The 57,671-nt window shown below is 59.4% G+C and carries 52 protein-coding genes and 1 tRNA gene (1 of these 53 running past the window's edge); 37 read left to right on the forward strand and 16 right to left on the reverse strand.

From position 1 onward, the window contains the following. Positions 1-141: 141 nt before the first annotated feature. Positions 142-1,158: an AraC family transcriptional regulator gene (locus KGB29_RS09625; RefSeq protein WP_150815013.1), complete on the reverse strand. Its 1,017-nt coding sequence runs from the start codon at positions 1,156-1,158 to the stop codon at positions 142-144. A gap of 356 nt (positions 1,159-1,514) precedes the next feature. Between KGB29_RS09625 and KGB29_RS09630 the strand changes: the two genes are divergently transcribed. The 8 genes from KGB29_RS09630 to KGB29_RS09665 all read left to right on the forward strand — a co-directional run bounded on the left by KGB29_RS09630 (position 1,515) and on the right by KGB29_RS09665 (position 13,428). Further along, positions 1,515-2,081, forward strand: coding sequence for an RBBP9/YdeN family alpha/beta hydrolase (locus KGB29_RS09630; protein ID WP_154947350.1), 567 nt, complete (start codon positions 1,515-1,517; stop codon positions 2,079-2,081). 124 nt (positions 2,082-2,205) lie between these two features. Continuing rightward, positions 2,206-4,209 carry a DUF1302 domain-containing protein gene (locus KGB29_RS09635; RefSeq protein ID WP_154947351.1) on the forward strand — a complete coding sequence of 668 codons (2,004 nt, stop codon included), beginning with the start codon at positions 2,206-2,208 and terminating at the stop codon, positions 4,207-4,209. 41 nt (positions 4,210-4,250) lie between these two features. Then, a complete protein-coding gene (locus tag KGB29_RS09640) occupies positions 4,251-5,609 on the forward strand; it encodes a DUF1329 domain-containing protein (RefSeq protein WP_057716322.1) in 1,359 nt (452 codons plus the stop codon). A gap of 103 nt (positions 5,610-5,712) precedes the next feature. Further along, positions 5,713-6,804: a WD40/YVTN/BNR-like repeat-containing protein gene (locus KGB29_RS09645; protein ID WP_154947352.1), complete on the forward strand. Its 1,092-nt coding sequence runs from the start codon at positions 5,713-5,715 to the stop codon at positions 6,802-6,804. A gap of 16 nt (positions 6,805-6,820) precedes the next feature. Then, entirely contained in the window at positions 6,821-9,340 is a 2,520-nt protein-coding gene (locus tag KGB29_RS09650) for an efflux RND transporter permease subunit (RefSeq protein ID WP_223473698.1), read from the forward strand. A gap of 6 nt (positions 9,341-9,346) precedes the next feature. Then, complete coding sequence (locus tag KGB29_RS09655) at positions 9,347-11,125, forward strand: acyl-CoA dehydrogenase C-terminal domain-containing protein (protein ID WP_154947354.1); 1,779 nt, start codon at positions 9,347-9,349, stop codon at positions 11,123-11,125. 24 nt (positions 11,126-11,149) lie between these two features. After that, on the forward strand, positions 11,150-12,793 hold the full coding sequence (locus KGB29_RS09660; protein ID WP_223616399.1) for a fatty acid--CoA ligase: 1,644 nt from the start codon (positions 11,150-11,152) through the stop codon (positions 12,791-12,793). A gap of 293 nt (positions 12,794-13,086) precedes the next feature. Next, positions 13,087-13,428, forward strand: coding sequence for a potassium channel family protein (locus tag KGB29_RS09665; protein ID WP_154947356.1), 342 nt, complete (start codon positions 13,087-13,089; stop codon positions 13,426-13,428). A gap of 154 nt (positions 13,429-13,582) precedes the next feature. Here KGB29_RS09665 and KGB29_RS09670 read toward each other — a convergent pair whose 3' ends face one another. The 5 genes from KGB29_RS09670 to KGB29_RS09690 all read right to left on the reverse strand — a co-directional run bounded on the left by KGB29_RS09670 (position 13,583) and on the right by KGB29_RS09690 (position 19,771). Continuing rightward, entirely contained in the window at positions 13,583-13,804 is a 222-nt protein-coding gene (locus KGB29_RS09670) for a formate dehydrogenase subunit delta (protein WP_057716316.1), read from the reverse strand. Continuing rightward, positions 13,801-16,677 (reverse strand): formate dehydrogenase subunit alpha, encoded by a 2,877-nt coding sequence (gene fdhF, locus KGB29_RS09675; protein WP_154947357.1) that lies wholly within the window; start codon positions 16,675-16,677, stop codon positions 13,801-13,803. Before fdhF ends, KGB29_RS09670 begins: the two co-directional genes overlap by 4 nt. Continuing rightward, positions 16,674-18,233, reverse strand: coding sequence for a formate dehydrogenase beta subunit (locus tag KGB29_RS09680; RefSeq protein ID WP_154947358.1), 1,560 nt, complete (start codon positions 18,231-18,233; stop codon positions 16,674-16,676). Before KGB29_RS09680 ends, fdhF begins: the two co-directional genes overlap by 4 nt. Beyond that, positions 18,233-18,709 carry a formate dehydrogenase subunit gamma gene (locus KGB29_RS09685; protein WP_154947359.1) on the reverse strand — a complete coding sequence of 159 codons (477 nt, stop codon included), beginning with the start codon at positions 18,707-18,709 and terminating at the stop codon, positions 18,233-18,235. The genes KGB29_RS09680 and KGB29_RS09685 overlap by 1 nt, the downstream gene beginning before the upstream one ends. Positions 18,710-19,459: 750 nt before the next feature. After that, positions 19,460-19,771, reverse strand: a complete 312-nt coding sequence (locus KGB29_RS09690) for a DUF3077 domain-containing protein (RefSeq protein WP_154947360.1) — start codon at positions 19,769-19,771, stop codon at positions 19,460-19,462. Between the two features lie 655 nt (positions 19,772-20,426). Between KGB29_RS09690 and KGB29_RS09695 the strand changes: the two genes are divergently transcribed. Then, a complete protein-coding gene (locus KGB29_RS09695; protein WP_223473699.1) occupies positions 20,427-20,921 on the forward strand; it encodes a hypothetical protein in 495 nt (164 codons plus the stop codon). Positions 20,922-21,317: 396 nt separating this feature from the next. On the opposite strand, the gene KGB29_RS09700 is transcribed toward KGB29_RS09695, so the two are convergent. The 6 genes from KGB29_RS09700 to KGB29_RS09725 all read right to left on the reverse strand — a co-directional run bounded on the left by KGB29_RS09700 (position 21,318) and on the right by KGB29_RS09725 (position 27,463). Then, positions 21,318-22,364, reverse strand: coding sequence for a hypothetical protein (locus tag KGB29_RS09700; RefSeq protein ID WP_154947361.1), 1,047 nt, complete (start codon positions 22,362-22,364; stop codon positions 21,318-21,320). Beyond that, positions 22,364-23,899: a hypothetical protein gene (locus tag KGB29_RS09705; RefSeq protein ID WP_154947362.1), complete on the reverse strand. Its 1,536-nt coding sequence runs from the start codon at positions 23,897-23,899 to the stop codon at positions 22,364-22,366. Before KGB29_RS09705 ends, KGB29_RS09700 begins: the two co-directional genes overlap by 1 nt. Then, positions 23,899-24,711, reverse strand: coding sequence for a hypothetical protein (locus KGB29_RS09710; RefSeq protein WP_154947363.1), 813 nt, complete (start codon positions 24,709-24,711; stop codon positions 23,899-23,901). The genes KGB29_RS09705 and KGB29_RS09710 overlap by 1 nt, the downstream gene beginning before the upstream one ends. 9 nt (positions 24,712-24,720) lie before the next feature. Then, a complete protein-coding gene (locus KGB29_RS09715) occupies positions 24,721-26,160 on the reverse strand; it encodes a DUF1542 domain-containing protein (RefSeq protein WP_154947364.1) in 1,440 nt (479 codons plus the stop codon). A 740-nt stretch (positions 26,161-26,900) separates the two neighbouring features. Further along, the gene (locus KGB29_RS09720) at positions 26,901-27,230 is read right to left on the reverse strand and encodes a hypothetical protein (protein ID WP_154947365.1); all 330 of its coding nucleotides are present in this window, start codon (positions 27,228-27,230) and stop codon (positions 26,901-26,903) included. A gap of 148 nt (positions 27,231-27,378) precedes the next feature. Further along, positions 27,379-27,463: transfer RNA gene (locus tag KGB29_RS09725), tRNA-Leu, on the reverse strand. 107 nt (positions 27,464-27,570) lie between these two features. Here KGB29_RS09725 and queA point away from each other — a divergent pair. The 6 genes from queA (at position 27,571) to KGB29_RS09755 (ending at position 33,671) form a co-directional block, all read left to right on the forward strand. Next, positions 27,571-28,635, forward strand: a complete 1,065-nt coding sequence (queA, locus tag KGB29_RS09730; protein ID WP_110660602.1) for a tRNA preQ1(34) S-adenosylmethionine ribosyltransferase-isomerase QueA — start codon at positions 27,571-27,573, stop codon at positions 28,633-28,635. 14 nt (positions 28,636-28,649) lie between these two features. Further along, entirely contained in the window at positions 28,650-29,765 is a 1,116-nt protein-coding gene (gene tgt / locus KGB29_RS09735) for a tRNA guanosine(34) transglycosylase Tgt (RefSeq protein ID WP_162130301.1), read from the forward strand. Positions 29,766-29,808: 43 nt separating this feature from the next. Then, the gene (yajC, locus tag KGB29_RS09740; protein WP_007956696.1) at positions 29,809-30,144 is read left to right on the forward strand and encodes a preprotein translocase subunit YajC; all 336 of its coding nucleotides are present in this window, start codon (positions 29,809-29,811) and stop codon (positions 30,142-30,144) included. Between the two features lie 64 nt (positions 30,145-30,208). After that, a complete protein-coding gene (secD, locus tag KGB29_RS09745) occupies positions 30,209-32,077 on the forward strand; it encodes a protein translocase subunit SecD (RefSeq protein ID WP_057716306.1) in 1,869 nt (622 codons plus the stop codon). Between the two features lie 9 nt (positions 32,078-32,086). Beyond that, positions 32,087-33,001, forward strand: a complete 915-nt coding sequence (gene secF, locus KGB29_RS09750; protein WP_056855158.1) for a protein translocase subunit SecF — start codon at positions 32,087-32,089, stop codon at positions 32,999-33,001. Positions 33,002-33,122: 121 nt separating this feature from the next. Then, positions 33,123-33,671, forward strand: a complete 549-nt coding sequence (locus KGB29_RS09755) for a glycine zipper 2TM domain-containing protein (protein ID WP_057716304.1) — start codon at positions 33,123-33,125, stop codon at positions 33,669-33,671. Between the two features lie 252 nt (positions 33,672-33,923). Here KGB29_RS09755 and suhB read toward each other — a convergent pair whose 3' ends face one another. Continuing rightward, positions 33,924-34,742, reverse strand: coding sequence for an inositol-phosphate phosphatase (gene suhB, locus KGB29_RS09760; protein ID WP_008053258.1), 819 nt, complete (start codon positions 34,740-34,742; stop codon positions 33,924-33,926). A gap of 146 nt (positions 34,743-34,888) precedes the next feature. On the opposite strand from suhB, the gene trmJ reads away from it, so the two are divergent. The 22 genes from trmJ to KGB29_RS09870 all read left to right on the forward strand — a co-directional run bounded on the left by trmJ (position 34,889) and on the right by KGB29_RS09870 (position 53,818). Then, positions 34,889-35,659: a tRNA (cytosine(32)/uridine(32)-2'-O)-methyltransferase TrmJ gene (gene trmJ, locus KGB29_RS09765; protein ID WP_008053257.1), complete on the forward strand. Its 771-nt coding sequence runs from the start codon at positions 34,889-34,891 to the stop codon at positions 35,657-35,659. A gap of 2 nt (positions 35,660-35,661) precedes the next feature. Further along, positions 35,662-36,438, forward strand: coding sequence for a serine O-acetyltransferase (gene cysE / locus KGB29_RS09770; RefSeq protein ID WP_102670196.1), 777 nt, complete (start codon positions 35,662-35,664; stop codon positions 36,436-36,438). A 254-nt stretch (positions 36,439-36,692) separates the two neighbouring features. After that, positions 36,693-37,184, forward strand: coding sequence for a Fe-S cluster assembly transcriptional regulator IscR (gene iscR / locus KGB29_RS09775; protein WP_007903581.1), 492 nt, complete (start codon positions 36,693-36,695; stop codon positions 37,182-37,184). 50 nt (positions 37,185-37,234) lie between these two features. Further along, positions 37,235-38,449 carry an IscS subfamily cysteine desulfurase gene (locus KGB29_RS09780; RefSeq protein WP_057716303.1) on the forward strand — a complete coding sequence of 405 codons (1,215 nt, stop codon included), beginning with the start codon at positions 37,235-37,237 and terminating at the stop codon, positions 38,447-38,449. Positions 38,450-38,550: 101 nt separating this feature from the next. Next, complete coding sequence (gene iscU / locus KGB29_RS09785; protein WP_028620148.1) at positions 38,551-38,937, forward strand: Fe-S cluster assembly scaffold IscU; 387 nt, start codon at positions 38,551-38,553, stop codon at positions 38,935-38,937. A 34-nt stretch (positions 38,938-38,971) separates the two neighbouring features. Then, positions 38,972-39,295 (forward strand): iron-sulfur cluster assembly protein IscA, encoded by a 324-nt coding sequence (gene iscA, locus KGB29_RS09790; protein ID WP_003227904.1) that lies wholly within the window; start codon positions 38,972-38,974, stop codon positions 39,293-39,295. Positions 39,296-39,303: 8 nt separating this feature from the next. Next, positions 39,304-39,825 carry a co-chaperone HscB gene (gene hscB / locus KGB29_RS09795; RefSeq protein WP_057716302.1) on the forward strand — a complete coding sequence of 174 codons (522 nt, stop codon included), beginning with the start codon at positions 39,304-39,306 and terminating at the stop codon, positions 39,823-39,825. A gap of 51 nt (positions 39,826-39,876) precedes the next feature. Beyond that, positions 39,877-41,739, forward strand: coding sequence for a Fe-S protein assembly chaperone HscA (gene hscA / locus KGB29_RS09800; protein WP_154947366.1), 1,863 nt, complete (start codon positions 39,877-39,879; stop codon positions 41,737-41,739). A 2-nt stretch (positions 41,740-41,741) separates the two neighbouring features. Then, entirely contained in the window at positions 41,742-42,083 is a 342-nt protein-coding gene (gene fdx, locus KGB29_RS09805) for an ISC system 2Fe-2S type ferredoxin (RefSeq protein ID WP_007998670.1), read from the forward strand. 14 nt (positions 42,084-42,097) lie between these two features. After that, positions 42,098-42,298, forward strand: coding sequence for a Fe-S cluster assembly protein IscX (iscX, locus tag KGB29_RS09810; RefSeq protein ID WP_008070969.1), 201 nt, complete (start codon positions 42,098-42,100; stop codon positions 42,296-42,298). An 89-nt stretch (positions 42,299-42,387) separates the two neighbouring features. Continuing rightward, positions 42,388-42,813 carry a nucleoside-diphosphate kinase gene (ndk, locus tag KGB29_RS09815; RefSeq protein ID WP_007903599.1) on the forward strand — a complete coding sequence of 142 codons (426 nt, stop codon included), beginning with the start codon at positions 42,388-42,390 and terminating at the stop codon, positions 42,811-42,813. A gap of 28 nt (positions 42,814-42,841) precedes the next feature. Next, complete coding sequence (gene rlmN / locus KGB29_RS09820; protein ID WP_150813624.1) at positions 42,842-43,984, forward strand: 23S rRNA (adenine(2503)-C(2))-methyltransferase RlmN; 1,143 nt, start codon at positions 42,842-42,844, stop codon at positions 43,982-43,984. 16 nt (positions 43,985-44,000) lie between these two features. Then, positions 44,001-44,759, forward strand: a complete 759-nt coding sequence (pilW, locus tag KGB29_RS09825) for a type IV pilus biogenesis/stability protein PilW (protein ID WP_154947367.1) — start codon at positions 44,001-44,003, stop codon at positions 44,757-44,759. After that, entirely contained in the window at positions 44,759-45,790 is a 1,032-nt protein-coding gene (locus KGB29_RS09830; RefSeq protein ID WP_223473586.1) for a helix-turn-helix domain-containing protein, read from the forward strand. The genes pilW and KGB29_RS09830 overlap by 1 nt, the downstream gene beginning before the upstream one ends. A 3-nt stretch (positions 45,791-45,793) precedes the next feature. Further along, positions 45,794-46,903 carry a flavodoxin-dependent (E)-4-hydroxy-3-methylbut-2-enyl-diphosphate synthase gene (ispG, locus tag KGB29_RS09835; RefSeq protein ID WP_003185136.1) on the forward strand — a complete coding sequence of 370 codons (1,110 nt, stop codon included), beginning with the start codon at positions 45,794-45,796 and terminating at the stop codon, positions 46,901-46,903. A gap of 38 nt (positions 46,904-46,941) precedes the next feature. Continuing rightward, positions 46,942-48,231, forward strand: a complete 1,290-nt coding sequence (hisS, locus tag KGB29_RS09840; RefSeq protein WP_008053247.1) for a histidine--tRNA ligase — start codon at positions 46,942-46,944, stop codon at positions 48,229-48,231. Positions 48,232-48,272: 41 nt separating this feature from the next. After that, positions 48,273-48,914, forward strand: coding sequence for a tetratricopeptide repeat protein (locus KGB29_RS09845; protein ID WP_057716297.1), 642 nt, complete (start codon positions 48,273-48,275; stop codon positions 48,912-48,914). Then, positions 48,907-50,058: an outer membrane protein assembly factor BamB gene (gene bamB, locus KGB29_RS09850; RefSeq protein WP_057716296.1), complete on the forward strand. Its 1,152-nt coding sequence runs from the start codon at positions 48,907-48,909 to the stop codon at positions 50,056-50,058. Before KGB29_RS09845 ends, bamB begins: the two co-directional genes overlap by 8 nt. A 76-nt stretch (positions 50,059-50,134) precedes the next feature. Next, positions 50,135-50,311 (forward strand): hypothetical protein, encoded by a 177-nt coding sequence (locus KGB29_RS09855; RefSeq protein WP_157858934.1) that lies wholly within the window; start codon positions 50,135-50,137, stop codon positions 50,309-50,311. Then, positions 50,299-51,768: a ribosome biogenesis GTPase Der gene (gene der, locus KGB29_RS09860; protein ID WP_057716294.1), complete on the forward strand. Its 1,470-nt coding sequence runs from the start codon at positions 50,299-50,301 to the stop codon at positions 51,766-51,768. The genes KGB29_RS09855 and der overlap by 13 nt, the downstream gene beginning before the upstream one ends. A gap of 122 nt (positions 51,769-51,890) precedes the next feature. After that, entirely contained in the window at positions 51,891-53,039 is a 1,149-nt protein-coding gene (locus KGB29_RS09865) for a pyridoxal phosphate-dependent aminotransferase (protein ID WP_150813626.1), read from the forward strand. After that, on the forward strand, positions 53,027-53,818 hold the full coding sequence (locus KGB29_RS09870) for an amidohydrolase (RefSeq protein ID WP_150813627.1): 792 nt from the start codon (positions 53,027-53,029) through the stop codon (positions 53,816-53,818). Before KGB29_RS09865 ends, KGB29_RS09870 begins: the two co-directional genes overlap by 13 nt. A 181-nt stretch (positions 53,819-53,999) precedes the next feature. Here the strand turns inward: KGB29_RS09870 and leuA are convergent, their stop codons facing one another. From leuA to xseA, 3 genes are all read right to left on the reverse strand, one after another. Beyond that, positions 54,000-55,679: a 2-isopropylmalate synthase gene (leuA, locus tag KGB29_RS09875; RefSeq protein WP_057716291.1), complete on the reverse strand. Its 1,680-nt coding sequence runs from the start codon at positions 55,677-55,679 to the stop codon at positions 54,000-54,002. 452 nt (positions 55,680-56,131) lie between these two features. Continuing rightward, positions 56,132-56,953, reverse strand: a complete 822-nt coding sequence (locus tag KGB29_RS09880) for a peptidoglycan DD-metalloendopeptidase family protein (RefSeq protein ID WP_102670186.1) — start codon at positions 56,951-56,953, stop codon at positions 56,132-56,134. A 3-nt stretch (positions 56,954-56,956) separates the two neighbouring features. After that, positions 56,957-57,671 carry the 3' portion of an exodeoxyribonuclease VII large subunit gene (gene xseA, locus KGB29_RS09885; RefSeq protein ID WP_150813628.1) on the reverse strand. It continues 665 nt past the right edge of the window, so 715 of the gene's 1,380 nt are visible here — the last part of the coding sequence; the start codon falls outside the window, past its right edge; the stop codon is at positions 56,957-56,959.

The raw sequence follows: 57,671 nt of genomic DNA on the forward strand, positions 1-57,671 counted from the left end.
TCGCGAAGGCGGTGTATCAGTCGAAATTGATGTTGGCTGACACGACGCCTTCGCGAGCAAGCCCGCTCCCACAGGGATTGCAGTTCCAATCTCGCGCTTTCGGCGACTGTACCAGCAGTCGCCGTTTTTTTTGCCCTGCTGTCAGGACGGTTTCGCCCCAGCCTGTTTCTGCGCACGCCACGTCGCCGGCGGCATGCCGAACTGGCTGATGAACCAGCGGGTAAACGAGCTCGCCATCGAGTAGCCGAGCATGTCGGCAATGCGGCTGAGGGAGTAGTTGGGGTTGTCCAGATAACGCAGCACCAGGTCGCGGCGCACGTCGTTGATCACGTCGTTGAAGGCGCAGCCGTCGTCCTTGAGGCGGCGTTGCAGGGTGCGCACGTTCATGCCCTGGCTCTGGGCCACCTGCTCAATGGTGGCGCGCCCCATGGGCAACAGCAGGTAGATGGCCTTGCGCACCTCGAACAGCATCGAGGCGCCTTCGTGGTTCTGCAGCGAGTCGAGGTAGCCCTGGGCATAGCGGGCCATGGCCGGGTCAGCGTTGGGGTTGGTCATGTCGAGGCTGATGTCAGGGCAGACGATGCCGTTGAACTCGCTGCCGAACTCCAGGTTGCAGCCGAACAGCCGGCGATGCAGGTGCAGGTTGTCCGGTGGCTGGTGCATGAAGTTGACGCTGTAGGGATGCCAGTGTGAGCCCAGCAGGGCCGAGCACAGCCGGAACATTACACCGATGGCCAGCTCCGTGGCCTGGCGGCTGGGCATCGGCGTTTCGGTGACCACCTCTTCGCGAATGATCACCATCTTGCCGGCCTCCTCAATGAAGATGGCCAGCGAGTCATTCATCAGGTGCCGGTAATCCACGACGACCTGCAAGGCATCGCGCAGCGTGCGCTGGTGGCTGAGCAGCAGGCTGACCACGCCGAAGTCCGAGAGCTGGCGCGATTCGGCCATGCTCAGGCCGAAGGTCTGGCAGCCGCTGGCGGCGGCCGAGTCTTCCAGCAAACGGACGGCGGCATCGATATGGATGCGGTGTTCAGGGGCTTGCAGTTGGGCCCTGCTCAAGCCGACACCGGCCAGCACGTCGCGCGGGTTGAAACCCAAGTACTGGGTGACCTCCAGGTAGTTGGTCAAGACAGCGGCGCGAACAAGCTTGGTCATGCGAAAGTCTTCCCTGTGCCGATGGCGGTTGGCGTGAGCGTGGCGACTATATCCAGCGTATCAACAGTTGAACAGTTGTCATGTCGTTGATGGATTTCATGCCATACGGTCACCAATCTTCTACGCTGCATGGAGCCATCAGCGCTCATCCGTTGATTACAGTGACCTTGCGCCAACCTGCGGGGATTTTCGACCAGTGGTCGCACTGTCCTGCTGTCGGACAATTTGTCATCAAAAGAAAAGTGCATGACGTCCAATGTAAAGCGCTTCGGGTGGGCGCTCTTTAATGTCGACACTACAAAAAGCCCCTGGCGAAAACAGCCAGTCGAGTTATCGAGAAAGCGAAGGTGTTGACCGTGGACAAACTGCAAACTGCCGCCACCATTCTGATCGTTCCGGGTCTGCGCGAGCACGTGGCCGAACATTGGCAAACATTGCTTGCCGCCAGGCTGAGCAACGTGCGCAGTGTTGCGCCGCTGGAGACCGACAAACTCGATTGCATGGCCCGTGTGCGGGCGATTCAACACGAACTCGAACAAATCGACGGCCCCGTGATTCTGGTGGCCCACAGCGCCGGTGTGCTGATGGTCGCGCACTGGGCTGCGCACTACAGCCGTCCGATCAAGGGCGCTTTGCTGGCCGCGCCACCGGACCTCGATGCGGTCTGGCCGTCAAACTATCCGTCTTCCGAAACCCTGCGTAGCCAGGGCTGGAATCCTCTGCCGCAAGGCCCGCTGCCATTTCGCAGCATCGTGGCCGGCAGCACCAACGATCACTTGGCCAGCCTTCCTGCGGTCACCCGCATGGCAGAAGGCTGGGGCGCCGAATTGCTCAATCTGGGCGATGTCGGCCACCTCAATCCGGCCGCAGGATTTGGCCACTGGCAGCAAGCTGAAGCACTCATCCTGGAGATGGATCGCTAGTACAAGGAGCTGGACTGGCAGTACGCCAACCGGCATTTGCCCTTATTCCTTAAACGCAAACCCATCAATGTTTGCGCGAGGGCGGCTGCGCTTAAAACAAAGACAAAAAAGCGGAGACAACGCAATGCACAACAATAAGAGTCACGGCTTCACCGCTCCACGCTACACCTTGCTGGCCTCAGCCATTCTCGCGGCAACGGTACCTGCGGCCCATGCGGTCGAGATCGAGACGGGGAATCCGGACTGGAACGTCCGCGTGGATAACACCATCAAGTACAACTATGGCGTGCGCACCGAAAGTGCCGACAAACGCATGTTGGGAACGCCGAACAATAACGACGGCGACTACAACTTCCGCAAGGCCGGGACCAACATCACCAACCGTATCGATCTGTTGACCGAAATGGACGTGGTCTACAAGAACGCCATGGGCTTTCGCGTCAGCGCCGCCAGCTGGTACGACAAGGCCTATGACAACACCGGCTCCAACTCCAACCCGTTCGTCAACGGCAATGGATCGACCTCGGGCCTGATCGCCAATGACCCGCGCCTGGCCGGGGTCACCCGTGACAACGTCGGCAACGGCAGCTCGCACCTGAGCAATTATGCCCAGCGCTACTACAGCGGTCTTTCGGGCGAAATCCTCGATGCCTTCGTGTTCTACAGCACCGAAGTGGGCGAGGAGTCGATGTTCAGCGCCAAGGCCGGTCAGCACAACGTGTTCTGGGGCGAGACCATTCTCAACCCGGTGCACTCGGTCAGCTATGGCCAGTCCGGCCTCGACCTGGCCAAGCTTGCCGCGTCGCCGGGTACCGAGGCCAAGGAACTGTTCGTTCCGCGTAACCAGTTGTCGATGTCGTTCACCGTCAATCCCGAGCTGACCGTGGGTGCCCAGTATTTCCTGAATTGGGATGCCGCGCGTCTGCCGGAAGCGGGCACCTATTACGGTGGTTCCGACCTGGTCGGCTTCGGCGCGCAATCGTTCCTGTTGGGCAACACCAATGCCGTGGTACCGGGCAGCCCGCTAGGTTGTGGCCTGGCGCCGTGCAACGCCTTGACCAATGTGCGTCGTGGCAAGGACCTGACTCCGCATGACAGCGGTGACTGGGGCGTCATGGCCAAATGGTCGCCGGCTTGGCTGGATGGCACCCTCGGCGTTTACTACCGCGAAACCTCGGAAATCCTGCCCCAAGCCTATCTGGACGCCAGGGGCATTACCTCGGCCAACCCGAACGGCACCCGCCCGGCGGGGCAAGTGCCAGCGGTGATCAACACCCTCAATTCGCTGGACACCGCCACCTATCAACTGGCCTATGCCGACAACATCAAGATCCTTGGCCTGAGCTTGTCCAAGGACGTGGGTGGCGTGAGCGTGGGTTCGGACCTGAACGTTCGTCACAACATGCCGCTGGCCAGTATCCCGGCGATCGTCAGTACCCGCAGCCCGCTGGGCCTGGGGCAAGGGCTTGGCCTGCTGCCTGCACGTACGGACGCCACCGGTGTGGTCTATGACACCCCGAGCCGTGGCGACAGCATGAGCGCCACCGGTGACACCCTGCACTGGACGCTCAACGGTCTGATGACCCTGCCGAAAACGCCGGTGTTCGATCAGGCGACTGTGCTTGCCGAGTTGTACTACAGCAACCTGCTCAAGCTCGATAGCAAGAACGAAGCGCTCTACAAGGGTAAGGACAGCTATCGCGGCATCGACGCGCCAACCCGTGACAACTGGGGTCTGGCGGTCAACTTCACACCGACCTGGTACCAGGTATTCCCCGGTGTCGATCTCAACGCGCCGATGTCCGTCAACGTCGGTCTCGACGGTGTGTCGCCGGTCTCCGGTGGCGGTGCCAAGGACACCGGCAACTATGCCGTGGGCGTGGGCGCCATTGTCTACAACAAATACTTTGTCGACCTGAAGTACGTGGACTCTTTTGGCCAAACCGACAAGTGCAACGTCAGCGGTGTGAGCACCGGCTCAAAGGGCGGTGACGGCTCCACCCCGAACGCCTTCAGCGGCAACGAAAACTACGCCTGCTACGCCGGTGGCTACTCGTCCTTCTCCGGAGGTGGTGCCACGACTGAGGACCGTGGCGCCGTGTACCTGACGATGAAAACAACATTCTGATTCACCACTGATTTGCTCAATGCAAGCAGGAGAATAACAAGATGAAATTTGTAAAAACCGTGTTGGCCGCTTCGCTGGCCATGGTCTTCGCCGCTCAGGCACAGGCTGCTGTTTCAACCCAGGAAGCTGCCAAGCTGGGCACCAGCCTGACACAGGTAGGGGCTGAAAAAGCCGGGAACGCTGATGGTTCCATTCCTGCCTACAACGGTGGCCTGACCACCCCGCCGGCCAGCTTCAAGGCCGGCGACAGCATGCGCCCGGACCCGTTTGCCAGTGAAAAGCCGGTACTGGTGATCGACGGCAAAAACGTCGACCAGTACAAGGGCATGCTCACGGCGACCACGGTAGAACTGGCCAAGCGTTTCCCGACGTTCCGTGTCGACGTATTCCCGACGCACCGCACCGTTTCGCTGCCTCAAGCGATTCTGGATAACGGCGTGAAGAACGCCAGCGGCGCTAAGTCCCTGGAAGGTGGCCTGGCCATCGACAACGTGCTGCCGGGCATTCCATTCCCGATTCCGCAGTCGGGCAACGAAGCGATGTGGAACTTCCTGTTGCGCTACCAAGGCGTCAGCATCAGCTCCAAGTACGACTCCTGGAACGTTGACTCCGCGGGCGTTCCAAGCCTGGCGACCACCGGGCAAGCGAACATCTCCTACCCGATCTATGAAAACCTCTCGCAGCCGATCAGCAGCGCCGACGTGTACTACCAGATGAAGCTGGCATACACCGGCCCTGCGCGCCGCGCCGGTGAGGCGATCATGCTCAAGGACGCCGCCAACCCGTTGCAGCAACCGCGTCGCGCCTGGCAGTACTTGCCGGGGCAGCGCCGAGTGAAACTGGCTCCGAGCCTGGCTTACGACACGCCAAACCCGGGTACCGCCGGTGCGGGCACCTACGATGACGTGTTCGTCTTCAACGGTGCGCTGGATCGCTACGACTGGAAGCTGGTGGGCAAGCAGGAAATGATCGTGCCCTACAACACCTACAAGCTGACCTACGTGCAGGATCCGAAGTCGCTGACCACCGCCAATCACCTGTCACCTGACTTCGTACGCTGGGAAAAACACCGTGTATGGGTCGTCGAAGGCAACCTCAAGGCCGGTGCTCGTCACATCTACCAGAAGCGCCGCTTCTACCTCGACGAAGACAGCTGGACCGCTTTGGCCTCGGATCAATATGACGCCCGTGGTCAGCTCTATCGCGGTTCCTTCGCCTTCCTGAGCCAGAGCTATGACAAGCAGGTTCCGGACTCCACGCCGTTCATGATCTACGACCTGGTCGGTGGCTCCTACAACATCAACGGCGTAGTCGGCCCTTACGGCGGCATCAAGTACATCGAGCCGCTCTCCAAGGCCCAGTGGTCTTCGGAATCCCTGGCCGGCGCCGGTATTCGCTAAGCCAACCGCAAGCAGACGCTCCCACATGACCTGCACGGCGCAAGGTTTGAACGTCAGGCACACCGATGTGTGCCCCGGCGCGGTTTTCCGAAGAGGACGCAGCATGTGTTCGTATAAAAATAATATTTTGCAGCTGGCGTTTGGCGTTGTGCTCGGCCTGTCGCAGGGCATCGCCCAGGCGGCCGATTACGTCGATGTACTGGACCTGCCCGCCAGAGTCAGTGCCTTGGCGATCAACAGCCCGTTGTCCGGCATGACCCGCGCCGGCGGGCGTGTGATTGCCGTCGGCCAGCGTGGCCATATTCTGTTTTCCGATGATTCGGGAAACCACTGGCAACAGGCCGCCGTACCGGCCAGTGCCGACCTCACTGCGGTGAATTTTCCGACCACCACCCAAGGCTGGGCGGTGGGTAATGACGGCGTGGTGCTGCACAGCAGCGACGCCGGCGCGACTTGGCAAAAGCAGCTCGACGGCCGTCAGATCGGCGCCTTGCTGGTCAAGCATTACACGGCGCTGGCCAGCGCCGAACCGGGCAATGAGCAATGGCCCCAGTTGGCCATGGAAGGCCAACGACTAGCCGATCAGGGCGCGGACAAACCGCTGCTCGGCGTCTGGTTCGCCAACGACAAAACCGGCTATGTGGTCGGGGTATTCAACCTGATCCTGCGCACCGACGACGGTGGCCTGACCTGGACGCCATTCCAGGACCGCACCGACAACCCCCAGGGTTTCCATCTCAACGCCATCGCCTCTACCCGCGACAGTGTGTACATCGCGGGCGAGCAAGGCCTGCTGCTCAAATGGGACGACAGCGCCCAACGCTTCAATGCGGTACCGACGCCTTATCAAGGCAGCTTTTTCGGCGTGCTCGGCAAGCCTGGCGAAGTGCTGATCTATGGCCTGCGCGGCAACGTGCTGCGCAGCACCGACGGCGGCCAGAGCTGGACCGCACTGGACACCGGCCTGCACGTCAGCATCACCGCAGGCCTGATCGATGCCCGTGGCAATTATCGCTTGTTCACCCAGGGCGGGCAGATGCTGGTCAGCCAAGGAACGGGCGCGCAGTTGCATCTGAAGCAGCAACCGGCACCGACCCCGGTCGCCGGCGCCACCCAGTCCGCCGATGGCGCCTTGGTGCTGGCAGGCAGCCGTGGTGCCCGGACGCTGTCCGCCGATCCAGCCCTCGAACCCTAAGAGCGAGAACCCAGACATGGGCAATATCAAACAAGACGCCATGCCGGTGATCCGCGAACTGCGGGATTTCGACCACCGCTCCGGCAACCTCCTCGAACGGCTGGTGTTCAACTACCGCCCGCTGTTCATGCTGCTGATGGCGCTCGCCACCGTGGTGCTGGGCTTCATGGCCGTGACTCGCCTGGAGTTGCGCCCAAGCTTCGAAAAAATGATTCCCCAGAGCCAGCCCTACATCCAGAACTTCCTGGAAAACCGCCAGTCGCTGCGCGGTCTGGGCAACTCGGTGCGCGTGGTGGTCGAGAACACCCAGGGCGATATTTTCGATCCCGAATACCTGGACGTGCTCAAGCAGGTCAACGATCAACTGTTCCTCACCGAAGGCGTCGACCGCGCGTGGATGAAGTCGCTGTGGAGCCCGGCCGTGCGCTGGACCGAAGTCACCGAGGACGGTTTCCAGGGTGGCCCGGTGATGCCCGACACCTATTCGGGGCAGCCTGAACAGATCGAACAGTTGCGCCAGAACATCTCCCGCGCCGGTGTGGTGGGCAGCCTGGTAGCCAGTGATTTCAAGTCGACCATGCTGATCGTGCCGCTGATGGACAAAGCCGCCGCCGGCGGTCAACGCATCAACTACCACGCCTTCTCGCAGATGCTCGAAGAGCAGTTGCGCGACAAGATCGAATACGCTGGTGACAGCGCTGCGCGTAAATCCGGGGTCGAAGGCACCGGTCATTACAAGGTGCGGGTGATCGGCTTCGCCAAACTCATGGGCGACCTGATCGACGGCCTCATTCAAGTGATGATGTTCTTCGGCCTGGCCGTCGTCACGTCGCTGATCATCATCTACGCCTACACCCGTTGCGTGCGCAGCACCCTGCTGGTGGTCGGCTGCTCGCTGGTCGCGGTGGTCTGGCAACTGGGCATCGTCGCCTGGCTCGGCTACGCCATCGATCCGTACTCGGTGCTGGTGCCGTTCCTGATCTTCGCCATCGGTGTGTCCCACGCGGCGCAGAAGATGAACGGCATCATGCAGGACATCGCCCGCGGCACCCACAAACTGATCGCTGCGCGCTACACCTTCCGCCGTCTGTTCATCGCCGGCGTCACCGCATTGCTGGCCGACGCCGTGGGCTTCGCCGTGTTGATGCTGATCGATATTCCGGTGATCCAGGACCTGGCGATCACCGCCAGCATCGGCGTCGCGGTGCTGATCTTCACCTCGTTGCTGCTGATGCCGGTGGCGCTGTCCTATGTCGGTGTGGGCGCGAAAGCCGCCGAGCGTGCGCTGAAAATCGACAATCGCGCCGAACACCACAAAGGCTTCGGCAAACTGTGGGACCTGCTCGACCGCTTCACCACGCGCAAGTGGGCCACCGGTGCCGTATTGGTCGCAGTGTTGATGGGCATCGGCGGTTTCATGGTCAGCCTGAACCTGAAGATCGGCGACCTGGAAAGCGGGGCGCCGGAGCTGCGCGCCGACTCGCGCTACAACCGCGACAACGCCTACATCACCAGCCACTACGCGCTGTCCAGCGACCTGTTCGCGGTGATGATCAAGACCGCGCCGGAAGGCTGCCTGAACTACAAGACCCTGGTGCTGGCCGACCGCCTGGCCTGGGAGCTGCAACAGTATCCGGGCGTGCAGGCGACCGCGTCCTTGGTCAACGCGGTACGGCAGATCACTGCCGGTACTTATGAAGGCAACCCCAAGCTCAACAGCATCCAGCGCAACCAGGACGTGCTCAACTACGCCGCGCAGCAAGCCTCGGTCAACTCGCCGGAGCTGTTCAACACCGACTGCTCGCTGATGCCGGTGATCACCTTCCTCAAGGATCACAAGGCTGAAACCCTCGATGCCGTGGTGGCGATTGCCGACAAGTTCGCCAAGGAAAACAGCACCGAGGATCGCCAGTTCCTGCTCGCCGCCGGTACCGCGGGGATCGAGGCCGCGACCAACATCGTGGTGCGCGAAGCCAACCGCACCATGCTGCTGTACGTGTATGCGGCGGTGACGCTGTTCTGCCTGATCACCTTCCGCAGTTGGCGCGCCACACTGGTGGCCCTGTTGCCGCTGGTGCTGACCTCGATCCTCTGCGAAGCCTTGATGGTGGCCATGGGTATCGGCGTGAAAGTCGCGACCTTGCCGGTGATCGCCCTCGGGGTGGGCATCGGCGTCGACTACGCCTTGTACCTGCTCAGCGTGCAATTGCACTTCCAGCGCCAAGGCTTGCCGCTGTCCCAGGCCTATCGCAACGCCGTGTCCTTCACCGGCCGGGTGGTCGGGCTGGTGGGCATCACCCTCGCCGCCGGTGTGGTGTGCTGGGTCTGGTCGCCGATCAAGTTCCAGGCCGACATGGGCATCCTGCTGACCTTCATGTTCCTGTGGAACATGCTCGGCGCGCTGATCCTGATTCCCGCTCTGTCGTACTTCCTGCTGCGCGAACGGGCACCCAAGCCCGGTTCTGTCGCGGCAACCGAAAACACCGAATCCACTGAACGTCCCGGCATGCCCCATGCCGTGACCACTTCCGAGTAAGCCAAGATGTCTGATTACAAAGCTCCCCTGCGCGACATGCGCTTCGTACTCAACGAGGTTTTTCAGGTGTCCCGGCTCTGGGCACAATTGCCCGGCCTGGCCGACGTGATCGATGAAGAGACCGCCGCCGCCATCCTCGAAGAGGCCGGCAAGATCAGCGGCGAAGTGATCGCGCCACTGAACCGCGCCAGCGACGAACAGGGCTGCACCTGGAACGGCGGCGCGGTCACCGCCCCGGACGGTTTTGCCCAGGCCTATCAAGCCTTCGCCGAAGGCGGTTGGGTGGGTGTCGGCGGTGATCCGCAGTACGGCGGCATGGGTATGCCCAAGGCGATTTCGGCCCAGGTCGAAGAGATGGTCAACTCGGCCAGCCTGTCGTTCGGCCTGTACCCGATGCTGACCGCCGGCGCCTGCCTGTCGATCAAGGCTCACGCCAGTGAAGAACTGAAAGCGGCTTACTTGCCGAACATGTACGCCGGCACCTGGACCGGTTCGATGTGCCTGACCGAAGCCCATTCCGGCACCGACCTGGGCCTGATCCGCACCAAGGCAGAACCCCAGGCCGATGGCAGCTACAAGGTCAGCGGCAGCAAGATTTTCATCACCGGTGGCGAGCACGACCTGACGGAAAACATCATCCATCTGGTACTGGCGCGGCTGCCCGATGCACCGGCAGGCCCGAAAGGCATCTCGCTGTTCCTGGTGCCGAAAGTGCTGGTCAACGCCGACGGTTCGCTGGGTGAAAACAACGCGCTGTCCTGCGGCTCCATCGAACACAAGATGGGCATCAAGGCGTCCGCCACCTGCGTGATGAACTTCGACGGCGCCACCGGCTGGATCGTCGACGCACCGAACAAAGGCCTGGCGGCGATGTTCACCATGATGAACTACGAGCGTCTGGGCGTGGGCATCCAGGGCTTGGCCCAAGGCGAGCGCTCGTACCAGAACGCCGTCGAATACGCCCGTGACCGTCTGCAAAGCCGTGCGCCAACCGGTGCGCAATTCAAGGACAAGGCCGCCGACCCGATCATCGTGCACCCGGACGTGCGCCGCATGCTGTTGACCATGAAAGCCTTGAACGAAGGCGGCCGTGCGTTCTCCAGCTACGTGGCCCTGCAACTGGACATCGCCAAGTACAGCGAAGACGCACCGACACGCCAGCGCGCGCAGGATCTGGTATCGCTGCTGACGCCGGTGGCCAAGGCCTTCCTCACCGACATGGGCCTGGAAACCACCCTCCATGGCCAGCAGATCTTCGGCGGCCACGGCTACATCCGCGAGTGGGGTCAGGAGCAACTGGTGCGTGATGTGCGCATCACCCAGATCTACGAAGGCACCAACGGCATCCAGTCCCTGGACCTGGCCGGGCGCAAGATCGTCGGCAGCGGCGGGGCGCTCTACCGCTTGTTCGCTTCGGAAATCCGCAACTTCACCGCCAACGTTGGCGCTGACCTTGCCGAGTTCATCCAACCGCTGAACGCCGCCGTCGACACTCTCGACGACCTGACCGCGTGGCTGCTGGACCGGGCACAAAACAACCCGAACGAAATCGGCGCGGCCTCGGTCGAGTACCTGCATGTGTTCGGCTACACCGCTTACGCCTACATGTGGGCGCGCATGGCCAAGGCCGTCATGAGCGGCGATGGCGAGGACGATTTCTACACCAGCAAACTGGCCACCGCGCGTTTCTACTTCGCCCGGTTGCTGCCGCGTATCCACTCGTTGAGCGCATCGGCCAAGGCCGGCAGCGACTGCCTCTACGAGCTGCAAGCCGATCAGTTCTGATCGAAAGGACAAGGAACCTTAAACATGATGGCGACAAAAATAATTCCGCCCGCCGACGGCGCCTATGCCTACCCCTTGCTGATCAAGCAATTGCTGCTGTCCGGCGTGCGCTACGAGCCGGGCCGGGAAATCGTCTACGCCGACAAGCTGCGCTACAGCTACCAGACCCTCAACAAGCGTATTCGCCGCCTGGCCAATGCGCTGACCGCAGCCGGGGTCAAGGCCGGTGACACCGTGGCCCTGCTCGATTGGGACAGCCACCGCTACCTGGAATGCTTCTTCGCCGTGCCGATGATCGGCGCGGTGCTGCACTCGGTGAACATTCGTCTGTCGCCGGAGCAGGTGCTGTTCACCATGAACCACGCCGAGGATGACCTGGTGCTGGTGCATGATGATTTCCTGCCCTTGGTCGAGCAGATCCACGGTCGGCTGGAAACCGTTAAAGGCTACCTGCAGCTCACCGATGACGAGGCGACCACGACCTCGCTGCCGGTGTTGGGCGAGTACGAGCACCTGCTGTCCCTGGCCTCGGACCAGTACGATTTCCCCGATTTCGACGAGAACTCGGTCGCCACGCTGTTCTACACCACCGGCACCACCGGCGACCCGAAAGGCGTGTACTTCAGCCACCGCCAGTTGGTGCTGCACACCCTGAATGCCGTCGGCACCCTGGGCGTCTATCAGGGCCAGCCGCTGCTGCGCTCCGACGACGTGTACATGCCGATCACGCCGATGTTCCATGTGCATGCGTGGGGCGTGCCGTATGTCGCGACCCTGATAGGCATCAAGCAGGTCTACCCGGGCCGCTACGAACCCAACAGCCTGGTCAAGCTGTACCGTGAAGAGAAGGTGACCTTCTCCCACTGCGTGCCGACCATCCTGCAGATGATCCTCAACTGTGAGGAAGGCAAGGCGACCCGTTTCGATGGCTGGAAAATGCTCCTGGGCGGCAGCGCGCTGACCCTCGGCGTGGCCAGCGAAGCCAATGCCAAAGGCATGGTGGTGCACGCAGGCTACGGCATGTCCGAGACCTGCCCGTTGCTGTGCCTGACGTACCTGCGCGATGAAGACCTGCAGCTGTCCGCCGAAGCGCAACTGCCGATCCGCATCAAGACCGGCACCCCGGTGCCATTGGTCGACCTGAAGATCATCGACGCCGACGGCAAAGATGTGCCCCATGACGGCGAGTCCCTGGGCGAGATCGTGGTACGCGCGCCGTGGCTGACCCAGGGCTATCTGAAAGCCCCGGACAAAGGCGCGGAGCTGTGGCACAACGGCTGGCTGCACACCGGCGACATGGCCTCGATCGACAAGCTCGGCGGCGTGGAAATCAAGGACCGCATCAAGGACGTGATCAAGACGGGCGGTGAGTGGATCAGCTCCCTGGAACTCGAAAGCCTGATCAGCGAACACCCAGGCGTGATGTCTGTCGCCGTGGTGGGCATTGCCGACGAACAATGGGGTGAACGCCCGATGGCCATGGTCGTTTGCGAGCCCGGGCAATACCTCGACCGCAAGATTCTGGAGACGCACCTGCAAGCCTTCGTCGATGGCGGCCGCATCAACAAATGGGCGATTCCCAAGCAGTTCAAGTTCGTCGCCGAAATCCCCAAGACCAGCGTCGGCAAGATCAACAAGAAGCTGATTCGGGAAACTGAAGCGAACTGACCCGAACTGACCCGAACACTGTAGGAGCGAGCTTGCTCGCGATGGACTCAAGGGCGTCGCGTTTATCCTGTAAACACGCGTTATCGTTGACGACCATCGCGAGCAAGCTCGCTCCTACAACGAATTCAACAGTGGGCGGTTTCTGGATAGTTTGCGGGGCGTCATCTTTGTCATAGTCCTCGTCAGAGATAACGCCCCGTTAGTCGCAGTTTTCAGCGCCTGTGCCAAGCTGAACGGGGTATTAGCGCCGGGCATTCAAATGTCGGCCAGTCAACCCCCAGGAAGCCCATGCCATGAACCTCGCCCGTGCATCAAACGTCCGCCACGAGTTCTACAAAGCCGTCTGGTTCTATTTAAAAGTGGTCTGGCCGATCTTCTCGATACTGCTTTTGGTGATCATTGCGTTCGGCCTCATCATCGCCCACCTGGAAGGCTGGGGCCCATTAGACGGTATCTACTTCGCCTTCGTGACCGGCCTGACCATCGGCTATGGAGAGCTGGTGCCCAAACTGGGTGTGTCGCGGGTGCTGGCGATCCTGCTGGGTTTCAACGGCGTGCTGATGACCGCGACATTCGCGGCGATCAGTGTCCGGGCCATTGAAGTGACGGTGACGGCGGCGAGGAAGGAGGTATAGGGTGTAGCCTGGTCAACCCAAAGCCAAACCCCAACACAAAACCCTTGTGGGAGCGAGCTTGCTCGCGATAGCGGCGTATCAGCCAGCAAAAATGCTGAATGTTAAGCCCTCATCGCGAGCAAGCTCGCTCCCACAGTTTTTTGCAGCCAGCAGGCTAAGCCTCCCAACCCGCCCCAGTCACCGCCGCCTGCACCAGCGGGTGCAAGTCCGCCCCTTGATGCTCCGTCTGCCACGCCAGCAATTCCTTGCGCATGCTGGGCGCCCAGTACATCTGCATATGATTGCGCACACTGAGCACCGCCTGTTGCTGGTCGGGCTGGCTGGCAAAGTACTGGGCGATCTGGTTGGCCATCTTGATCAGGTTGTTCGTGCTCATCGGCGTACCTCCGCTTTGGCGCCACGGCCCCGGTCCTTGAGCAGACGATGCTGTTCATCGCTGAATTCCTGGAAGCGTTTTTGCCACTCCGAAGGATGATAAACGCGGCTGACTTCCACGGCGGTGACCTTGTACTCCGGACAGTTGGTGGCCCAGTCCGAGTTGTCGGTGGTGATGACGTTGGCGCCCGATTCCGGGAAGTGGAAGGTGGTGTACACCACGCCCGGGGCGACCCGTTCGGTGATCCGCGCACGCAGCACGGTTTGCCCGGCGCGGCTGCCGATACCGACCCAGTCACCTTCGTTGATGCCACGGCTCTCGGCGTCGGTCGGGTGGATTTCCAGGCGGTCTTCGTCATGCCAGGCGACGTTGTCGGTACGCCGGGTTTGAGCACCGACGTTGTACTGGCTGAGGATGCGCCCGGTGGTCAGCAGCAGCGGATAGCGGCTGTTGACCTTTTCCTCGGTGGGCACGTAGCCGGTGAGCATGAAGCGCCCCTTGCCGCGCACGAACTCCTCGATGTGCATGGTCGGCGTACCGTCCGGTGCCTCGGCGTTGCACGGCCATTGCAGGCTGCCGTGGCTATCCAGTGCGGCGTAGCTGACGTTGGTGAAGGTCGGCGTCAGGCTGGCGATCTCATCCATGATTTGCGACGGGTGCGTGTAGTTCATCGGGTAGCCCAAGGCATTGGCCAGGGCCACCGTGCCTTCCCAGTCGGCCTTGCCGCCCAGCGGGTCCATGACTTTGCGTACCCGCGAGATACGCCGCTCGGCGTTGGTGAAGGTGCCGTCTTTTTCCAGGAACGAACTGCCCGGCAGGAACACATGGGCGAACTTGGCGGTTTCGTTGAGGAAAATATCCTGCACCACCACGCACTCCATGGCCGACAAAGCGGCGGTGACGTGCTGGGTATTCGGATCGCTCTGGGCGATGTCTTCGCCCTGGCAATACAGACCCTTGAAACTGCCGGCCAGTGCCGACTCGAACATGTTGGGGATGCGCAGGCCCGGGTCGGGTTGCAGGGTGACGTTCCAGGCCTGTTCGAACTGCGCCCGCACCACCTCGTTGGAGATGTGCCGGTAGCCAGGTAGTTCATGGGGGAAGGAGCCCATGTCGCAGGAGCCCTGAACGTTGTTCTGCCCCCGCAGCGGGTTCACGCCCACGCCTTCGCGGCCGATGTTGCCCGTGGCCATGGCCAGGTTGGCAATGCCCATCACGGATGTACTGCCCTGGCTGTGCTCGGTAACGCCCAGGCCGTAGTAGATCGCCGCATTGCCACCGGTGGCATACAGGCGCGCAGCGGCACGGATGTCGGCAGCGGGTACACCGCAGATCGGGCCGAGGGCTTCCGGCGAGTTTTCCGCGCGGCTGACAAACTCACTCCAGGTCGCGAAATCGCTACCCTCGCAACGGGCGTCGATAAAGGCCTGGTTTTGCAGGCCTTCAGTGATGATCACGTGGGCCAAGGCATTGAGCATGGCGACGTTGGTGCCAGGGCGCAGAGCCAAGTGATATTCGGCGCGGGCATGCACCGTATCCACCAGATCGATGCGCCGTGGATCGATGACGATCAGCCGTGCGCCTTCACGCAGGCGGCGTTTGAGTTGCGAGGCGAACACCGGGTGGGCGTCGCTGGGGTTGGCGCCCATCACCAGGATCACATCGGCCTGCATCACCGAGTCGAAACTCTGGGTACCGGCGGACTCGCCCAGGGTTTGTTTCAGGCCATAGCCGGTCGGCGAGTGGCAGACCCGTGCGCAGGTGTCGACGTTGTTGTTGCCGAAGGCGGCGCGCACCAGTTTCTGCACCAGATAGGTTTCTTCGTTGGTGCAACGGCTGGAGGTGATGCCACCGATGGAGTCGCGGCCATATTTTTGCTGCAGACGTCGGAATTCGCTGGCGGCGTAAGTCACCGCTTCATCCCAGCTGACTTCCTGCCAAGGGTCGCTGATGTGCTTGCGGATCATCGGCTTGGTGATGCGATCCGGGTGGGTGGCGTAGCCCCAGGCAAAGCGCCCTTTGACGCAAGAGTGGCCATGGTTGGCCTGTCCGTTCTTGTCCGGAACCATACGCACCAACTGGTCGCCTTTCATCTCGGCGCGGAACGAGCAACCCACGCCGCAATAGGCACAGGTGGTGATCACGCTACGTTCCGGTTGGCCCAGCTCGACCACGCTTTTTTCCATCAGCGTCGCGGTAGGGCAGGCCTGCACGCAGGCGCCGCAGGACACGCATTCCGAATCGAGGAAGTTCTCGCCACCGGCCGCAGCCACGCGGGACTCAAAACCACGCCCGGTAATGGTCAGGGCGAAGGTGCCCTGGGTTTCTTCGCAGGCGCGCACGCAACGGTTGCAGACGATGCACTTGCTCGGGTCGTAGTCGAAGTAGGGGTTGGAGGTGTCTTTCACGTCCTCCAGATGGTTTTCGCCTTCATAGCCATAACGCACTTCCCGCAGGCCGACCTGTCCGGCGACGGTTTGCAGCTCGCAGTTGCCGTTGGCCGAGCAGGTCAGGCAGTCCAGCGGGTGATCGGAGATGTACAACTCCATGACATTGCGCCGCAGGGTCGCGAGCTTTGGCGTCTGGGTATGCACGGTCATGCCTTCAGTGACCGGCGTGGTGCAGGACGCGGGGTAGCCGCGCATGCCGTCGATCTCCACCAGGCACATGCGGCAGGAGCCAAAGGCTTCCAGGCTGTCAGTGGCACAGAGTTTCGGAATGGTGGTGCCCAGCAGCGCGGCGGCGCGCATCACCGAGGTGCCTTCGGGCACGCTGATGCTGCGGCCATCGATGTTCAGGGTGACCTGCACCTGGCTGTCGCGGGCTGGCGTACCCAGATCGATATCGGTTTTCGGGTCGAAGAGAGTGATCATTGCTCGGCCTCCGAGGGCTGCAAGCCGAAGTCGGCGGGGAAGTGCTTGAGGGCGCTGGCGACCGGGAAGGAAACCATGCCGCCCAATGCGCACAGCGAACCGTATTGCAGGGTGTCGCACAGGTCCTTGAGGATGATTACCTGCTCATCGCGACCACTCGCGTCAGGCGCGGCGAGCAGGCGGTCGATCACCTCAACGCCACGGGTCGAGCCGATGCGGCACGGGGTGCATTTGCCACAGGATTCCTCGGCGCAAAACTGCATCGCGAAGCGCGCCATGTGGGCCATGTCCAGGCTGTCGTCAGCCACCACCACACCACCGTGACCAAGCATGGCGCCGATGGCCGTAAAGGCTTCGTAATCCAGCGGTGTATCGAATTGCGAAGGTGGCACCCAGGCGCCAAGCGGGCCGCCAACCTGTGCGGCCTTCAGCGGCCGGCCACTGGCGGTCCCGCCGCCGTAGTCTTCCACCAGTTCGCGCAGGGTCAGGCCAAAGGCCCGTTCCACCAGACCGCCGTGACGAATATTGCCCGCGAGCTGGAAGGGCATGGTGCCCAGGGAACGGCCCATGCCGTAATCGCGATAGAACTGCGCACCCTTGGCCAGAATCAGCGGCACCGAGGCCAAAGTCAGCACGTTGTGCACCAGCGTCGGCAGGCCGAACAGACCCTTCAAGGCAGGAATTGGCGGCTTGGCACGAACGATCCCGCGCTTGCCTTCGAGGGAGTCCAGCAACGCGGTTTCTTCACCACAGATGTAAGCACCGGCACCGACTCGCACTTCCATATCGAAGGCCTGGCCGCTGCCGCCGACATTGGCGCCGAGGTAACCGGCGTCTCGGGCGATGTTCAACGCCGCACGCAGCGTGGCCACGGCATCCGGGTATTCCGAGCGCACATAAATGTAGCCGTAGGTGGCCCCGACGCAGAGACCGGCAATGGCCATGCCTTCGATCAGCAGGAAGGGGTCGCCTTCCATCAACATGCGGTCGGCGAAAGTGCCGGAGTCGCCTTCGTCGGCGTTGCATACGATGTACTTTTGCGAAGCTTCGGTCGCACGTACCGTGCGCCATTTGATCCCGGCGGGGAAAGCCGCGCCGCCACGGCCACGCAGGCCTGAATCGAACACCGCCGTCGCGGTCTGCTCGCCGCCAAGGGCGATGGCCTGGGTCAAGCCCTCGAAACCGCCATGAGCCCGGTAATCCTCGAGGGACAGCGGCCGGGTAATACCAGCACGGGCGAACAACAGGCGTTGTTGAGTCTTCAGATAAGGCAATTCTTCCACCAGTCCCAAGGCCAGTGGATGAGCGGACGGCTCACCTTGCAGGGCATCGAGCACCGACGGCACATCGGCAGCGGTCAATGGGCCGAAACCGATCCGGCCTTGGGGGCTGTCCACTTCCAGCAGCGGCTCCAGCCAGTACAGGCCGCGCGAACTGGTGCGCTGTAGCTCCAGCGGCAGATTGCGTTCCTTGGCCTGAGTGATCAGGGCCACGGATACCTCATCGGCACCCACGGCACGGGCTAGCGAATCACAGGGCAGATAGAGAGTCGGCATCACGCGTCCTCCCGGCAAGCGTCGAGCAAGGCATCCAGACGCTCAGCGCTCAGCCGCGCATGCACCCGACCATCCAGCTCTAAAGCAGGCGAACAGGCACAGGCACCGAGGCAATACACCGGACGCAAACTGATGCTGCCATCGGCGCTGCTACCGTGATCGTCCAGTTGCAGCCGCTCACGCAACTGCTCGGCCAACTGCTCGGCACCGCGGCTCTTGCACGACTCAGCCCGGCACAGCCGCAGGATATGTTTGGCCGGCGGCGCGGTACGGAAGTCATGGTAAAAACTGATCACCCCACGAACCTCGGCCTGGCTCAGATTGAGGGCATGAGCAATCTCGGGGACGGCGACATCGGGGACGTAACCGATGCGTTCCTGAATATCATGAAGAATGGGCAACAGCGCACCCGCAGAGCCCTTGTGGCGCTCCAGCAGACTGTTGACCACAGGCAGGTGCAACATCTCATCAGGCATTCAGCAATCCTCACGGTCACGGACAAACCAGATGGTCGTCGGTCGTCCGAAAGTGTCGGCTGCGGCACTCACACCACGTCACGGTATCGTGGCATTTTCAGGCCGTTGGCCAGGGCACCCTGAGCGGGCATCTTGTTGTGCCCGACGCGGTCTTCGCCGCATCTCTACTGGGCATAAAGGGCAGCTTGCCACGCTGCTGTTGATCGACCTGCACCAAAGCGACGTGCTCGGTTCTGCCTACGACTATCCATTAAGTCTAGATGAGTGCCGCAAGGGGCGTTCACACACTGGCCTAATGCCCGAAGGGCTTGTCGAAGGCTGATGTATAGCAAGCATTACAGGTGAGAAGAAGCATCAGAACCGTGGGCAATTTTACGGAACAGATCCGCCGATCCATTCCGCTACAAACCGAAAGCCATCCCCCGAACCGAACACAAAAAGCCCCGAAAAACCTCAAGGCCAAGCCGAAATACCACCCGCCACACAACCCCCCTGTGGGAGCGAGCTTGCTCGCGATAGCGCCAGCCCAACCACCCTCAATGCTGAAGATTGCACCACAAACCCACTCACACACTGGGGCCAAACAATGCCCGCCAGCCCACTGCAACCCCCTGTGGAAGCGGGCTTGCTCGCGAAAAACGCAAGGCATCCACGTGTCCCGCTGAATACCCCGGCCACCGCAACCAAGCCCGCTCTCACAGCGTCACGCCTGACTTGTGAAACCAAAAACTATCCTGGCGCTTTCGCTCACTACCCCTCAGCCTTAGCCCCCGTCCGCTTAGACGCCAGCACATTATCCCGATCCCGAGTAAGCACCTTCACCGCATCATCCACCAACGCCTTACTCATCGAAGTCAGATAATGCGCAGCCCAGGCGTGACGGTCAGTGTCTCTGGCATAAGCGGCATCTTCAGTGAGCGCCTTGGCCAGGAACAGAAAATCGGAGGCCATGGACAACGCATCGCCAAGAGGAACCCCGCGAGTGACATGAAACAGCGCTTGATCCGCACAGTAGATGGCCGGTGTCAGGCCGATAGTTTTGAGTTCAGGTTGTTCAGTCATTGGCCACCTCCGAGGATGGAGAGGCAATGGGGGAGGGGGTTACGCGATTGGGAATTGCTTTGAGGGAATAGCCAAATTTCAAACGGATTTGTCTTGGTCATGGTCAACATCCTTGATTTGAGGAGCTGCCACGAGCCTTCTCACGGGCTTGGGTGACAGCCGTGCGCGGGGTGAGAAACCGGCAATCAAGGCAACCGGTAGACCCGAAGGTCTCCCACGCACAGCCGCCATAAAGCCATATCGCAGACGAAAAAAAACGCCACGACAGGTTTTGGGGCGCTTTGCGCCTTGATTGTTTCGGGCTCTCACACCCGGTCGCTGAATTGGCAGCGACGGTGGGAGGGTATCGTGTAAGCCCCGTACCTGCAACCTCGACGACAATGCAGTTTCCATCGACAGAGGCTGGGGTCAAAAACAGATTCAGTCGTGGGCTATCGGACACTAATCAACCTCTCGAGAGTAGGTCATCTCGGTTGCGTCGCTGATAGACTGAGTTTTCTGCAGCTGCTGGGACTGCCCAATAGCCCGGTCGTAAGATGAATATCAAAGAGTTTTGCCAAGCTAATGAATTCGATATGAGCAAATGTGCAGTAAATTTAGGTGGCGGCAGCTTCACAATGACGGAGCTAAAAACTTCACCTGTCGAGTTTTGAGCTTGGCAGAAGACGATTTTGAACGGGGGGGGCTGTCTGCGCTTATTAACGCAACGACTAATTCAAAGCGCGCGATTGTCTGTCAGATTGATCAGTTTTTGATTTCTTTTGGCTATCCATCGCTTAGGTGGAATGTTCCGAAGAAATTAGAGAGATTGCGCGCGCTTGGTCTACTGGCGTCGAGCCTATTGCGCAAAATAGTTGATGTGCGGAATATTCTTGAGCACGAATACAAAACCCCTGACCTTGAGTTTGTAAAAGAATCACTGGATATCGCAAGTGTTTTTGTAATGTCTGCTACTGCTATGTTCATTCCGTTCGACGATGTATTGGAGTTCTCACTGCCTGAATCAAGTGTTAGAGATAACTCGGTACGCGCATTACTATCGGGTTGGACCGAGAGCCTCGGGGTGTTTTTTACACCGTCTATGCGTATGAGTTCGACGAGTTTTACAGTCGATGCATTGGTCAATGCAAGATTCCATCAGGGCATTTAATTTTCGAGGCGATCGTGAAGCTTTCCGCCTCTTTGATGCTCCGATATAAGGTCGACCAAGCTTTTGAAAATTTTGATAAGGCCTACGCGCAGCTTTGAGATGAGGTTCACCCTTAACTATCACAAAACATCTTTCAAGTAATCCTTGAACGCGAAGACTGGTGCGTCCAAGTGCTCCGATTTTACGGATCACTCGCAAGCCACGTTTAATGAAGTGGCAAGGCAACTAAATAGCCATAGCCGCCTTCGGAAAACACTGAGCTGCGAAACGCCCGCTGAACGATTTAGCCAATCTGTTGCATCGATCGCTTGAATCCACATTCACTAGCTGCCGCTCGTGTAAGACTTGCGCAGAGCCAGTCTCAAATCATCGAGACGCCCCGCAGGTCAAACCTTCCTACCACCGTCTGGTTTCGATTTTGTAGAAATTGCTTTCGATCTGTATCCGGCGTCGATCGGATAGTGGCGCACTTTGGATCTGACTGGTCAAACGTACGAAGTACCGGCATTCATTTTTTTCGCCGAGCGCTTTGATTGCCGATGTCACTCTCACAAATTCATCATACCCACGAGTGGTGTTTGTCATCAGTTCGACAAATCCAGGAAGGGCTTGGGCATCAGCAAGCCGTGAGGCAGGCCATGCAGGCTCAAACGTCAACTGATCGTCCTTGGTATAGACGGTAAGAAACATTTCGGGCTTGCCAGCACTGTCAGCCCAGCAGGGTGGGAAATCCCCACCTTTGCCACGGTTGAGCTTGTTGTTCAGGAACTGGACTTGCCCCTTTAAATCACTGTTCGACTTTTGCAGTGCGACAGGGTTAAGTCCTGCCTTGTCTGCTTCTGCGTAAGCCGCAGCGTCCTTAACGATCTTTTGAACCTGATCAGCCGAAGGCGTCGAATCGATGTTCAAGCCGCTTTTAACTGCCGCCTCTGTGGCGCTCAATTCTTCAACGCGCTTCACCACATCAGTTGGCTTGATCTCTTGTGAGGGGTCAGCAACCAATTTTTTGAGCTGTTCATAGGACATTAGCGTTTCAAGCACGAGCCGCTTTGCGTCCTGGCCTTTGTCCTTGCTACCACTTTCTTCCAGAGCCTTGTCGATCGGTGCCAACGTAGCGAGCTGCTCGTCCTTCTGGGTTAACAAAACTTTCAGACGCTCCGATTCATCTCGGGCTTTGGAGGCATCCACGAGCTTGCTGACAATCTCATCTGGGTTTTTGATCCCGATATGCTGAAGCTTCACCTTGAGAGCTGCCGTGGCTTCGCTCACCGCTTTTTCGCGATCACTCAACTCACTAAGACCAGCAACCCTCTGCTCAAGTGAGTTTTTTTCGTTCGTTAGCTTCCATACCTGCCAGCCTGTCAGAAGCAAAAGGAGGAAGGCGAGCACCATCCAGATTTCCGTAATCGACAGGTTGAATACCTGGTCATTTTTTTGAGTCATCAAGCAGGTCTCACTTCAGGAGTCTGCTGTCCCACATGCTGCGCAATGGGTTTTTCAGCATCTGCCTGAATGACAGACTCGTTGACTGCCGGCTGGCGTACTTCAATCTGATTGATGTGCTCTATTTTGCGAACAAGCTTATCGAGATGCTCGTGCGCAGCTTCGATCGCCGCGTTTCCTGCCACAACCTGAGACGTCAGCACGCTGTGAGTCTCGTTATTCGCTACGATCGCCTGAATCAGTGGAGTCAGCGTGGATTTGATCGATTCGGAGAATGCTTCGTTCGCACGTAGATTTACCTCACCCACCGCACGGAAGGCTTCTCCTATTTCCTCGCTGAGAACCGCTCTGGAATCGTCCGCTTCAATGATCTGGTGAAGGGCTTGAAGCCTTTCAACCACCTGTTCGATCGCTTGGCGGTTCACCTTAATTTCTTCCTGGAAGTCTTTCTGATAGTCATCCAGGGTATCCAAAAACTCCTTCTGCACTCGATCTACACCATCAAGCAAAGTGGTGCCTTGGCTGCTCATTGCGTCCATCAAACGCTGCTGGCTTTCGACGATGCCGCTGACCGATTGGAAGGTCTCTTCCAGTGTCTGAGTTTTAGCATTCAAGCCTCTAATGGCGGTTCCAACGGAGCGAGCAGCGGTCTTCACATCGTCGACGAGTGTGGAAATGTTTGCGTTAACGCCTTCGGTCGTTTGCGCAAGCGTATCGATAGACGGCTTTAGTTTGTTAGCGAATAGGTCGTCCGGGAAGAGTGTTTGCTCCAGACGCCTGGTGGCCAAACTGCCAAAGTCGAGCGCATGAGCTTCCATTCGTTCGAGCGTGCTCGCGCTTTTATCGGCTAGACCGTTAATGGTCACCAGAAGGTCATCGCTGGCAGTTTTAGCATCCTTGAGCATAGCGTCGAAAGCTTCGTTACTTCGCTGAGTGGCATTGGCAAAATAAGCATCCATCGCACCTTTACTATGCTTAGTCAGCTCTTCGATCTGCTCCCTGGCTCCGGATGTCGTTTCTTTGGATATCGATACGACCTCATCGCGGAAGCGGGTGAGCTTTTCACGGGTTTCTTCGAACATGAAAGCGAGCTGCTCGGAAGCACTGATAGCGCGCTCCTCTACGCTTCGGACAGCGTCGTTCTGATCCGGCCGGAACCCTACGTGCAACGTGCGGGCAACCATACCGATAGCCGTGCTGACCATAGCAGCACCAAAGCGAGTCGCCATATTGGTGAGGTTGTCACCGATACTTTGGATGTCGAGTAGGCAAATAATGATGCTCACTACCGTGAACAGGAAGCCGAGGTAGTAAATCGAGTCAGCAAATTTGGCCAGAGTCAGTCGGACGTCGTATAGCTCACGCACGCGGTAACCAACCCCCCAATAGGCAATCATCACGGAGATTGGAATGATGAACCCGAACCAAAAAGGGTCGCTGAGTTTCAGGCTGATGCTGGCACAAGCAACTTTGATAAATAATGCGATCAAAAACCAGGTTTGTACACGGTGAATGGCTGCATGTTGACTCTTCATTACAGCCCCTCCATGGGGATAACATCACCTAACGAAGCACCGTTAGCAGAAAAATACGCAGCCCAGAACTCCGAACGCCTGTTGTAAGGGGTCACTGCTGGTTCTGCTGCCATCATGTTGATAATTACTGCCACACCATCCAGATGAGGAGCTGTAGCCTTCTGGCTATAAGATGTTGTTGAGAATTCCTTGTAGTTAAGCTTTGGGTTCTTATACATGGTGAAAGACTCCATATTTGCCGCCATATCGGAGTATATGATTAGCTGTTTTTCACCTTTCGCATTACTGTGAGAGAACCCTCTCTGGCTAGTCAGCTGGAGCATTTCAAAGATAGGAGAAGTTTTAGCTCGTACGTCCAAGGGGATCCGATTGACTACAGCCTCCAATGGCTTTACGAATTTTTCATTGAAGTCGCGATCCACGAACTTCTTGGTCTTCGAGATTTCATCTCCCTCAGCCCATTGGCCAGGGTTGCACTTTTCGAACACTGGTTCTGCATTGTGCTGATAGTCTTCACCCAATAGGAATACCGTGAGCATGGCGCCTTTGGGAAGGTCATTCATGATCATGTCTTTCAGGCGCTGCTTAAGCGCCGTTTTCTGGGTGAAGGGAAATGGTGATGTGTTGTCGATCAGTACGACATATTGACCTTTGGCCCCACTCGATGGGCACAACGTGACCTTATCGAGCTTGTCTTGCTTGAAGTTGAACCATAGGGCAGTGGCTACGCCAATGATCAGAATCATGGCTGCAACTACATACATCACCAGCGTGACCGGAGAGGTCGCATTACGCTTTCTATATACAGACATGGATCGATCCTAGAGCCGACTTTCCAGAGGCTTCAATTGGTCAAACTTTTGAACGAAGGAAGATTGCACTTTGGCCCGAGTGGGTTGCAGGATCCCCAGCATCTCACTAAGCATCTTCTCCTGAGTTTCCAAGCGGGCTTCATCACGTTCTAGCCCAAAATCTGGCAAGTCTTGCGGCTCTAATGCGATAGGGTTGTTGAAGTAGTCCGGACGTGGCTTGTCTGATGGACGAGCCATCTGATTCTCGTATCGATAAGCCTCGATAAGGGCTTCTATTGTTTTGTCCGCCAAAATCAGGTGCTCAGTAACCTTTTTCTTGGCTACTGATTTTTCGCCCATGCTGTACTTAAAGTATCGAACAGCTTCAGTGGCATTTTTGACATTGGCATCGATCTGAGAAAGTGTCTTTTCCTTTTCTTCCTCAAGAGCTGCTCGAAGGTTGGCTATGATTTCAAATTTGTTCTGATAGGCCTCTACATACGCCCCGTATATTTTGGAGTAGCCCGGGTAGCGATCCATCCAGCGATAGCCGTGATGGAGCGCTACCAAGCCAAAAAATACTGTGATCGCACAGAGCGCGATGCTGTTGATATCCGTGAATGGAGATTCACCGAGAAGAAAGCTATCAATGGCGAACTGAATCTGATTAGTGGCTTCGTCATCGATCAACGGCATCACGTGACGGAGGTAGGCCATGGAAACGCCGATACTGCACGTCCAAGCAACTCCGATACCGAAGCACAGCCACCCAAGGGCGCGGCGCAATCCGTTGACATGATTTTTGTTGGTGAACACACGACCGACAAAAAAGGGCAGAGCAAGGTTCAGTACTGCCAGGGTGAGAGCCATGAGCAGTCCGCTTATCAGTCCTCCAACGAGGCCGCTAGCGAAGAAATTCGCATTGATAAACGACTCAGCAGCACAGAAAATAATGAGTAAGCAGATCTTCTTGCCGTGGTCGAGAGGGCCTGGCAATTCCGCAGGCGTATCAGGTAACTGGTTGGCTTCGCGGAATCTCTCAAGAATGGTCTCGTGAGACTTCGAAATCCTGATGGACTCCTGAAGCTCTCCATTTGCACTAGATAGAATGGAATCTGCCTTGCGACCGAATTCGTCTCCAAGCTGGACTGTATGGTCGAAATCTTTTGTGAGGTCGACAGCATCTAGCCTGGACTGAATTTGCTTAAGCCACCGCTCGCCCGTCTTGAAGGTGGCCGCACGCAACTTTCCCACTGTGCCTTGGATTTGATGCTCAGTTTCAGTCAGACGAGTGTCGCGAAAGTCCGGAACCCCTTTTGCACCGTGAGCGCGGGCGGTTTCGATGACTTTGAGATCAGCCTTGATTCTGTCCGGATTGATTTCAGGGAAGCTTGCCTCACCCTCGTGACGCTCGCCACTGCCCAGGAAAAAATTCCTGATCCCCAGCCACACCCTTTTCAGAAAAGACATCTCAAAATTTCCATAACTCGTGATTATCAACGAATCCTTGTTTCACCCAACCGGACGAACCGGGCCGATGTGACCCGAAATAGGTTCAGGAAAGGGCGTTTTTAGTAGATTCGTTATCCTTAACGCGTAAGCCCATCGGCAGAACGCCGACATCGGCACGGGGTCATCGCAACGATCTTACGATCAAGCGATGCTGGTTTTTTTGATGGTATCGTCCGCAACCTCGTTATTTTTAGCCACAGCTGCGTCTTAATCGCCTACGACAGTTGTGGGTCGGTTGTGCGAGGGCCTCAGTTACGCAGGCATAGTGTCCAAGATCTCAATTATGCACATGCTCCACGCGAGCCATCCTAGCGGAAAAGCAAGTACCATCAAAGTGCCACTCGTAGGGTCGTGGGGCGTTTCACAAAAGCCCGTCTGGGAGAGGGTAGATAGCTGGGAAGACATTGTCCCAGTCGCGCGATGCAAGCGCATCACAGGCCCGAGGTGCACCACTAAAACACAGCTGGCAACCCCTCTACACACCGGACTTATGATGCTTTCTGATAGCTGATTCAATTGCGTAAAGATAACGGCAGCTATCGTTTAATGCCCGCTTTTGGTCGGAAGTGGATTTGGATAACCCAGGTAGGCGATGAAAAGATTGGGAAATGGGTATGAAACAGGGGCAGGATAAGACGTGATGTTCTACCTCGGTCCGGCTCACGGGCATTCCCGCTTTTTAGGCTGCTCACCTTCATTCATTGAATGTCTTTCAGGTAATCCTTAAGCGCAATGAGCGGAGCATCAAGCTCCTCCATCGCCTGAATCCCGGCAAACTCCCCCGCCAACCTCCGCAACTCCCGCCCCAACGGCTTATCCACACCCCCAACAGCCTCCAGCGCCAACCCCACACACTCATCCACCTTCAACTGAATCCCCTCAACATCCCCCCGTCGCACCAGCAACTCAAACACATCCCGCTGGTAATCCCCCATCACCAAATCATCCCGCAAAATCGGGCTCTGATCTTCCGTCTCATAAGCCAGTTTGAGGGAGAAGAGGGCGACGGTTTCCAGGTGCAATTCCATGGGGGAATCCTTGATGAGTGTCTTACTGACCGAGGGGGGAGGGTTAAAAAATCGCTGGCAAGCCAGCTCCTACACAGGGCGGTGGGGTGTCAGGTGCTTTTCTGCGGGCGAAAAAAAAGGCCTTGCAAAGCAAGACCTTTCTTAATTTTGGTGCCCCGAGGGAGACTCGAACTCCCACTCCTTTCGAAAACGGATTTTGAATCCGCCGCGTCTACCAATTCCGCCATCAGGGCTCAATGGCGGCGAAGTATAGAGATGAGATAACCGCTGGTCAATCAGGTACATGGAGAATTTTTGATAATTCCGCTAGACTTCCCGGCCCTGCTAGACGAACCCCATCATGCGCGTTGCTGACTTTACCTTCGAGCTCCCTGATTCGCTGATCGCCCGCCATCCGCTGGCCGAGCGGCGCAATAGTCGCCTGTTGACCCTGGATGGGGTCAGCGGCGCCCTGGCACACCGTCAATTCACTGATTTGCTGGAGCATTTGCGCCCCGGCGATTTGATGGTGTTCAACAATACCCGGGTGATTCCGGCGCGGCTGTTTGGCCAGAAGGCTTCCGGCGGCAAGCTGGAAATCCTGGTGGAGCGGGTGCTGGACAGTCATCGCGTGCTGGCCCATGTGCGCTCCAGCAAGTCGCCCAAGCCTGGGTCGAAGATCCTGATCGATGGCGGTGGCGAGGCCGAGATGCTGGCGCGTCACGATGCGTTGTTCGAGCTGGGGTTCGCCGAGGAGGTGTTGCCGTTGCTCGACCGCGTCGGGCACATGCCGCTGCCTCCTTATATAGACCGCCCGGATGAAGGCGCCGACCGCGAGCGTTACCAGACCGTCTACGCCGAGCGTTTGGGCGCGGTGGCGGCGCCAACGGCGGGGCTGCATTTCGATCAGGTGCTGTTGGAGGCGATTGCCGCCAAGGGCGTCGAGACTGCGTTCGTGACCTTGCACGTTGGCGCCGGCACGTTCCAGCCGGTGCGCGTGGAGAAGCTCGAAGACCACCACATGCACAGCGAATGGCTGGAAGTCGGTCAGGACGTGGTGGATGCCGTCGCAGCCTGCCGCGCTCGCGGTGGTCGTGTGGTGGCGGTGGGGACTACTAGTGTGCGTTCCCTGGAAAGCGCCGCTCGCGATGGCGTGCTCAAGCCGTTCAGCGGCGACACCGACATTTTCATCTACCCGGGCCGGCCGTTTCATGTGGTCGATGCCCTGGTCACCAACTTCCATTTGCCTGAATCCACGCTGTTGATGCTGGTTTCGGCGTTCGCCGGTTATCCCGAGACCATGGCTGCCTACAAGGCCGCGGTCGACAACGGTTACCGCTTTTTCAGCTACGGTGATGCGATGTTCATCACGCGTAATCCTGCGCCGACTGCCCCTAAAGAATCGGGCCCAGAGGAAACTGTATGAGTCGCACCTGTCGTATGTCTTTCGAGCTGCTGGCCACTGATGGCAAGGCTCGTCGCGGTCGTTTGACCTTCCCGCGCGGTACCGTCGAGACCCCGGCTTTCATGCCGGTGGGCACCTACGGCACGGTCAAGGGCATGCTGCCACGGGATATCGAGGCGACGGGCGCTGAAATCATTCTGGGCAACACCTTCCACCTGTGGCTGCGCCCGGGCACGGAAGTGATCAAGAAGCACGGCGACCTGCACGATTTCATGCAGTGGAAAGGCCCGATTCTGACTGACTCCGGCGGTTTCCAGGTGTTCAGCCTGGGCGCGATGCGCAAGATCAAGGAGGAGGGCGTGACCTTCGCTTCTCCGGTCGACGGCGCCAAGGTGTTCATGGGGCCGGAAGAGTCGATGCAGGTCCAGCGTGACCTGGGCTCCGACATTGTGATGATTTTCGACGAATGCACGCCGTACCCGGCTGACGAAGACGTCGCCCGTATTTCCATGGAGTTGTCCCTGCGTTGGGCCAAGCGTTCGAAAGAAGCCCATGGCGACAACACGGCGGCGCTGTTCGGTATCGTTCAGGGCGGCATGCACCAGGACCTGCGCATGCGCTCCCTGGAAGGCCTCGACAAGATCGGCTTCGACGGCCTGGCCATCGGCGGTCTGTCGGTGGGCGAGCCCAAACACGAGATGATCAAGGTGCTGGATTACCTGCCGGGCATGATGCCGGCTGACAAACCTCGTTACCTTATGGGCGTTGGCAAACCGGAAGACTTGGTTGAGGGTGTGCGCCGCGGTGTGGACATGTTCGATTGCGTGATGCCAACCCGTAATGCCCGCAATGGGCATCTGTTCATTGATACCGGCGTGCTGAAGATCCGTAACGCGTTCCATCGCCATGATGATTCGCCGCTCGATCCGACCTGCGATTGCTATACCTGCCAGAACTTCTCTCGCGCTTATCTGCATCACCTGGACAAGTGCGGCGAAATGCTGGGAAGCATGCTCAATACCATCCATAACTTGCGCCATTATCAAGTGCTTATGGCTGGTTTGCGCGAGGCTATTCAACAGGGTACATTGGCCGCCTTTGTCGATGCCTTCTACGCCAAACGCGGGTTGCCTGTTCCGCCTTTGGACTGAGTTTACTGACCCCAAGATTCAACATTTGCAACTGGAGTGCTAAATGAGCTTTTTTATCTCTAATGCCATGGCAGACGCTGCTGCACCTGCGGCAGCCCCTATGGGCGGCGGTTTCGAGTGGATTTTCCTGGTCGGCTTCCTGGTCATCTTCTACCTGATGATCTGGCGTCCACAGGCCAAACGCGCCAAAGAGCAGAAAAACCTGCTGAGCAGCCTGCAGAAAGGCGACGAAGTTGTGACCACCGGCGGCATCGCCGGCAAGATCACTAAAGTGGCCGACGATTTCGTCGTTCTGGAAGTTTCCGACACCGTCGAAATGAAGTTCCAGAAAGGCGCCATCGCCGCCACGCTGCCAAAAGGCACGCTCAAAGCGATCTAAGTTTCAACTTCATTTTCAATCGACGGGGCGCGCAAGGCGCCCCGCGTCATAAACGGGCGGCGTGATGCTGAACAAATATCCTCTGTGGAAATACATTCTGATCCTGGCGGTGCTGGCGGTCGGTCTGATTTATTCCGCTCCCAATCTTTATCCTGATGACCCGGCCATTCAGGTCAGCGGTGCAAGTACTGCACTGCAGGTCAATCAGGCTGATCTGGATCGCGTGAGCGCTGCGCTCAAGGAATCCGGGATCAACGTCAAGGCTGCCACGCTGGCAGAGGGCGGCAAGGGCGGTCTGATTCGCCTGACCAAGGCTGAAGACCAGCTGCCGGCCAAGGACGTCGTGCGCAAGGCATTGGGTGATGACTACGTCGTCGCGCTGAACCTGGCACAAACCACCCCGCAATGGCTGCGCAACCTCGCTGCGCACCCGATGAAGCTGGGTCTGGACTTGTCCGGTGGTGTGCACTTCCTGCTGGAAGTGGACATGGACAAAGCCCTCGACGCGCGCCTGAAAGTCTACGAAGGCGACGTCAAGAGCCTGCTGCGTAAAGAGAAGCTGCGCTATCGCAGTCTGCCGCAACTGGGCGGTGCCATTCAGCTGGGCTTCACTGATGAAGCAGCCCGCGAACAGGCCCGTACGCTGATCCGCAAGAACTTCAACGATTTCGACATTGTTCCGGCCGACCTCAATGGTCAACCGGTGCTGCGTCTGGCGATGACCCCGGCCAAGCTGGCGGAAATCCGTGAATACTCCATCAAGCAGAACTTGACCACGGTACGTAACCGCGTCAACGAGCTGGGTGTTGCCGAACCGATCGTCCAGCGTCAGGGCGCCAACCGCATCGTGGTTGAGCTGCCGGGCGTGCAGGACACCGCCGAAGCCAAGCGTATCCTCGGCAAGACGGCCAACCTCGAGTTCCGTCTGGCCGCTGAGCCGGGTGCTTCGAAAGCCACTTCCGAATCCTTCGAGTTCCGTGAGGGCAACCGTCCTCCTGCGCTGATCGAGCGTGGCCTGATCATCACCGGTGACCAGGTAACCGACGCCAAGGCTGGCTTCGACGAGCACGGCAGGCCAGAAGTGAATATCCGTCTGGATGGCCACGGCGGCGAGCTGATGAGCCGTGCGACCCGTTCGAACGTCGGTCGCAGCATGGCGGTGATCTTCATCGAGCAGCGTCCGGTTACCACTTACACCAAGCAGGTGGTCAACGGCGTCGAGAAAGACGTGCCGGTTCAGACCTTCAAGGAAGAGAAGAAGATCATCAGCCTGGCGACCATTCAGTCGCCGCTGGGTGCTCAGTTCCGCATCACTGGCCTGAACGGCCAGGGCGAGTCGTCCGAACTGGCGCTGCTGCTGCGTGCCGGTGGTCTGGCCGCTCCGATGTACTTCGCTGAAGAACGCACCATCGGTCCAAGCCTGGGTGCCGACAACATCACCAAGGGTATCGATGCATCGCTGTGGGGCATGCTGTTCGTCTCGCTGTTCATCATCGCCATCTACCGCTTCTTCGGCATCATCGCCACTGTCGCGCTGACGGTGAACATGGTGATGCTGCTGGCCTTGATGTCTCTGCTGGGTGCAACGCTGACCCTGCCGGGTATCGCCGGTATCGTGTTGACCATGGGTATGGCGGTCGACGCCAACGTGCTGATCTTTTCGCGGATCCGTGAAGAGATCGCCGCCGGCATGACCGTGCAGCGTGCAATCAACGAAGGCTTCGGCCGGGCATTCACCGCGATTCTCGACGCCAACCTGACAACACTGTTGGTCGGCGGCATCCTCTTTGCCATGGGCACCGGCCCGGTCAAGGGCTTCGCAGTGACCATGTCCCTCGGGATCTTTACCTCGATGTTCACGGCCATCATGGTGACCCGCGCGATGGTCAACCTGATCTTCGGCGGTCGTGACTTCAAGAAGTTGTGGATTTAAGGGGCTGCCATGTTACGTACAATCAACTTCATGGGCGTTCGCAACTTTGCGTTCGGCGTCACATTGTTCCTTACGGTGCTGGCCTTGTTCAGCGTCGCCACCAAGGGCATGAACTGGGGCCTGGACTTCACCGGCGGTACGCTCATCGAGCTGACCTACGAGCGTCCGGCCGACGTCACCAAGGTGCGTGAGCAGCTGGTGACCGCGGGTTATCACGAAGCCATCGTGCAGAACTTCGGTGCAACCACCGACCTGCTGGTGCGCATGCCTGGCGAAGACCCGCAACTGGGTCACCAGGTGGCCGAAGCCTTGCAGAAGGTGGGCGGCGAGAACCCGGCGACGGTCAAGCGCGTCGAGTTCGTCGGCCCGCAGGTGGGTGAAGAGCTGCGCGACCAGGGCGGCCTCGGCATGCTGATGGCGCTGGGCGGCATCCTGATCTACCTGGCGTTCCGCTTTCAGTGGAAGTTTGCGGTCGGTGCGATCGTTTCCCTGATCCACGACGTGATCGTGACCATCGGTATCCTGTCGTTCTTCCAGATCACCTTCGACCTGACGGTGCTGGCGGCGGTACTGGCGATCATCGGTTACTCGCTCAACGACACCATCGTGGTATTCGACCGGGTTCGTGAGAACTTCCGGGTACTGCGCAAGGCCAACCTGATCGAGAACATCAACATCTCGACCACGCAAACCCTGCTGCGGACCATGGCGACTTCGATCTCCACCTTGCTGGCGATCGCGGCCCTGCTGTTCTTCGGTGGCGACAACCTGTTCGGCTTCTCCATCGCCCTGTTCATCGGTGTTCTGGCGGGTACTTACTCGTCGATCTACATCGCGAACGTGGTGCTGATCTGGCTGAACCTGAGCACGGAAGACCTGATTCCTCCGGCCAATACCGAGAAGGAAGTCGACGACCGTCCTTGAAGGAAGCTTCTTTCAGCGATGTAGTCCGAAAAAGGCGCGAGTTGAACTCGCGCCTTTTTTTATGCTCCAAGGCTGGGAGAAGCGCGGGTTTATCCCGCATGTGATGGTCCAGGAGGTTCATGTGAACAAGTCGATGCTGGTTGGTGCTGTACTGGGTGCTGTCGGTGTGACTGCCGGGGGTGCTGTGGCCACCTACAGCCTGGTTAAAAGCGGCCCGGAGTTCGCACAAGTACTCGCCGTTGAGCCGGTCAAGACACAAATCAAGACTCCACGTGAAGTGTGCAAGGATGTAGCGGTCACCCGGCAGGCGCCGGTGAAAGATCAACATCAGATCGCCGGTACGGTGGTCGGTGCATTGGCAGGTGGTTTGCTGGGTAACCAGATCGGTGGCGGCAGCGGTAAGAAGATCGCCACGGTCGCAGGTGCTGTCGGTGGCGGTTACGCCGGTAACAAGGTGCAGGAAGGCATGCAGGAGCGTGACACCTACACCACCACCCAGACCCGCTGTAACACGGTTAACGACATCAGTGACAAGGTTGTAGGTTACGACGTGCGTTATTCGCTGGACGGCAAGGAAGGCAAGGTGCGCATGGATCGTGATCCAGGCAACCAGATTCCGGTGGATAAGGAAGGCAAGTTGATCTTGTCGGAGAATCAGACGGCTCACTGATCTGCTGATGCTGGATTAAAAAAGAAGCACCCTGCGGGGTGCTTTTTTTGTGCCCGCGATCTATGCGCCACCGCAATCCCTTGTGGGAGCGGGCTTGCTCGCGAAGGCGGTGTGTCAGTCGCCATCTCAATTGACTGACACGGCCTCTTCGCGAGCAAGCCCGCTCCCACATTTGGATTTGCGGTGTTTGAGGGGGCAAATTCCAGGCATAAAAAAAGCACCCCGTGGGGTGCTTTTTCTGTCGCTGGAAGCTTAGCGCTTCAGCGAGGCTGGCAGGTGCGGCTGGATGGCCGTCAGGACTGCCTTGAAGCATTTGGTGTTGCCGGCAACGACGTGGCCTTTTTCAAGGAAGTCGTGACCGCCGGTGAAGTCGCTCACCAGGCCGCCAGCTTCCTGGATCAGCAGGGCGCCTGCCGCCATGTCCCATTCGGACAGGCCCGACTCCCAGAAGGCGTCGAAGCGGCCGGCGGCCACGTAGGCCAGGTCCAGGCTTGCAGAGCCGGCGCGGCGGATGCCGGCGGTCTGACCAACCAGGGCGCGGAACATGCCCAGGTAGTTGTCGAGGTTGTCCATCTGGTCGTCACGGAACGGGAAGCCGGTACCCAGCAGGGCGCCGTCGAGGCTGGTGCGACCGCTGACGCGCAGGCGACGACCGTTCAGTTGAGCGCCGCGACCACGGCTGGCGGTGAATTCTTCCTGGCGAACCGGGTCCAGAACAACAGCATGCTCAAGACGACCGCGGTATTTGCAGGCGATGCTGACAGCGAAGTGAGGAATGCCGCGCAGGAAGTTGGTGGTGCCGTCCAGCGGATCGATGATCCACAGGTACTCTTCGCCTTCGATGCCGGTGCCGGCGTGCATGCCGGTCTCTTCACCCAGGATCGAGTGATTCGGGTACGCCTTGCGCAGGGCGTCGATGATTTTCTGTTCGGCGGCGCGATCCACCTCGGATACGTAATCCTTGGCGTCTTTTTCGTCGACCTTGATGGTATCCAGGCGCTCGATGGAGCGGAAGATCAATTCACTGGCGCTGCGGGCGGCGCGCAGCGCGATATTCAGCATGGGCTGCATGGATGTGTCACCTAAGGTTGTTAAAGAAAGCCGGGCATTCTATCAGAAAGTTTCTACAGGAGAAGGACGACGTTCGCTTTCATGGCTTAACGGTAGGTTCAGCTGTAAGATTCGGCTCCCGATTATTGTGTTCGAGAGCGCCTCCCTTGCTGCAAAACATTCGTGTCGTCCTGGTCAATACCAGCCATCCGGGCAATATCGGCGGGGCTGCGCGTGCCATGAAGAACATGGGGCTGTCGCGGCTGGTGCTGGTCGAGCCTCGTGTGTTCCCGCATCACGAGGCCGATGCCCGTGCCTCCGGTGCCGGGGACATCCTTGAAAACGCGCAAGTCGTCGCCACCTTGGAAGATGCCTTGGTCGGCTGCAACCTGGTGCTTGGTACCAGTGCTCGCGACCGGCGCATTCCCTGGCCGCTGCTCGATCCCCGCGAATGCGGAACGAAGGTGGTCGAGGAAGCGGGGCAGGGTGCGGAAATCGCTCTGGTGTTCGGTCGTGAAGATTCCGGCCTGACCAACGAAGAGCTGCAGCGATGTCATTATCACGTGCACATTCCATCAGACCCTGAGTTCAGTTCGCTGAACCTTGGGGCGGCGGTGCAGGTGTTGGGTTATGAAGTGCGCATGTCCTGGCTGGCGGCCCAAGGTCAGCCGAGCAAGGTCGAGAAGGAAGAAGTGGCCTCGGTCAAAAGCGCTGAGCTGGCGACCATGGACGAACTGGAGCGATTCTATGAGCACCTGGAGCAGACCCTGGTGGCCATCGAATTCCTCGATCCGGAAAAGCCACGGCACTTGATGGCGCGCCTGCGCCGGTTGTACGGACGCAGCTCGGTCAGCCGGGCGGAAATGAATATTTTGCGTGGCATCCTCACGGAAACCCAAAAAGCGGCCCGTGGTGAGCTCCTTAAGCGGAAGGATTAATGATGTTCGAGCGTTTGCGTGAAGATATCCAGAGCGTATTCCACCGAGACCCGGCGGCGCGTAACGCTTTTGAAGTCCTGACTTGCTATCCGGGCATGCACGCCATCTGGATCCACCGTTTGTCGGCGATGCTGTGGCGCGCGGACCTGAAATGGCTGGCGCGGCTGGTGTCGAACTTCGGCCGCTGGTTGACCGGGATCGAGATCCATCCGGGGGCCAAGGTCGGTCGTCGTTTTTTCATTGACCATGGCATGGGCATCGTCATCGGTGAAACCGCCGAGATCGGCGATGACGTCACTATTTATCAGGGCGTGACCCTGGGCGGCACCAGCTGGAACAAGGGCAAGCGTCACCCGACGCTGGGTGATGGCGTCGTGGTCGGGGCGGGCGCGAAGGTGCTCGGCCCGTTCACGGTTGGTGCCGGTGCCAAGGTGGGTTCCAACGCTGTCGTGACCAAGGAAGTGCCGCCGGGTGCCACTGTGGTGGGCATTCCGGGGCGGATCATCGTCAAGTCCGATGTCGAGCAGGACGCCAAGCGCAAGGCCATGGCCGAGAAGATCGGTTTTGATGCCTACGGCCTCAGCGAAGACATGCCTGACCCGGTGGCGCGTGCCATTGGTCAGCTGCTCGATCACCTGCAGGCGGTCGATGGTCGTCTGGAGGGGATGTGCGGGGCGTTGAAGGATCTGGGCAGCAATTACTGTGCGAAAGATCTGCCTGAGCTGCGCGAAGAAGATTTCGCCTGTGTGAAGGACAAGGATCAGAGTCAGGCCAGCTAAACCGAGTCGAACTCATCGCGAGCAAGCTCGCTCCCACAGGTGATCAAGTTGTACAGGCTGACGCGGTCCAGTGTGGGAGCGAGCTTGCTCGCGATGAACGATAACGCGGTACTGCTGGCTGTATATGGCCGGCCTTTGCTATGATGCTGCCGCTCTTTTGCGGGTAAACCTGACTAAAGTACTAGGTCTTATAGTTGACTTAAATACTCGGGAATTGCATACTCGCCTCATTCCGAACTCCGTGGTAATTGTCCATGCGACTGACTACAAAAGGCCGATATGCCGTGACCGCCATGCTTGATCTGGCGTTGCACGCGCAGCACGGGCCCGTGTCCCTGGCTGATATCTCCGAGCGCCAAGGCATCTCCCTGTCCTACCTCGAACAGCTTTTCGCCAAGCTGCGCCGCAGCAATCTGGTGTCCAGCGTGCGCGGTCCGGGTGGTGGCTACCAATTGTCCCGCGACATGCAGGGCATCCAGGTCGCCCAGGTGATCGATGCGGTGAACGAATCGGTCGATGCAACCAAATGCCAGGGCCAGGGTGATTGCCATCAAGGCGACACCTGTCTGACCCACCACTTGTGGTGTGATCTGAGCCTGCAAATTCACGAATTTCTGAGCGGTATCAGCTTGGCTGACCTTGTGACTCGCCGTGAGGTGCAAGAAGTAGCCCAGCGTCAGGACCAGCGCCGTTGCAACAGCAAGGCGCCACGCCTGGACAAGATTGAAGCGTCCGCCGTCGAATGACAGCCAAAGAGCTAGCGGCACGCCAGCCAGCCTGATTTAGGAGATAGTCCATGAAATTGCCGATTTACCTTGATTACTCTGCGACCACCCCGGTTGATCCGCGTGTTGCGCAAAAAATGAGTGAATGCCTGCTGGTCGACGGAAACTTCGGTAACCCGGCGTCCCGTTCCCACGTGTTCGGCTGGAAAGCTGAAGAGTCCGTTGAAAACGCTCGTCGTCAGGTCGCTGACCTGGTCAACGCCGACCCGCGTGAAATCGTCTGGACCTCCGGTGCCACCGAATCCGACAACCTGGCAATCAAGGGTGCGGCACATTTCTATGCCACCAAGGGCAAGCACCTGATCACCACCAAGATTGAGCACAAGGCTGTCCTGGACACCATGCGCCAACTGGAGCGTGAAGGCTTCGAAGTGACCTACATCGAGCCTCGTACCGATGGCCTGGTGACCCCGGAGATGATCGAAGCCGAACTGCGCGACGACACCATCCTGGTTTCGGTCATGCACGTGAACAACGAAATCGGCACCGTCAACGACATCGCGGCGATCGGCGAACTGCTCCGTTCCAAGGGCATCCTGTTCCACGTCGACGCCGCTCAGTCCACCGGCAAGGTCGAGATCGACCTGCAGAAGCTGAAAGTCGACATGATGTCGTTCTCTGCCCACAAGACCTACGGTCCTAAAGGTATCGGCGCGCTGTACGTGAGCCGCAAGCCACGCGTGCGCATCGAAGCGACCATGCACGGCGGCGGTCACGAGCGCGGCATGCGTTCCGGCACCCTGGCGACCCACCAGATCGTCGGCATGGGTGAAGCTTTCCGCGTAGCCAAGGAAGACATGGCTGCCGAGAACGCGCGCATCAAGGCGTTGAGCGACCGTTTCTACAAGCAGGTCGAGCACCTGGAAGAGCTGTACGTCAACGGCAGCATGACCGCCCGCGTTCCGCACAACCTGAACCTGAGCTTCAACTACGTTGAAGGCGAGTCGCTGATCATGGCGCTCAAGGATCTGGCGGTTTCGTCCGGTTCGGCCTGCACCTCGGCGTCCCTTGAGCCTTCGTACGTACTGCGCGCCCTGGGCCGCAACGACGAACTGGCACACAGCTCGATCCGCTTCACCTTCGGCCGTTTCACCACCGAAGAAGAAATCGATTACGCCGCGCAGAAAGTCTGCGAGGCCGTTACCAAGCTGCGCGCTCTGTCGCCGCTGTGGGACATGTACAAAGACGGCGTCGATATCTCGAAGATCGAGTGGGCGGCACACTAAACAAAGAAGCCGCCGGATACGGGTCCTGTAGCAGCGCGGCGGTCCACGCAGCGTAACTACAGGGTCTCAAGAGCGGCCCTGATGAGTGAGGATTGAGAATCATGGCTTACAGCGAAAAGGTCATCGACCACTACGAAAACCCGCGCAACGTCGGCAAGATGGACGCGGAAGATCCTGATGTCGGCACCGGCATGGTCGGCGCTCCGGCGTGCGGCGACGTGATGCGCCTGCAGATCAAGGTCAACGAAGCCGGCATCATCGAAGATGCCAAGTTCAAGACTTACGGCTGCGGTTCGGCTATCGCTTCCAGCTCCCTCGCCACCGAGTGGATGAAGGGCAAGACCCTGGATGAAGCGGAAACCATCAAGAATACCCAGCTGGCTGAAGAACTGGCCCTGCCGCCAGTGAAAATCCACTGCTCGGTACTCGCTGAAGATGCCATCAAGGCGGCTGTTCGCGACTACAAGCAGAAGAAAGGCTTGATCTGATTTTCGAGTTTTGGCGACGAGTAAGGAGTCACCGATGGCTATCAGCATGACAGAAGCGGCTGCTCGACACGTGCGGCGCTCCCTCGACGGGCGCGGCAAAGGTGAAGGGATTCGTCTGGGTGTTCGCACCACAGGCTGTTCCGGCCTTGCCTACGTGCTGGAGTTTGTCGACGAGGTGGTTGCAGAGGACCAGGTGTTCGAGAGTCACGGCGAGAAAGTGATCATCGACCCGAAGAGCCTGGCCTACCTGGACGGCACCGAGCTCGATTTCGTCAAGGAAGGGTTGAACGAAGGCTTCAAGTTCAACAACCCCAACGTACGCGGTGAATGTGGCTGCGGCGAAAGCTTCAACATCTGAGGCTTGTCGTGGGTACTCCTTGTCATTTCGCTTTATTTGAGCTGCAACCGAGTTTCGATCTGGACCTCGATCAGCTGGCTACGCGCTACCGTGAGTTGGCGCGCGGCGTTCATCCGGACCGCTTTGCTGACGCTTCCGAGCGCGAGCAGCGGTTGGCGCTGGAACAATCCGCGAGCCTCAACGAGGCCTACCAGACGCTCAAGAGTCCACCCAAGCGCGCGCGTTACCTGCTCGCCTTGAATGGTGGCGAGCTGCCGCTGGAGGTCACGGTGCATGATCCGGAGTTTCTGCTGCAGCAGATGGAGCTGCGCGAAGAGCTCGAAGACCTGCAGGACAGCGCCGACCTGAATGGCGTTGCCGTCTTCAAGCGCCGGCTCAAGGCTGCCCAGGATGAACTGAACCAAAGCTTCGCAGCTTGCTGGAACGATGCCGCGCACCGTGAACGGGCCGAACGCCTGATGCGGCGCATGCAGTTCCTCGACAAGCTCACCTACGAAGTGCGCCAGTTAGAAGAGCGCCTCGACGATTAACCCAGTGCCGCTCCGGTCGCACGCCTGATATACAGATAAGTCCTGATAACGATGGCCCTACTGCAGATCGCCGAACCCGGCCAAAGTCCTCAACCGCACCAGCGTCGTCTGGCTGTGGGGATCGACTTGGGCACAACCAATTCGCTGGTCGCTGCATTGCGCAGTGGACTTTCCGAGCCTCTGGCTGACGCAGAAGGGCGGGTCATCCTGCCGTCTGCCGTGCGCTACCACGCCGATCGCGTCGAAGTTGGCGAATCCGCCAAGCTGGCCGCCGCCACCGATCCTTTGAACACCGTGCTGTCGGTCAAGCGCTTGATGGGTCGTGGTCTGTCCGACGTCAAGCAATTGGGCGATCAACTGCCGTACCGCTTTGTCGGTGGCGAATCGCACATGCCGTTCATCGAGACGATCCAGGGCCCGAAAAGCCCGGTGGAAGTCTCCGCCGACATCCTCAAGGTCCTGCGTCAGCGTGCTGAAGCGACCCTGGGCGGTGAGCTGGTGGGTGCGGTGATCACCGTTCCGGCCTATTTCGACGACGCTCAGCGTCAAGCCACCAAGGACGCGGCCAAGCTGGCCGGTCTGAACGTGTTGCGCTTGCTCAATGAGCCGACCGCGGCAGCCGTGGCTTACGGTCTGGACCAGCACGCCGAAGGCCTGGTCGCGATTTACGACCTGGGCGGCGGCACCTTCGATATTTCGATTCTGCGCCTGACCGGCGGTGTCTTCGAAGTGTTGGCCACCGGCGGCGACAGCGCCCTGGGTGGCGATGACTTCGACCACGCGATTGCTGGCTGGATCATTGAGGGCGCCGGTTTGTCGGCCGACCTTGATCCGGGCGCGCAGCGTCAACTGCTGCAGACATCCTGTGCCGCCAAAGAAGCGCTGACCAGTGCCTCGTCGGTCGAAGTGGCGCATGGCGCCTGGAAAGCCGAACTGACCCGTGAAGCCTTTGATGCGTTGATCGAGCCGATGGTCGCGCGAAGCCTGAAGGCCTGCCGCCGCGCGGTGCGTGATTCCGGTGTCGAGCTGGAAGACGTGCATGCCGTGGTCATGGTCGGTGGTTCGACTCGCGTGCCTCGCGTTCGTGAAGCTGTCGCCGAAGCCTTCGGTCGCCAGCCGCTGACTGAAATCGATCCGGATCAAGTGGTGGCCATCGGTGCCGCGATCCAGGCCGATACCCTGGCCGGCAACAAGCGCGATGGCGATGAACTGCTGCTGCTCGACGTGATTCCGTTGTCCCTGGGGTTGGAAACCATGGGTGGCCTGATGGAGAAGGTGATTCCACGCAACACCACCATCCCCGTCGCTCGTGCCCAGGACTTCACTACTTACAAAGACGGCCAGTCGGCCATGGCCATCCACGTATTGCAGGGCGAGCGCGAGCTGATCAGCGATTGCCGCTCCCTGGCGCGCTTTGAATTGCGTGGCATTCCAGCGATGGTGGCCGGCGCAGCGAAGATTCGCGTGACCTTCCAGGTCGATGCCGATGGCTTGCTCAGTGTGTCCGCCCGCGAACTGGGTTCGGGCGTCGAAGCCAGCATCCAGGTCAAGCCGTCCTACGGTCTGACCGACGGCGAAATCGCCAAGATGCTCAAGGATTCGTTCCAGCACGCCAACGATGACAAGGTTGCCCGCGTACTGCGTGAGCAGCAGGTCGATGCCCAGCGCCTGATCGAAGCGGTGCAGGCTGCCCTGGAGGCCGACGGCGACCGACTGCTCGACGCCGACGAGCGCATGGTCATCGACCTGCAGGTGCAGGAACTGACCGAACTGATGAAAGGTACCGATGGTTACGCCATCGAGCAGCAGACCAAGCGTCTGTCGCAAGTGACCGACGCCTTTGCTGCCCGCCGCCTGGACTCGACGGTGAAAGCCGCGCTGGCGGGGCGCAACCTGAATGAGATTGAGGAATAACGATGCCGCAGGTCATTTTTCTGCCACACGAGAAGTTTTGCCCCGAAGGCATGGTTGTTGAGGCTGAGACGGGTATTTCCATCCTCGAACTGGCCCACGAGCACCACATCGAGATGGAAAGTGCCTGTGGTGGCGTTTGTGCCTGCACCACTTGCCACTGCATCATCCGCGAGGGTTTTGACTCGCTGGAAGAGGCTGACGAGCTGGAAGAGGACTACCTTGATAAGGCTTGGGGTCTTGAGCGCGAGTCCCGTCTGGGGTGCCAGGCCAAGGTCGGTACCGAAGACCTGACCGTCGAGATTCCGAAGTATTCGCTCAACCATGCGGCCGAAGCACCGCACTGATTCAAGGATCTGAAATGAGTCTGAAATGGGTTGATGTACTGGAAATCGCGATCCAGTTGGCTGAAAGCAAGCCTGAGGTGGACCCGCGTTACGTGAACTTCGTCGATCTGCACCAATGGGTGCTGGCATTGCCGGAGTTCAGCGATGATCCGACCCGCGGCGGCGAGAAAGTGCTTGAAGCCATTCAGGCCGCCTGGATCGAAGAGGCAGACTGAGTCTGTCGAGCAGGTTAGGCAATACCCGAGAACCCGCGTATAATTCGCGGGTTTAATTTTTCGTAAATTACCGTTTCTGGAGTTACACCATGGCTGTTCAACGTACTTTCTCCATCATCAAGCCTGACGCCGTTGCTAAAAACGTTATCGGCGAGATCACCACTCGTTTCGAAAAAGCTGGCCTGCGCGTTGTAGCTTCGAAACTGAAGCAACTGTCCAAAGCCGAAGCTGAAGGCTTCTACGCTGAGCACAGCGCTCGTGGTTTCTTCAACGACCTGGTTGCTTTCATGATCTCCGGTCCGGTTGTCGTTCAGGTTCTGGAAGGCGAAAACGCTATCGCTCTGAACCGTGAGCTGATGGGCGCTACCAACCCTAAAGAAGCTGCTGCCGGCACCATCCGTGCTGACTTCGCTGATTCCATCGACGCCAACGCCGTACACGGTTCGGACTCCGAAGCCGCTGCCGCTCGCGAAATCTCGTACTTCTTCGCAGCTACTGAAGTAACCACTCGCTAAGCATTGGCTTAAGAGTGAAGGTGAATCCATGACTACATCGACTGTAAAAACTAACCTGCTGGGTCTGACCCAGCTGGAAATGGAAAAATTCTTCGACTCAATCGGGGAGAAGCGTTTCCGTGCCGGTCAGGTAATGAAATGGATTCACCACTTTGGTGTCGATGATTTCGATGCCATGACGAACGTCAGCAAGGCCTTGCGCGAAAAGCTCAAGACTGTTGCCGAGGTCCGTGGTCCGGAAGTGGTCAGCGAGGACATCTCCAGCGACGGCACCCGCAAGTGGGTGGTGCGCGTGGCGTCCGGCAGCTGCGTCGAGACCGTTTACATTCCCCAGGGCAAGCGCGGCACCTTGTGCGTTTCGTCCCAGGCAGGCTGTGCCCTGGATTGCAGTTTCTGCTCCACCGGCAAGCAAGGCTTCAACAGCAACCTCACCGCCGCCGAAGTCATCGGGCAGGTGTGGATTGCCAACAAATCCTTTGGCAGCGTCCCGGCAACCGTCGACCGTGCCATCACCAACGTGGTGATGATGGGCATGGGTGAGCCGCTGCTGAACTTCGACAACGTCGTCGCGGCCATGCATTTGATGATGGACGACCTGGGCTACGGCATTTCCAAGCGCCGTGTGACCCTGTCGACCTCCGGCGTGGTGCCGATGATCGATGAGCTCTCCAAGCACATCGACGTCTCCCTGGCGTTGTCCCTGCACGCACCGAATGACGCATTGCGTAACCAATTGGTGCCGATCAACAAGAAGTATCCGCTTAAGATGCTCCTCGAGTCGTGCCAGCGCTACATGTCGAATCTCGGCGAAAAGCGCGTGCTGACCATCGAGTACACCTTGCTCAAAGATATCAACGACAAGGTCGAGCACGCCGTGGAGATGATCGAGCTGCTCAAGAACATCCCGTGCAAGATCAATCTGATCCCGTTCAACCCGTTCCCGCACTCCGGTTACGAGCGCCCGAGCAACAACGCCATTCGTCGTTTCCAGGATCAGCTTCATCATGCCGGTTTCAACGTCACCGTCCGCACCACCCGTGGTGAAGACATCGATGCGGCCTGTGGTCAACTGGTAGGGCAGGTGCTGGATCGCACCCGTCGCAGCGAACGTTATATCGCCGTGCGTGAACTCAACGCCGACAACGATGTAGCGCAAGACGCCGCGAAATAACCAAGAGAGGATCTCTATGTCCCTGCGCTTTGCGCTGCTGTTGCTGTTGGCCAGCCTGTGTGCTGGCTGCGTGCTTTCGGGTGATTACAACCCGATGAAGACCAGCAAGGGCCGTGATGAAGCGCGTGAGGCCTATGTGCAACTCGGTATCGGGTATTTGCAACAAGGCATGACCGAGCGCGCCAAGGTTCCGTTGAAGAAAGCATTGGAGCTGGATGGCTCCGACCCTGATGCCAACGCGGCGCTGGGGCTGGTGTTCCAGGCCGAGATGGAACCGGAACTTGCCGACGAGCATTTTCGCAAGGCGCTGGCTTCCCGTCCCGGCGATGCACGAATCCTCAATAACTACGGCAGTTTCCTGTTCGAGCAGAAGCGTTACAACGAAGCCTACGAGCGCTTTGAGCAGGCCGCTGCCGATACCCTGTATCCTGAGCGTTCGCGGGTGTTCGAGAACCTGGGCATGACCGCAGCGATGCTCGGTCAGCGCGATCTGGCCCGGCAGCAACTGGAAAAAGCCCTGCGCCTGAACCGCCAACAACCACGTGCATTGCTGGAAATGGCTGAGTTGTCTTACGAAGACAGGCATTATGTGCCTGCGCGTGACTATTACGACCGTTTTAGCCAGCTCTCCGAGCAAAATGCACGTAGTCTATTGCTCGGCATTCGGCTGGCAAAAGTGTTCGAAGACCGCGACAAGGCCGCAAGTGCAGGCCTGCAACTAAAAAGACTCTATCCCGGTACGCCGGAATATCAGCAATACCTGTCGGAGCAATGATGAAAGCGGCGCATCCCGAAGTTGTAGCAGCGAATCGCGTAAACCCCGGTGAGACTTTGCGCCAGGCCCGCGAAAGCAATGGCTGGTCGCTGGCCGAAGTGGCCCTCAAGCTCAACCTCACCACCACTTCCCTGAGCAATCTGGAAGCCGGCGCCTTCGACAAGCTGCCCGGGCATACTTTTGCCCGTGGTTACATTCGCGCCTATGCCAAGTTGCTCGGCATGGACCAGGCCGTTCTGGTCCAGCAATTCGATCAATCCACCGGTACCGACTCCCAGGGCAGCAATGTTCACAGCCTGGGCCGTATTGAAGAGCCGGTCCGGGTTTCCCACACCATTTTGCGAATCGTCAGCCTGCTGTTGCTGGTCGCGGTGATCGGTGGCGGTTTCGTCTGGTGGCAGGATCAGACCTCGATGCGCACCAAGGACCTGATCGGTCTGGCACCAGAGCACGTAGAAGTCGAAGGCGCCGACGGTACGACACAGATTCACCCGCTGGACGAGCCGGAAGACCAGGCCGTCGTAGAAGGTCAGAGCGAAGGCGTAACCGCCCTCGCGCTGCCACAGGCCGACGCTCCGGCTGAAGCACCAGAGCAGGCTCAGGCGACTGCGCCAGCCGCCCCGGTAGCGCCGACCACGCCAGCCGCACCCGCGCACACCGCGCCCGTTGTCGCAGCGCCGGTGACCCCGGCAGCTCCGGCTCCGGCAGCTCCTGCCGTCCCGGCCCCGGTGGCGACTGCACCGGTAGCCCCTGTGGCTCCGGCTCCAGCGGCAGCCGCGCCGGTGGCTGGTCAAGGCCAGGTTCAGGTGCAGTTCACCTCCGATTGCTGGACACAAGTGACCGACGGTAACGGCAAGGTGCTGTTCAGCGGTCTCAAACGCAAAGGCGACAGCCTGGCGGTCAATGGCAAACCACCGTTTGCCGTGCGTCTGGGCTTTGCCCGTGGCGCTCAGGTCAGCTACAACGGCCAGCCGGTTGATGTCGCTCCGTTCACCAGTGGCGAGACTGCTCGCCTGAAGTTGGGTCAATAAGTCATGCACGGCGAATCTCCAATCAAACGTCGCGAATCCCGCAAAATCTGGGTCGGTAACGTGCCTGTTGGCGGCGATGCGCCTATCGCTGTGCAGAGCATGACCAACAGCGACACCAACGATGTTGCGGCCACCGTCGCGCAGATCAATCGCCTGGAAGCGGCCGGCGTCGATATCGTGCGGGTCTCCGTACCGGACATGGACGCCGCCGAAGCCTTCGGCAAGATCAAGCAGCTGGTCAAAGTACCCTTGGTTGCCGACATTCACTTCGACTACCGGATCGCTTTGCGCGTAGCCGAACTGGGTGTCGATTGCCTGCGGATCAACCCGGGCAACATCGGTCGCGAAGACCGCGTGCGTGCGGTGGTGGATGCCGCCCGTGACCGCGGGATCCCGATCCGTATCGGCGTGAACGCCGGTTCCCTGGAAAAAGACCTGCAAAAGAAATACGGCGAGCCGACCCCGGCAGCGCTGGTCGAGTCTGCCTTGCGCCACGTCGAGCACCTTGAGCGCCTGAACTTCCAGGACTTCAAGGTCAGCGTGAAAGCCTCCGATGTGTTCATGGCCGTCGAAGCCTACCGCTTGCTGGCCAAGGAAATCGTCCAGCCGCTGCACCTGGGCATCACCGAAGCCGGTGGATTGCGTTCCGGCACGGTGAAATCTGCCGTGGGCCTCGGTATGCTGCTCGCCGAAGGGATTGGCGATACTATCCGCATCTCGTTGGCGGCCGACCCGGTCGAGGAAGTGAAAGTCGGCTACGACATTCTCAAATCCCTGCACCTGCGTTCCCGTGGCATCAACTTCATCGCCTGCCCGAGCTGCTCGCGGCAGAACTTCGATGTGGTCAAGACCATGAACGAGCTGGAAGGGCGCCTCGAGGATTTGCTGGTGCCGCTGGATGTCGCGGTGATCGGTTGCGTGGTCAATGGCCCGGGCGAAGCCAAGGAAGCCCATATCGGCTTGACCGGCGGCACGCCGAACCTGATTTACATCGACGGCAAGCCGTCGCAGAAGCTGACGAATGACAATCTGGTGGATGAGCTTGAGCGCTTGATCCGCCAGAAAGCGGCCGAAAAGGTCGAAGCTGACGCTGCCGTTATTGCGCGCGGCTAAGCCTGGCTAAAAAGAGCCGAACGAATTAAGGAATTTAAGTGAGCAAGTCTCTGCAAGCCATTCGTGGCATGAACGACATCCTGCCCGAACAGACTCCCCTGTGGCGTCATTTCGAAGGCACCGTTTCGCGCCTGCTGGATAACTACGGTTACAAGCAGATCCGCATGCCGATCGTCGAGTTCACCGAACTGTTCAAGCGTTCCATCGGTGAAGTGACCGACATCGTCGAAAAAGAGATGTACACCTTCGACGACCGCAACGGCGACTCCCTGACCCTGCGTCCTGAAGGCACGGCGGCCTGTGTGCGCGCGGTGCTGGAACACGGCATCACCGGCGGCGGCCAGGTTCAGAAACTCTGGTACATCGGTCCGATGTTCCGCCACGAACGCCCGCAAAAAGGCCGTTATCGCCAGTTCCACCAGATCGGTGTCGAAGTGTTCAACCTCGACGGTCCGGACATCGACGCCGAGTTGATCGTGCTGACCTGGCGCCTGTGGGGCGAGCTGGGCATCCGCGATGCGGTCAAGCTTGAGCTCAACAGCCTGGGCACCAGCGAGTCTCGCGGTCGTTATCGCGAAGCACTGGTCGAGTTCCTGTCCCGGCATCTGGACAAGCTGGACGAAGACAGCCAGCGCCGCCTGAAGACCAACCCGTTGCGGGTCCTGGACACCAAGAACGCCGAGACGCAGGCGATTCTGGTCGATGCGCCGAAAATGGCCGACTACCTCGACGAAGAATCCCGCGTGCATTTCGAGGGCCTCAAGGCTCGTCTGGACGCCGCCGGCATTCCTTATGTGATCAACCCGAAGCTGGTTCGCGGGCTGGACTACTACAGCAAGACCGTTTTCGAATGGGTCACCGACAAACTTGGCGCCCAGGGCACCGTGTGTGCCGGTGGCCGCTACGACGGTCTGGTGGAGCAGATGGGCGGCAAGCCGACCGCCGGCGTTGGCTTTGCCATGGGCATCGAACGCCTGGTGCTGTTGCTCGAAACCCTGGAGCAGATCCCGCAAGAGATCTCCCGTCAGGTCGACGTCTACCTCTGCGCCTTCGGTGAAGCCGCCGAACTGGCCGGCCTGACCCTGGCAGAGCGCGTGCGTGACCAGTTGCCCAACCTGCGCCTGCAAGTGAATGCCGGCGCCGGCAGTTTCAAAAGCCAGTTCAAGAAGGCCGACAAGAGCGGCGCGCTGTACGCGCTGATCCTCGGTGACGACGAAATGGCCCAGCAAGTGGTAGGTTTCAAACCCCTGCGTGGCCAGGGCGAACAACAAAGCATTGCCTGGGATGCGCTTGCAGCACACCTGGCCACCTGCGTCGTGCAGGGTTGAAGCTGTCTAAACAGCCGAATTAGCGATTAAGGAGTATTGGGGTGTCGAGTACCGAAGACGAACATTTGATGGAATTGAAGGAATGGTGGTCACGCAACGGTAAGCCCCTGGTCACTGGCGGCCTGTTGGCGCTGGTCATCGTGTTCGGCTGGCAGGCGTTCCAGAAGTATCAGAGCAATCAGTCGCAAGGCGCCTCGATTCTCTATCAGCAATTGCTCGAAACCACGCTGACGCCTGACGGCAAGCCTGATGCGGCCCGTGTTTCGGACCTGGCCGGCAAGCTCAACAGCGAGTTCGGCGGCAGCGCCTATGCGCAGTACGGCAGCCTGTTCGTGGCCAAGGTAGCGGTCGACAGCGGCAAGCTGGACGACGCGGTCACCGAGCTCAAGGCCATTGTCGCCAAACCGGCCAACCCGGCGCTGGGCGAAATCGCCCGTCAGCGTCTGGCCCAGGTACTCGGCGCGCAGAACAAGGCCGACGAAGCACTGAAGCTGCTCGAAGGCGATGCCGACAAGGCATTCCTGGCCACTCGCGAAGAGCTCAAGGGTGACCTGCTGGTGCAGCTGGGTCGTACCGACGAGGCGAGCGCGGCGTATCAAAAAGCCAAGGCGGCACTGTCGGATGAAGCGGCGGTCGGTGGCCTGCAAATCAAGCTGGACGACCTGGCCAAAGGGGATGCGTGACGTGATTCGTTGGAAACATGCAGCATTGCTGGCCCTGGCCATTTTGGCCGCGGGTTGCAGCAGCAACAGCAAAAAAGAACTGCCTCCGGCCGAACTGGTCGACTTCAAGGAAGAAGTGGTTCTGCACAAGCAGTGGAGTCGTTCGATCGGTGACGGTCAGGGCGAAACCTACAACATGCTGGTTCCGGCCATCGATGGCGATACCATCTATGCCGCCGACGTCACTGGCGTGTTGATGGCGATGGACCGTAACACCGGCGACGTCAAATGGAAGAAAGACCTCGAGCTGCCTGTCTCCGGCGCCGTTGGCGTAGGTTACGGTCTGGTCACCATTGGTACGATCAAGGGTGAAATCGTTGCCCTGGACGCGATCAACGGTGAAGAAAAGTGGCGCGCTCGCGTGTCCAGCGAAGTACTGGCGCCGCCAGCCAACAACGGTGACGTCGTGGTGGTTCAGACCCAGGACGATCGTCTGATCGGCCTGGATGCCTCCACCGGTGACCGTCGCTGGATCTATGACAGCACGCCTGCGGTACTGACCCTGCGTGGCACCAGTGCGCCGATCGTGACCAACCGCCTCGCGGTGGCTGGCCTGTCGACCGGTAAAGTGGTTGCCGTGGACATCTCCAACGGCGTACCGGTGTGGGAACAGCGCGTAGCGATTCCGCAAGGTCGTTCGGAGCTGGAGCGCGTGGTCGACATCGACGGTGGCTTGCTGCTGTCGGGCGAGACGCTGTATGTCGCCAGCTATCAGGGGCGCGTTGCTGCTCTGGACCTGCAAAGCGGCCGTCAGCTCTGGCAGCGTGATGCTTCCAGCTATGCCGGTGTCGCCCAGGGTTTCGGTACCGTTTATGTGACCCTGTCTTCGGGCACCGTTGAAGGCGTCGACGAGCGTTCCACCACAGCCTTGTGGAGCAACGACTCGCTGGCCCGCCGTCAACTGTCGGCTCCGGAAGTGTTCTCCAGCTACGTTGCAGTCGGTGACCTGGAAGGTTACCTGCACCTGCTGAGTCAGGTGGACGGTCGTTTCGTCGGCCGCGAGCGCATCGACAGCGACGGCCTGCGTGCCCGTCCGCTGGTGGTGGGTGACACGATTTATGTATATGGCAACAGCGGCAAACTGGAAGCCCTGACCATTAAGTAAAGGTTTGACTATGCTTGGGGTTAACCCCCCAGGCTGCTTCACCGTTTGTAAGAGTGTAGGAGCGAGCTTGCTCGCGATGGACGTCAACGATTACGTTGGCAATCTGGATAAACGCGGTGTCTTTGCGTTTTTCGCGAGCAAGCTCGCTCCTGCAAAAAAACACACGGTGATTGCCCCGAGCACCAGCCGCTGCCTCGCAGCGGCTTTTGTATTTTCTGAAATAACGAAGTGGAGAGCCGCATGGTTCCCGTAATCGCCCTGGTGGGCCGACCGAACGTCGGCAAGTCCACCTTGTTCAACCGCCTGACCAGGACTCGTGACGCCATCGTCGGCGACTTGTCCGGTCTGACCCGTGATCGCCAGTACGGTGAGGCCAAGTGGCAAGGGCGTTCCTACATTCTGATCGACACCGGCGGTATCTCCGGTGACGAGCACGGTATGGACGAAAAAATGGCCGAGCAGTCGCTGCTGGCCATTGAAGAAGCGGATGTCGTTCTGTTCCTGGTAGATGCCAAGGCCGGCTTCACCGCCGCCGACCAGATGATCGCCGAGCATTTGCGCAAACGTAACAAGCGTTCCCATGTGGTGGCCAACAAGGTCGACAACATCGACCCGGAAATGGCCCGCGCCGAATTCGCCCCGTTGGGCATGGGCCACGCGATCCCGATCGCCGGTGCCCACGGCCGTGGTATCACCCAGTTGCTGGAAATCGCACTGAGTGACTTCCCGAAAGACGAAGACGAGCTGGAAGAAGGCGAGGAAGAAGATGTAGCCGAAGGCGAGGAAGCCAAGCGCATTCCTGGCCCAAGCGAAAAAGACGGGATCAAGATCGCCATCATCGGCCGTCCGAACGTCGGCAAGTCGACCCTGGTCAACCGCATGCTCGGGGAAGACCGGGTAATCGTCTACGACCAACCCGGCACCACCCGCGACAGTATCTACATCCCGTTCGAGCGTAACGACGAGAAGTACACGCTGATCGACACCGCCGGTGTGCGCAAGCGCGGCAAGATCCACGAAGAAGTCGAAAAGTTCTCCGTGGTCAAAACCCTGCAAGCGATCAAAGACGCCAACGTGGTGATCTTCGTGATGGACGCCCGCGAAGGCGTGGTGGATCACGACCTCAACCTGCTGGGCTTTGCCCTTGAGGCCGGTCGTGCATTGGTCATCGCGATCAACAAGTGGGACGGCATGACGCCGAGCGAGCGCGACTTCGTCAAGATCGAGTTGCAGCGTCGTCTGTTTTTCGTCGAGTTTGCCGATATTCACTTTATCTCGGCACTGCACGGCACCGGCGTGGGCAACCTCTACGCGTCGGTACAGAACTCGTTCAAGTCCGCGGTTACCCGTTGGCCGACCAGCCGCCTGACCCAGATCCTGGAAGACGCGGTCAGCGAGCACCAGCCGCCGATGGTCAACAGCCGCCGGATCAAGCTGCGTTATGCTCACCTTGGTGGCGCGAACCCGCCGATCATCGTGATCCACGGCAACCAGATCGAGAAGGTGCCGAAGTCCTACGTGCGTTACCTGGAAAACACCTACCGCCGTGTGCTGAAGCTGGTCGGTACGCCGATCCGCATCGAGTTCAAGGGTGGCGAGAACCCGTACGAAGGCAACAAGAACACGCTCACCGACCGTCAGGTCAACAAGAAGCGTCGCTTGATGTCGCACCACAAGAAGGCCGACAAGAAGCGTCGCGACAAGCGCTGATCGAGGTTTTTCCCGTGGGATGGAAAGGGCGCCAATGGCGCCCTTTTTCATGCCTGCCGTTTGGGCTATCCTCGGATTCCCCCGCGCCGCCGTAGAGCCGGGTGTAGAGCAGGGAACCACCGATGATCACCAGCAAGCTGCCGAATGTCGGCATCACTATCTTCACTCAGATGTCTCAGCTCGCGGCTCAGACCGGCGCGCTCAATCTGTCCCAGGGCTTTCCCGATTTCGCGGCCCCGCAGGCCCTGTGCGATGCGGTCGGCCGGCATATCGCCAGCGGCCATAACCAGTATTCGCCAATGACCGGGCTGCCGGTGTTGCGTCAGCAGATCGCGGCGAAGATCGCCCGCAGTTATGGCGTGCAGGTGGATGTGGATACTGAAGTGACGGTTACCCCCGGTGCGACCGAGGCGATTTTCTGTGCCATTCAGGCGGTTATCCACAGCGGTGACGAAGTCATTGTGTTTGACCCGGCATACGACAGCTACGAACCTTCGGTGGAGCTGGCAGGCGGCCGTTGCGTGCATGTGCAACTGGGCCTGAACGATTTCAGTATCGACTTCGAAAAGCTTGCTCAGGCACTGAGCCCGCGCACGCGGATGATCATTCTCAACACCCCGCACAACCCTAGCGGTGCGTTGATCAGCCGTGACGAACTCGACCAGTTGGCGACGTTAATCCGTGATCGCGATATCTATGTGATCAGCGACGAAGTCTACGAGCACCTGGTGTATGACGGCGTGCCTCACGTTAGCGTGCTGGCCCATGAGGAGTTGTATCAGCGTGCATTCGTCGTCAGTTCGTTCGGCAAGACCTACCACGTCACCGGCTGGAAAACCGGTTATGTGATCGCACCGCCGGCCCTGACGGCGGAATTGCGCAAGGTGCACCAGTACGTCAATTTCTGTGGTGTGACGCCGCTGCAATATGCCTTGGCCGATTTTATGGCCGAGCATCCCGAGCACGTCGAAGAGCTGCCTGCTTTCTATCAGGCCAAGCGTGATCTGTTCTGCGATCTGCTGGCGCCGTCGCGTTTCAGTTTCACCCGGGTGACCGGCACCTATTTCCAGTTGGTCGATTACTCGCAGATCCGCCCGGACCTCAATGACGTCGAGATGGCCCTGTGGATGACTCGCGAGCACGGCGTGGCCAGTATCCCGATCTCGGTGTTCTACCAGACGCCACCGGTCGGCCAGCGCCTGGTGCGGCTGTGCTTTGCCAAGCGTGAGGAGACCCTGCGTGAAGCGGCGGAAAAACTATGCGTGATCTGAGTGCATTGCCGAAACTGACCGTTGCGCTGATCCAGACGTCCCTGGCCTGGCACGACCGCCAGGCCAACCTTGAGCATTTCGAGCCGTTGCTGGAGCAGGCTCGCGGCGCCGACCTGATCATTCTGCCGGAGATGTTCACCACCGGTTTTTCCATGGAGTCGGAAGCCCTCGCCGAAGCGGAAAACGGGCCTACCAGCAAATGGCTGCAGGCTCAGGCTTTGAGGCTTGATGCGGTGATCACCGGTAGCGTGATCGTCCAGGCCGCCGACGGCAGTCATCGCAATCGTCTGTTGTGGGCCCGCCCGGATGGCGAGGTGTGGCATTACGACAAGCGTCATCTGTTCCGCATGGCCGGTGAGCATAACCACTACACCCCCGGTGAGCGCCAGGTGCAGTTCGAGCTCAAGGGCTGGCGCGTACGGCCGTTGATTTGCTACGACCTGCGCTTCCCGGCGTGGAGCCGTGACGCCCAGGACACCGACCTGCTGCTGTACACCGCGAACTGGCCCGGTGCGCGGCGCCAGCACTGGAACCGCTTGCTGCCGGCGCGGGCGATCGAGAACCTGTGCTATGTGGCGGCGGTGAACCGTATTGGCACGGATGGCAAAGGTTTTGCGTATACCGGTGACAGCCAGGTCCTGGATTTCCAGGGCGAGACGCTGCTCAGTGCCGGAGAGGCTGACGGGGTGTTCAAGGTGGTGCTGGATGCGGCGGAGCTGGCGGCGTATCGCACGCGGTTTCCGGCGAATCTGGATGCCGATACCTTCGAGTTCACCTGATTTTTTTCGCTGCCTGATCTGGCCCCTTCGCGAGCAAGCCCGCTCCCACATTTGGAATGCGGTCCCCTGTGGGAGCGGGCTTGCTCGCGAAGGGGCCGGGACGGGCACCACAAAAATCTGCAGGCAAACAAAAAGGCCCCGAGGTTCACACCCCGGGGCCTTTTGCTTTTCGGCTGACAGCTTACGCCGCTTTCGCTTCCGGCTGGCTCAGCGAACGGTTCAGTGCGCTGAACAGGGCCTTGAAGCTGGCGGTGGTGATGTTTTCGTCGATGCCGACGCCATGCACCGCGCGTTCGCCGTTCACACGCAGTTCAATGTAGGCCGCAGCCTTGGCATTGGTGCCAGCGCCGATGGCGTGCTCGTTGTAATCCATGATTTCCACCGGTACCGGCAAGCCGGCCACCAGGGCCTCCAGGGCGCCGTTGCCTTTGCCGCGCCAGTGCAGGTTAGTCTCGCCCTGGCCTTGGCTGGCCACTTCCACTTCGACGGCGCTGTGACCGTTTTCTTCCTGCAGGCGATGGCTGACCAGCGCGTACGGGGTGTTGGCCTGCAAGTACTCGCTGTGCAGCAATGCGTGGATCTGCTGGGCGGTCATTTCCAGGCCCAGGCGGTCGGTTTCACGCTGCACGACCTGGCTGAACTCGATCTGCATGCGACGCGGCAGGCTGATGCCGTATTCCTGTTCCAGCAGGTAGGCGATACCGCCCTTGCCCGACTGGCTGTTGACGCGGATGACCGCTTCGTAGCTGCGGCCGATGTCGGCCGGGTCGATCGGCAGGTACGGTACTTCCCACAGTGCGTCCGGTTTCTGCTGGGCAAAGCCCTTGCGGATCGCATCCTGGTGCGAGCCGGAGAACGCGGTATGCACCAGGTCGCCGACGTACGGGTGACGCGGGTGCACCTGGATCTGGTTGCACTCTTCGACGACTTTGCGTACGCCGTCGATGTCGGAGAAGTCCAGCTCAGGGTTCACGCCCTGGGTGTAGAGGTTCAACGCCACGGTCACGAGGTCGACGTTACCGGTACGCTCGCCGTTGCCGAACAGGCAGCCTTCGACACGGTCGGCGCCAGCCATCAGGCCCAGTTCGGTGGCGGCAACGCCGGTGCCACGGTCGTTGTGGGTGTGCAGGCTGATGATCACGCTGTCACGACGGTTGATGTGACGGCCAAACCATTCGATCTGGTCGGCATAGATATTCGGCGTCGCGCATTCCACCGTGGCCGGCAGGTTGAGAATCATCTTGTGCTCGGGCGTCGGGTTCCAGACTTCGATCACCGCGTCGCAGACTTCCTTGGCGAACTCCATTTCGGTGGCGCTGAAGGTTTCCGGCGAGTATTCGAAGGTCCACTCGGTATCCGGCTGCATGGCCGCGTATTTGACGAACAGCTTGGCGGCGTTCACGGCGATGGCCTTGACCCCGTCCTTGTCCTGGTTGAAGACAATGCGGCGGAAGGAAGGGGAGGTCGCGTTGTACAGGTGAACGATGGCTTTCTTCGCGCCGCGCAGGGATTCGAAGGTGCGCTCGATCAGGTCTTCACGGCCCTGGGTCAGCACCTGGATGGTGGTGTCGTCCGGGATGTGGTTGCCTTCGATCAGGGTGCGGACGAAGTCGAAGTCGGTTTGCGAGGCGGCCGGGAACGACGCTTCGATTTCCTTCACGCCGACCTGCACCAGGGTTTTCCAGAAACGCAGCTTCTTGACGGCGTCCATCGGTTCGATCAGCGACTGGTTGCCGTCGCGCAGGTCGGAGCTGCACCAGATCGGCGCGGCGGTGATGGTTTTCGACGGCCAGGTGCGGTCCGGAATGTCGATGGTCGGGAACGCGCGGTATTTCGAAGACGGGTCTTTGAGCATGCTCATCAGGAAATCCTTATTGTGTTGGCCGAAAAAAGGCGGCCTGCCGGTGGATCAAAAGTTCTTGGACTAACGCTTGGGACGAGGCACCACGATTCAGCCCGGCAGTCGTGCACTGACGAGGCACAGGCTGCGGTGTTGGCGGAGCTGAATGAGGGTGTGAGAGGTTTTCATGCCTTCAACCCTAACCTTGGGGGGGAAAGATGGCAAGCAGTCGAAAAAAATTGAGAGGAATACTCGTGGGCGGGTATTTATCGAGATTTTATTGCTGTGATTGGCAGTGATTGTTTTGTTGTTTGCGCGAGGTTTGAGTGGTGCGCAATTGATGATGTGACACTTCCGGACTGCTTTCGGTGTCTGTGATATTGCCATCGCGAGCAAGCTCGCTCCCACAGGTACAGCGCAAACCCTGTGGGAGCGAGCTTGCTCGCGATGAGGCCATCAGCTTCAACAAAAAGCTAGGGCTGAAACGCACCAATGAAGATAGCCGGATCGACCCGCGCATCGTTCAGGCTGATGTTCCAGTGCATGTGCGGTCCGGTCGCGCGGCCGGTCGCACCGACTTTGCCGACCACGTCACCACGGGCCAGTGGCTGCCCCACCTTCACGTCGATTTTCGACATGTGGCAGAACATGCTGATAAACCCCTGGCCATGGTCGACGAACACCGTGTTGCCATTGAAGAAATAGTTACCGATCAGGATCACCTTGCCGGCGGCCGGGGTCTTGATTGGCGTACCGCCGGGTACGGCGAAGTCCAGGCCTGAGTGGGGGTTGCGTTCTTCACCGTTGAAAAAGCGCCGCACGCCGAACTTGCTCGACAGCGGCCCGTTCACTGGTTTGTCCAGCAGCAGGTTGCTCGGGGTGTTGGGGCTGAACGTGCGGTAGGCAGTAATCTGCTCAGCCAGTTCACGCTCGATGCGCTTGAGATTTTCCGGGTCCGGATTGACCTGTTGGGTGTTCTTCAGGGTGATGCGCTGTTCCGGGTATTTCTTGTTGCCAACCGTAAAATTCAGATTACGGCCGCCGCTGCTGACCGATTGAACCCCCGGCTTGACCGTCAGCGGCAGGCCGACAATGGCCAGCCAGTTGTTCTGTTCCTTCACTACCAGCACCGGTTTGCCTTGATAAGTGGCTTTTGGCGCCTGGGCGGACGTGCCAAGGTCCACCACCGCAACGCCTCCCGGCACCGGTTTGTTCAACTGGCGAGTAATGTAGCTGTCGGCATGGGCGTTGAAGGTCAGGAGCAGCAACAGCAACGGAGCAAAGAAACGCGGCATGGATCAATCCAGTAAAGAAAGGGTGACGGGCGTCAGGTGATTGTCTTCGACCCGTACTTGCAGTTCGCCTTCGCCCAGTTTGGCCTTCAGGCGCTGGCCGGTATGGGTTTGTGCGGCGCTGCGGATGGCGTTGCCACGCTCGTCCAGCAAGATGCTGTAACCACGGCCGAGGGTCGCCAGCGGGCTGACCACATGCAGTGTCTGCATCTGGCTGTGCAACTGCAGGCGACGGTTTTTCAGCCCTTCGCGGATCGCGCGCGGCAGGCGTTCGGCCAGGCTGTCGAGGCGCTGGCGAAGCATTGCCAGTTGCCGGCCCGGATGTTGTGCAGCCAGACGGGTTTCCAGGCGGATCAAGCGTTCGCGGCGGGTGTTGAGGCTGCGCTCGAACGCGCGGCGCATGCGCATGTCCAGGTCATCCAGGCGTTGCGCTTGCTGGCGCAGGCGCTCGCCGGGATGGCGCAGACGTCGGGAAACACCTTCCAGGCGCAGGCGGTCGCGCATCAAGCGGTCACGCATGCGCATCACCAGCCGTCGGTGCAGGCTTTCGACCCGACGCATCAGGTCGCTGGAGTCCGGTGCCAGCAATTCGGCGGCAGCGGAAGGGGTGGGCGCGCGTACGTCGGCCACGAAGTCGCTGATCGACACGTCGGTTTCATGGCCGACCGCGCTGACAATCGGCGTCACGCAAGCGTCTACGGCGCGGGCCACGGCTTCTTCG

The sequence above is a fragment of the Pseudomonas sp. BF-B-30 genome, from assembly GCF_019956305.1.
GTDB lineage: Bacteria > Pseudomonadota > Gammaproteobacteria > Pseudomonadales > Pseudomonadaceae > Aquipseudomonas > Aquipseudomonas jessenii.

Bases quoted from the DNA above. Each gene is read 5' to 3' on its own strand.
- KGB29_RS09670 (WP_057716316.1), bottom strand. From the start codon at position 13,804: ATGAGCACGAACAACCTGATCAAGATGGCCAACCAGATCGCCCAGTAC.
- KGB29_RS09680 (WP_154947358.1), bottom strand. From the start codon at position 18,233: ATGCCGACTCTCTATCTGCCCTGTGATTCGCTAGCCCGTGCCGTGGGT.
- KGB29_RS09700 (WP_154947361.1), bottom strand. From the start codon at position 22,364: ATGACTCAAAAAAATGACCAGGTATTCAACCTGTCGATTACGGAAATC.
- suhB (WP_008053258.1), bottom strand. From the start codon at position 34,742: ATGCAGCCCATGCTGAATATCGCGCTGCGCGCCGCCCGCAGCGCCAGT.
- KGB29_RS09645 (WP_154947352.1), top strand. From the start codon at position 5,713: ATGTGTTCGTATAAAAATAATATTTTGCAGCTGGCGTTTGGCGTTGTG.
- secD (WP_057716306.1), top strand. From the start codon at position 30,209: ATGCTGAACAAATATCCTCTGTGGAAATACATTCTGATCCTGGCGGTG.
- cysE (WP_102670196.1), top strand. From the start codon at position 35,662: ATGTTCGAGCGTTTGCGTGAAGATATCCAGAGCGTATTCCACCGAGAC.
- queA (WP_110660602.1), top strand. From the start codon at position 27,571: ATGCGCGTTGCTGACTTTACCTTCGAGCTCCCTGATTCGCTGATCGCC.
- KGB29_RS09690 (WP_154947360.1), bottom strand. From the start codon at position 19,771: ATGACTGAACAACCTGAACTCAAAACTATCGGCCTGACACCGGCCATC.
- KGB29_RS09870 (WP_150813627.1), top strand. From the start codon at position 53,027: ATGCGTGATCTGAGTGCATTGCCGAAACTGACCGTTGCGCTGATCCAG.
- KGB29_RS09715 (WP_154947364.1), bottom strand. From the start codon at position 26,160: ATGTCTTTTCTGAAAAGGGTGTGGCTGGGGATCAGGAATTTTTTCCTG.
- fdx (WP_007998670.1), top strand. From the start codon at position 41,742: ATGCCGCAGGTCATTTTTCTGCCACACGAGAAGTTTTGCCCCGAAGGC.
- ndk (WP_007903599.1), top strand. From the start codon at position 42,388: ATGGCTGTTCAACGTACTTTCTCCATCATCAAGCCTGACGCCGTTGCT.
- ispG (WP_003185136.1), top strand. From the start codon at position 45,794: ATGCACGGCGAATCTCCAATCAAACGTCGCGAATCCCGCAAAATCTGG.
- KGB29_RS09880 (WP_102670186.1), bottom strand. From the start codon at position 56,953: ATGCCGCGTTTCTTTGCTCCGTTGCTGTTGCTGCTCCTGACCTTCAAC.
- tgt (WP_162130301.1), top strand. From the start codon at position 28,650: ATGTCTTTCGAGCTGCTGGCCACTGATGGCAAGGCTCGTCGCGGTCGT.
- KGB29_RS09855 (WP_157858934.1), top strand. From the start codon at position 50,135: ATGGACGTCAACGATTACGTTGGCAATCTGGATAAACGCGGTGTCTTT.
- yajC (WP_007956696.1), top strand. From the start codon at position 29,809: ATGAGCTTTTTTATCTCTAATGCCATGGCAGACGCTGCTGCACCTGCG.
- KGB29_RS09865 (WP_150813626.1), top strand. From the start codon at position 51,891: ATGATCACCAGCAAGCTGCCGAATGTCGGCATCACTATCTTCACTCAG.
- KGB29_RS09635 (WP_154947351.1), top strand. From the start codon at position 2,206: ATGCACAACAATAAGAGTCACGGCTTCACCGCTCCACGCTACACCTTG.
- bamB (WP_057716296.1), top strand. From the start codon at position 48,907: ATGCGTGACGTGATTCGTTGGAAACATGCAGCATTGCTGGCCCTGGCC.
- KGB29_RS09710 (WP_154947363.1), bottom strand. From the start codon at position 24,711: ATGTCTGTATATAGAAAGCGTAATGCGACCTCTCCGGTCACGCTGGTG.
- iscR (WP_007903581.1), top strand. From the start codon at position 36,693: ATGCGACTGACTACAAAAGGCCGATATGCCGTGACCGCCATGCTTGAT.
- KGB29_RS09665 (WP_154947356.1), top strand. From the start codon at position 13,087: ATGAACCTCGCCCGTGCATCAAACGTCCGCCACGAGTTCTACAAAGCC.
- KGB29_RS09705 (WP_154947362.1), bottom strand. From the start codon at position 23,899: ATGAAGAGTCAACATGCAGCCATTCACCGTGTACAAACCTGGTTTTTG.
- iscU (WP_028620148.1), top strand. From the start codon at position 38,551: ATGGCTTACAGCGAAAAGGTCATCGACCACTACGAAAACCCGCGCAAC.
- KGB29_RS09685 (WP_154947359.1), bottom strand. From the start codon at position 18,709: ATGCCTGATGAGATGTTGCACCTGCCTGTGGTCAACAGTCTGCTGGAG.
- KGB29_RS09655 (WP_154947354.1), top strand. From the start codon at position 9,347: ATGTCTGATTACAAAGCTCCCCTGCGCGACATGCGCTTCGTACTCAAC.
- KGB29_RS09660 (WP_223616399.1), top strand. From the start codon at position 11,150: ATGATGGCGACAAAAATAATTCCGCCCGCCGACGGCGCCTATGCCTAC.
- der (WP_057716294.1), top strand. From the start codon at position 50,299: ATGGTTCCCGTAATCGCCCTGGTGGGCCGACCGAACGTCGGCAAGTCC.
- pilW (WP_154947367.1), top strand. From the start codon at position 44,001: ATGTCCCTGCGCTTTGCGCTGCTGTTGCTGTTGGCCAGCCTGTGTGCT.
- hscA (WP_154947366.1), top strand. From the start codon at position 39,877: ATGGCCCTACTGCAGATCGCCGAACCCGGCCAAAGTCCTCAACCGCAC.
- iscA (WP_003227904.1), top strand. From the start codon at position 38,972: ATGGCTATCAGCATGACAGAAGCGGCTGCTCGACACGTGCGGCGCTCC.
- KGB29_RS09780 (WP_057716303.1), top strand. From the start codon at position 37,235: ATGAAATTGCCGATTTACCTTGATTACTCTGCGACCACCCCGGTTGAT.
- KGB29_RS09830 (WP_223473586.1), top strand. From the start codon at position 44,759: ATGAAAGCGGCGCATCCCGAAGTTGTAGCAGCGAATCGCGTAAACCCC.
- KGB29_RS09650 (WP_223473698.1), top strand. From the start codon at position 6,821: ATGGGCAATATCAAACAAGACGCCATGCCGGTGATCCGCGAACTGCGG.
- KGB29_RS09720 (WP_154947365.1), bottom strand. From the start codon at position 27,230: ATGGAATTGCACCTGGAAACCGTCGCCCTCTTCTCCCTCAAACTGGCT.
- fdhF (WP_154947357.1), bottom strand. From the start codon at position 16,677: ATGATCACTCTCTTCGACCCGAAAACCGATATCGATCTGGGTACGCCA.
- leuA (WP_057716291.1), bottom strand. From the start codon at position 55,679: ATGAGCATGCTCAAAGACCCGTCTTCGAAATACCGCGCGTTCCCGACC.
- secF (WP_056855158.1), top strand. From the start codon at position 32,087: ATGTTACGTACAATCAACTTCATGGGCGTTCGCAACTTTGCGTTCGGC.
- KGB29_RS09640 (WP_057716322.1), top strand. From the start codon at position 4,251: ATGAAATTTGTAAAAACCGTGTTGGCCGCTTCGCTGGCCATGGTCTTC.
- iscX (WP_008070969.1), top strand. From the start codon at position 42,098: ATGAGTCTGAAATGGGTTGATGTACTGGAAATCGCGATCCAGTTGGCT.
- rlmN (WP_150813624.1), top strand. From the start codon at position 42,842: ATGACTACATCGACTGTAAAAACTAACCTGCTGGGTCTGACCCAGCTG.
- KGB29_RS09625 (WP_150815013.1), bottom strand. From the start codon at position 1,158: ATGACCAAGCTTGTTCGCGCCGCTGTCTTGACCAACTACCTGGAGGTC.